Genomic DNA, 54,508 nt, shown 5'->3' with positions numbered 1-54,508 from the left:
GCGCCGTACGCCGAAGGCGGTGCGGACCAGGACGCGCGGGCCGGTCGCGGCCGTGGCGCGGGCCGCCTCGGCCCGGGCGGCGGGAGTGGAGTGTGCGTCGCGGGCCGCGGCGCCGGGCAGGCGGTCGCGGTCGACGGCGCCGTCCGCGCCGCGCGGGATGCGGTCCAGCAGGGTGACGGCCAGCGGGAGTTCGGCGGCGGGGACGGCGGCCCGGAGCCGGGCGCGCAGGTCGGTGCCGCTGGGGGCGACCGCGCCGCGGACCACCGCGTAGGCGAGCGGCTGGCCGTCGGCGGTCTCCACCACGGCCGCGTCGGCCACCCCGGGGTGGGCCGCCAGGGCTTCCAGCACCGGGTGCCGGTCGGCGCGGGCCAGCAGTTCGCCGGGGAGTTCGGCGAGCGGGCGGTCCGCGTCCTCGACGACCGCGCGGAGCACGGCGGCGAAGGCCTCGGCCAGTCGGGCGGCGGTGGCGCCGTCCAGGGCCGCGTGGTCGTGCTGGACCAGGCAGCGCGGCCGCGGGCCCTCCTCCAGGACCAGGGTGAGGTCGAACTTGGCGAGTTCCAGGTCGACGTCGACGTGTTCGGCGTCCAGGCCGGGCAGCGTCAGGGCGGTCGCGGGCTGGACCAGGTCGCAGCTGGCCGACAGCAGCGGGGTGCCGTCGGCGCCGCGCGCCGCCGCGCCGAGCCGCTCGACCACCAGGTCGAAGGGCACCTGGTGGTGCTGCTGGGCCTCCAGCAGGGCGCCGCGCACCAGGGCGAGCGCCTCGGCGAAGGAGGCGTCCCCGGCGGGTTCGGCGCGCACCGCGAGGGTGTTGACGCCCAGGCCGACGGTGCGGCGCAGTTCGGGGCGGGCCCGGTGGCCGCTGGCGCAGCCGAGGGTGAGGTCGTCCTGGCCGCCGGCGGTGCGCAGGGTGGCGAAGGCGGCGGTGAGGACGACGGCGAACAGGGTGGCGCCGTGCCGGGCGCCGAGCTGCCGCAGGCCCTCGACGGTGGCGGGGTCGAGCGGCACGGCGTGCAGGCCGGCCCGGCGCTCGCGCGCGCCGGGGGCGACCGGCCGCAGCAGCGGCAGCGGGCGGGCGCCGGCCAGCCGGGCGGCCAGGGCGTCGGCGGCGGCGGTGAGTTCGGTGTCGCGGGCGCGCTCCTGGCGGGCGTACTCGGCGTACGGCATGCCGGGCGCCGGGAGCCGGGGTTCGACGCCGTCGCGGGCGGCGGCGTACAGCTCGGCGAGGTCGGCGGCCAGGACGGGCAGCGAGCCGCCGTCGACGGCGATGTGGTGGATCGTCAGCAGCAGGGTGTGGTCCTCGGGCGCGTGGCGCAGCAGCAGCGCGCGCAGCACCGGCCCGTCGGTGAGGTCGAAGGGGCGGGCGGCCTCGGCGGCCAGCTGCTCGGTGCCGTCGCCGGTGGCGTCCAGGACGGCCAGCGGGACGGGGCCGGCCGCTTCGAGGTGCTGGTAGGGCTGTTCGCCGCGGCGCGGGTAGCGGGTGCGCAGGACGGCGTGCCGCTCGGTGAGTCCGGTGAGCGCGGTGGCGAGGGCGGCCCGGTCGAGCGGTCCGCGCAGCCGGGTGGCGATCGGGACGTTGTAGAGGGCGCCGCCCTGGCCGAGGTGCTCCATCAGCCACATCCGCTGCTGGGCGTGGGAGAGCGGGGCCGGGCCGGCGTCGACGTCGGCGGCGGCCGGGCGCTGCGGGGCGAGGGCGGTGCGGCGGTTGCGGGCGCGCCGCAGCAGGTCGTTCTGGTCGTTGCTCATCGCTGGGGTGCTCCCTGGGTGTCGTCGGCGTCCCGCAGGGCGCGTTCCAGTAGTTCGGCCTGGCCGGCCACGGTGGGGTGGCCGAGGAAGTCGGCGAGGGACAGGTCGATGCCGAACTCGCCGGCGAGGTCGTCGACGACCCACATGGCGAGCAGCGAGTGGCCGCCCTCGGCGAGGAAGTCGGCGGCCGGGTCGGTGATCGGGCGTTCCAGGGCGCGGCTCCAGGCCTCGGCGACGACCCGCTGGATCGGGGTGAGGTCGACCTCGACGCCGGTGCGCTCCGCCGCCGGGTCCGGGGCGGCGGCGAGCGCGCGGCGGTCGATCTTGCCGCTGCCGTTGAGCGGCAGTGCGGGCAGGACGGCCCAGGCGGTGGGGACCAGGTGGGCGGGCAGCAGCTCGGCGAGCCGGGTGCGCAGGGTTTCGGCGCCGGCCCCGGCGCCCTCGGCGAGGACGACGCAGGCGGTGAGCGCGGCGTCGGCCTGTCCGGCGCGGCGGACCACCACGGCCGCCTCGGCGACCTCGGGGAAGCGCAGCAGGGCCTGCTCGACCTCGCCGGGCTCGATCCGGAAGCCCCGGACCTTCACCTGGTCGTCGGTGCGGCCGTGGAACTCCAGGGCGCCGTCGGGGCGTTGGCGCACCAGGTCGCCGCTGCGGTAGGCCCGGCCGCCGCCGGGGAGTTCGCGGAAGCGCTCCTCGGTCAGTTCGGGCCGGTTGAGGTAGCCCTGGGCGAGGCGCCCGCCGCCGATCCACAGTTCGCCGACCGTGCCGGGTTCGACCGGGGCGAGCCGCTCGTCCAGGACGAGGGCGCGGGCGCCGCCGAAGGTGCGTCCGATCGGGACGGGGCCGCCCGCGCAGTCGGCGGGGGTGATCCGGTGGGCGGTGGTGAAGGTGGTGGCCTCGGTGGGCCCGTAGACGTTGTACAGCTCCAGCCAGGGGAAGGCCCGCAGCACGGCCCCGGCGTACTCGGGGGCGAGCGCCTCGCCGCCGACGGCCAGGGTGCGCAGCACGCCGAAGATCCGGGACTCCTTGGCGGCCAGGTGGTGGAAGAGCGCGGTGGTGATGAAGGCGGTGGTGGCGCCGAAGCGCTCGACGTCGCGGACGAGTTCCTCGGCGCTGGGCCGTTCGGCCGGGGAGACGGCGACGGCGGCGCCCTGGGCGAGCGGCGCCCAGAGTTCGAAGGTGGCGGCGTCGAAGGAGGGGGTGGAGTGGAAGAGCACCCGGTCGCGCGGGCCGAGGGCGAGCCCGTCGGGGGCGGTGACCAGGTCGGTGACGGCGCGGTGCGGGACGAGTACGCCCTTGGGGCGGCCGGTGGAGCCGGAGGTGTAGTAGAGCAGGGCGGGCGCGTCCGGTTCGGCGGCGTCGGGCACCGCCGCGCCGGTCTCCTCGGTGCCGCGTTCGGTGAGCACCAGGGTGCGCTCGGCGGGCAGTGCGGCGTCGGCGAGCAGCGCCTTGTCGCCGAGGACGAGGCGGACCTGCGCGTCGGCGGTCATCTCGGCGATGCGCGGGCGCGGGTAGGCCGGGTCGAGCGGGACGACGAGGCCGCCGGCCCGCCAGACGGCGAGCTGGGCGACGGCGAACCTGGCCGAGCGGGCGCACAGCAGGCCGACGGCGCTGCCGGGGCCGATCCCGCGCGCGGCCAGGACGGCGGCCAGGCGGCCGGCGGCGTCGTGGAGTTCGCGGTAGGTGAGGTAGGTGGCGCCGTCGGTCAGGGCGAGCGCGCTCGGGTGCTGCTCGGCCTGGCGGGCGACCAGCGCGGGGAGGGTGGGGAGGACGGGCGTCATGGCTGGGTCCCTTCCGGGCGCCCCGGCGCTGGGGCCGGGGGCGCCGCAGGTCAGATCGGGAGGTGCGACGGGGGCGCGGCGGCGGCGGAGCCGTCCCGCACGGGGGCGGAGCCGTCCCGCACGGGGCCGGACGGGGCCCGGTGTGCGGGACGGCTCCGGGTCCTCAGGCGAGGGACGCGCTGGGCATCCGCTCCTCGATGAGCCGTGCGACCGCCCGCAGGTCGGGCTGGCGCAGCAGCAGGGGGGCGCGCAGCCGCACGCCGTACTCCCCCTCCAGGGACTCCAGCAGTCGGGCGGCGGCGAGCGAGTTGCCGCCCGACGCCAGGAAGTTGTCGCCCGGGCCGAGGTCGGCGCGGCCGAGCAGCTCGCGGCAGAGCTTCACCAGGGTGCGCTCGACCGCGGTGTCGCCGTCCTCGCCGGCGGCCGCCGGGGCCTCGGGCTCGGCGGCGAGCGCGGCCAGCAGCGCCGCGCGGTCCACCTTGCCGTTGGGGTCCAGCGGGAAGGTCTCGACCAGCCGTACGGCCGAGGGCACGGCCTGCTCGGGCAGCCAGGGCCGGACGGCCTCCAGCAGGCTCGCCGGTTCGGCGTCGGGCTCGGCCTGGACGAAGGCGAGCAGCCGGACGCCGCCGGTGGCCGCGGTCTCGGCGGCGACCACCGCGCGGCGGACCCGGTCGTCGCGCTCGAAGGCGGCCTCCACCTCGGCGGGTTCGATCCGCACCCCGCTGACCTTGACCTGGTCGTCCAGCCGGCCGTGGAACTCCAGCACGCCGTCGGCGCGCATCACCACCCGGTCGCCGGTGCGGTAGACCCGGTCGGTGCCGTCCACCCCGGGGGGCGCCTGGACGAAACGGCGGGCGGTCAGCTCGGGGTCGAGGTAGCCGGCGGCCAGGCCCCGGCCGCCGATCCGCAGCTCCCCGGCCGTCCCTCTGGGCACCGGGTTGCCCTGCTCGTCGGTGACCAGCACGACGGCGCCGGCGATCGGCAGGCCGATCGGCGGCGCGTCGGCGCCGTGGTCGCCGCCGGGCGCCATGGTGTGCACCGTGGTGGCGACGGTGGCCTCGGCGGGGCCGTACGCGTTGTGGACGGTGGCGGTGACCTCCGCCCCGGGGGCGCGGCGCAGCCGGTCGCCGCCGATCATCAGGTGGCGCAGCGCCAGCCCGGCGGGCCAGGGCCGGTCGAGGATCGGCTCGGCCAGCGGGGTGGGCAGCACGGCGGCGGTGATGCCCGCCTCGCCCAGCCAGTCGGTGAGCGCGCCGGAGTCCCAGCGGACGGCCTCGGGGGCGACGACCAGGGCGGCGCCGGAGGTGAGGGTGGCCCACAGCTCCATCACGTGCGGGTCGAAGGCCACCCCGATCAGCAGGCTGTGCCGCTCGCCCGGGCCGAGGCCGGTGAGCTCGCGGTACCAGTGCAGCAGCGCGCCGAGCGCCGGTTCGGTGACGGCGACGGCCTTGGGGGTGCCGGTGGAGCCGGAGGTGAGCACGGCGTAGTGGGTGCCGACCGGCACGCTCGCCTGCTCACCGGGCGTCAGGGCGGCCAGCAGGCCGGGGGTGGGCAGGTCGAGTTCGAGCCGCTCGCCGCCGGGCGGCAGCACGGCGGCGTCGCCGATCAGGCAGGCCGGGCGCAGCTGCTCGGCGACGGCCTGGAGGCGCTTCTCGCCGGGGCGCGGGCCGAGCGGCAGGTGGACGGCGCCGAGCTTGGCTATCGCGAGGGTGACGGCGGCCAGCTCCGCCGAGTGGCCGAGGCAGACGCCGACCAGGTCTCCGGCGCCGACCTTGCCGCGCAGGGACTCCGCCACGGTGTCGGCGAGGCGGTCGAGTTCGGCGTAGCCGAGGGTGCGCCCGCCGTCGATCAGGGCGGGCGCCTGCGGGGTGCGGTGCGCCCAGGTGGTGAACAGGTCGAGGACCGCGCCGTCCTGGTGCGGGTGGCCGTAGCCGATGCTCAGGGATTCCATCATCGTCTCCAGATACGTACGAGAAACCGTCAGTTCAGGCCCATGGAGCGGGCGATGATCACCTTCTGGACCTCGGAGGTCCCTTCGATGATCGTGGTCATCCGGACGTAGCGGTACAGGAATTCCAAGGGGTGGCCGCGTACCCAGCCGGTGGCGCCGTGGACCTGGAGCGAGCGGTCCACCGCGCGGACGGCGGTCTCGGAGGAGGTGAGCTTGGCGAGCGCCGCGTTCTCGGGCGCCTCGGTGCCCTCGTCGACCAGCCGGGCGCAGGCGAGGGTGAGCAGCTTGGCGCACTCCACCTCGGCGCGGGTGGTCACCAGGTGCTCCTGGATGTGCTGGTACTCGCCGATGACCTTGCCGAAGGCGCGCCGCTCGCGGGCGTACTCGACGCCGATCCGCAGCGCGTGCTCGGCGATGCCGTTGCACATCGCGGCGACCACCAGGCGGCCGCGGGAGAGGCTGTCCATGGCCAGGGCGGTGGCCGCGGCGATGCCCTCCTCGCCGCCGATCACGGCCTCCGGGCCGACGGTGACCCCGTCCAGCAGCAGTTCGAACAGCGGCTCGCCGGACATCCCCTCGTAGCGCTGGCCGATCCGCAGGCCGGGCTGGTCCATCGGCAGCACGAAGGCGGTCGCCCCGGCGGTCGGGCCCTTGCCGTCGCCGAGGTCGGTGGCGGCCACCACCAGGGCGATCCCGGCGTGTTCGGCGTTGCTGACGAAGGTCTTGCGCCCGTTCAGCACCCAGCCGTCGCCGGTGCGCACGGCGGTGGTGGTGAGGTGGAAGGCGTCCGAGCCGGCCTGCGGTTCGGTGAGCGCCAGGCAGCGGGTCTGCTCGCCGCGCACCAGCGGGACCAGGTGCCGCTCGATCTGCTCGGGGGTGCCGTGCCGCAGCAGCGGGCTGGGCCCGTCGGAGCCGGCCAGCGCGTAGGGGGCGAGCACGCAGCCGCTGCGCCCGGCGGCGTGGTGCAGCAGCACCACGGCGGTGAACGGCATGTCGGCGCCGCCGAGTTCCTCGGGGTAGTCGCCGGCGTAGAAGCCGAGCGCGGCGGAGCGCTTGCGGACGTAGGACCGCAGGTCGCCCGGGACCTGGTCGGCGGTCTCCGGCAACTCGGCTGCGAGCGGGACGAGTTCGCGGCGGATGAAGCTCTCGAAGGCCTCGACGAGCTCGCGGTGGCCGTCCTCCAGGACGGCGGAGGGGGCGGTCACTTCACATCTCCGGTGAGAACGCGCGCCTGGTCGGCCAGGACGGCGTGCCGGAACAGGGTGCGCAGCGGCGGGCGGCTGCCCAGGTGCGGCTCCAGGAAGGCGGCGAGCTGGGCGGCGAGCAGCGAGTGGCCGCCGACCTCGAAGAAGTGCGAGTCCGCGCCGAAGCGGTCGTGGCCGAGCACCTCGCGCCAGGCGCTGGCGATCAGCTCCTGGCCGGGGTCGGCGAAGACGCTGGGTGCGCTGTCCTGCTCCCGCTCGGCCGGGGCCTGCTCGGCCAGCCGGGCGAGGGCGGCGCGGTCGGGCTTGCCGCCGGGCAGGGTGGGCATCGCGGCGACGGCCGTCCAGGTGGCGGGGACGAGTCCGCCGGGCAGCCGGCGGGCCAGCGCGTCGTGCAGGGCGGCTTGGTCGGGGCGGTCGGCGCCTTCCAGGAAGCCGACCAGCCGGGGGCCGGTCTGCGGGTCGTGGTGCAGCAGCACCGCGCAGGAGCGGCCGCCGAGTTCGGCGGAGGCGGCGGCCTCGATCTCCTCCAGTTCGATCCGGTGGCCGCGCAGCTTGACCTGGTTGTCGGCGCGGCCGAGGAAGCGCAGGCGCCCCTCGGTGTCGCGGTAGCCGCGGTCGCCGGTGCGGTAGACCCGGGCGCCGTCGAGGCCGGGGACGGTGATGAAGCGGGCCGCGGTGGGCTCCGGCAGGCCGACGTAGCCCTCGGCCAGCAGGCCGCCGCTGACGGCCAGTTCGCCGACGCAGCCGTACGGGAGCGGGCGCAGCGTCTCGTCCAGGACGTGCAGGCGCACGCCGTCGAGTTCGGCGCCGAGCGGGATCTCGCCGTCCTCGGCGACGTCCTCGGCGGTGACCCGGTGGACGGTGGAGGTGACGGTGGCCTCGGTGACGCCGTAGGCGTTGAGCACCGTGGTGGCCTCGGTCAGCCCGGCCAGGGCGCGGGCGGGCAGCCGCTCGCCGCCGAGGACGAGCAGGCGCGGCGTCCAGCGGCCGTCCCGCAGCGCCTCGCGCAGGTCCTCGCGGACCGCGAGCAGGTAGCTGGTGGGCAGGTTGGCGACGGTGACGCCGCGGGCGGCGAGCACGGCGACCAGCTCGGGCCCGGTGGGCACCTCGCGCTGCGGCACGACCAGGGCGGCGCCGACCGCGAGGGCGGGCAGCACCTCCTCCAGCGACACGTCGAAGGAGGGCCGGGCGAACAGCAGCACCCGGTCGGCGGCGGTGAGTTCGTAGCGGGCGGCGACCGCGGCGACGTACCCGGCGAGGGCCTCGCGGCCGACCAGGACGGGCTTGGGCACGCCGGTGGAACCGGAGGTGTGGATGACGTACGCGCCGCCCTCCAGGACGGCGGCGGGCTCGGCCTTCGGGAAGGCGGGGCCGTCCAGCAGCGCCGGGGTGACGCCCTCGGCGGGCAGCGCGAGCGCGCTCTGCCGGGTGGCGAGGACGAGCGCGGGGGCGAGCCGCTCCAGCAGCAGGCCCAGCCGGGCGGCCGGGTCCTCGGTGGACAGCGGCGCGTGGACGGCGCCCAGGCGCAGGCAGGCCAGCAGGGCGACCACGCTGTCGGTGCCGCGCGGCAGGACGGCGGCCACCGGCTGGCCGGGGGTGACTCCGGCGGCGCGCATCCGGTCGGCCAACTCGCCGACCCGGCGGTCCAGTTCGCCGTAGGTGATGCGCTCGGCTCCGGCCAGCAGGGCGAGCGCGGTGGGGTCGTGGGCGGCGGCCGGGTCCAGGCCGACCGGGACGACCGGGGCGGCGGGCTCGGCCGCGGGCTCGGGGGCCAGCGCGGCGAGCACCGTCTCCGGGTCGTCCAGGTAGCGGCGCAGCAGCTCCAACAGGCGCTCGGACAGCAGGACGGCCCTGGCCTCGCCGAACAGCTCGGCGTCGTAGTCCCAGATCAGGGTCATCCCGGCGACGCCGTGCTTCTCGCCGACCACCCGGCGGTCGTCGGGCAGCAGCACCAGGTCGAGGTCGAAGCGGGTGGTGCCGGTGTTGAAGCCCTCGTACAGCGAGACGTCGAGGCCGGGGGCCTGGACGTCGGGCAGCGCGGCGTCGTGGGCGCTGAACATCACGTTGAACAGCGGGTTGTCGGCGCCGCCGGTGTGCAGGCCGAGCCGGCGGGTGAGCTCCTGCACCGGCAGGTCCTGGTAGGGCAGGGCGCGCATCAGGACGTCGGTGACCTCGTCGACGGCCTCGGTGCCGGAGGCGGCCGGGTCGAGCCGCAGGCGCAGCGGCACGGTGTTGACGAACATCCCGACGGTGCCCTCGAAGCCCTCGGGGCGGTTGCCGACGGCGGTGCCGACGGTGACCTCGCGGTGGCCGCTGTGCCGGCGCAGCAGTTCGGCGAACAGGGCGAGCAGGGTGCTGAACGGGGTGTGGCCGTCGGTCCGGCTGCGCTCGCGCAGCCGCTCGGCGAGGTCGGCGCCGATCGACTGGCGCAGCTGCCCGCCGCGGTGGCGGCGCTCGACGCCGGGGTGGGCCAGCCCGGGCAGGGTGACCTCGCGCGGGGCGTCGGCCAGCTCCTTGGTCCAGAAGGCGAGGGCGCGCTCGCGGGCCTGCGGGTCGGCCTCGGTGCGGGCGTGCTGCTCGTACGAGGGGGCGGTGGCCAACTCGTAGGACTCGCCGAGGACGTGGGCGCGGTAGACGGTGAACAGGTCGCGCAGGAAGATCGCGAAGGAGTGGCCGTCGTGGACGAGGTGGTGCTCGACGTGGATCAGCCGGTGGTGGTCGTCGGCGAGCTTGACCAGGTGCCAGCGCAGCAGCGGCGCCCGCTCGGTGTCCAGCGGCTCCTCGGCCTCGGCGGCGAGCAGGGTCCGGAACACGGCCTCCGGGTCGGCCTCGGCGGTGAAGTCGCTGTGCCGCAGCTCCGGCGGGCAGTCCTCGGCGACCCGCTGGCCGGGCAGGCCCTCCGCCCGGGCCACCAACTCCAGGCGCAGGCCGGGGTGCTGGGCCAGCACGGCGGTGAGGCCGGCGTGCAGGGCGTCCCGGTCGAGGGTGCCCCACAGGTCGAGGACGCCGGTGAAGTTGTAGGCGCGGCTGCCCGGCTGCATCTGCTCGTGCAGCCAGACGATCTCCTGCGACGGAGAGAGTGCGAACATGGATGATTCCCTTGTGTGGTGGGCGTGTCGGCACTGCGGTGGCCGGGCGCGGGCGTGGGGTGGTCCCGACGCGGCCGGTGGGGGCGGGCCGCACCGGGGTGAGGGTGCGGCCCGGGGTCCTTGGAGTGGATGTGGTCCTTGGGGAGGATGGGGTCTGAGGGGCCGTGGCGTCCAGGGGTGACGGCTGGAGGCGACGGTGAGGGGTGGCGGCCGGAGGAGGGTGGCCGGGCGTGGGTGGCCGGAGGTGGCGGTCAGAGGTGGCGGCTCAGCACGGCCAGCAGGTCGGCGAAGGCGGCCTCCGCGTCGGCGGCCGGGAAGCGCTCGTCGTCCCAGGCCAGGCGGACCGTCAGCTCCTCGCCGTGGGAGGCGGAGACGGCCGTCGGCGCGGCGAGCGGGCGCCCGCCGAGGTGGACCTCGCGGCCGGGGACGCCGCCGAGTACCAGCGGCGGGCGGCGCTGGAGGTCCTCGAAGGTGAGCATCGCGTCCAGCCCGCCGGACCAGGGCGAACCGGCGACCCGGGCGGCCCGAACCACCTCGTCGAAGGGCGTTCCGGCGTGGTCGAGGTCGTCCCACCAGTCGTCGCAGAGCGCTTCCAGGTCGGTGGCGGGCCGGGTGGGCACGGCGTGCACCAGGGTGTTGAGGAAACAGCCGAGCGCGGCGGGCGCGCCGGGCGGGCGGCCGCCCCACGGGTAGCCGAGCGCGAGCGGGCCGTCCACGCGGTGCAGCCGCCGGGCGGCGGCGCCGACGGCGTCCAGCAGGGCGGGGAAGATCGCGCCGCGGGCGCTCGCCGGGACGGCGGGCAGCCGCTCGACCAGCATGCCGGTGGTCCGCGCGGCGCCGCCGCCCGCCCCGCTCAGACCGCCGAGCCGGCGCCCCCAGTGGGCCTGGGCGGCGGGACCGGCGGCGGACTCCTCGGCGGCCAGCTGGAGTTCGACGGCCTCCCGGAAGTCGGCGACGGCCTGCGGGCCGGGGCCGGGCGCGGGCGGTTCGTCCCGCCGGTAGGCCTCGGCGAGTTCGCCGACCAGCACCCCGAGCGACTGCTCGTCGCAGGCCGCGTGGTCCAGCGCGAGGGCGAGCAGGTCCTCGCCGCCGTCCGGCTCCCGGGCCACCAGCAGGCGCAGCGCGGGCCCGTCGAGCGGCCAGTCCAACAGCGCGGCGCGCAGCGCCCGGTGGGTGCCGGCGCCGGGGTCCACGTCGATCCGGGCGACCTCGACGGAGGGGCCGCCGGTGCGCAGCACGGGGGTGCCGCGCACGGTCACGAAGGCGCCGCACAGCGCCGGGTGGGCGGCCGCGACGGCGGTGGCGGCGCGGCCCAGCCGGTCCAGGTCGAGGGCGTCGGCGGGGTAGGCGAAGAACAGCGGGGCGACGTCGGAGCGGGTCTGCGGGGCGAGTCGGCGGGTGATCAGGAACCGCCGCTGGGCGCCGGTCAGCGGGAGCAGTTCCACCGGGGAGTCGGCGGCAGCGGCGCGGTACCGGGCGAGGTAGGCGGCGGTGATGCTGGCGTGCACGGAACGGTCTCCGGTTTCCGGTGTCGGCTCGGACGGTTCGGTCGGCTCGGACGGTTCGGTTCGTCGGTCAGGGGTTCAGGGGGTCAGGGGGTCAGGGGGTCAGGGGCGGATGGTCAGGGGGCGGCGGTGGGGCTCACGGCGGGCTGTCGGACGTCGTCCTCGCCATCCTCGGCCTCGGCCTCGACCCCGGGTCCGGATCCGGCCGGCCCGGTGGGCAGGTCGCGCATCCGCCGCAGCGGCGACAGCAGCAGCGGCACCGGCACCAGCAGGAAGCCCACCGCGCACAGCCACAGCGCGGCGCGCGGTCCGGCCCAGTCGGCGACGGCCCCGCCGGCGAGGGCGCCGATCGGCAGGGTGCCCCAGACCAGGAAGCGCATGGTGGCGTTCATCCGCCCGAGCAGTTCGGGCGGGCAGACGCTCTGCCGGAAGCTCACCTGGGCGACGTTGTACGCGACCGCGCCGAACAGCACCACGCCGGAGCCGACACCGAACAGCACGGCGCCGGGACCGCCGCCGGACAGCGGCCACAGCAGCGCGAACGGCGCGGTCACCACGGTGGCCAGCCAGATCAGCCGGGCCTGCCCGACCCAGCGGGACAGCTGCCCCGCGCACAGCGCGCCCGCCAGCCCGCCGACGGCGGAGGCCGACAGCAGGGCGCCGATGGCCCCGGGCGACAGGTCGAGCACCCGTACCCAGAAGACGGTCTGAACGGCCATCAGCACGGCGGCGAACAGGTTGGACACGGCGGTGGCGGTGGCGATCGCCCGCAGCAGCGGGTGGCCGAGCACGAAGCGCACGCCCTCGGCCACCTCGGCCCGCAGCGAACGGCCGGGCTCCGGCTCCGGCAGCTCCTCCTCGACCCGGATCCGGGCGAGCAGCAGCGCCGAGGCGAGGTAGCCGCAGGCGTCGGCGACGATGGCGAGCGGTGCGCCGAGCAGCTGGACCAGTCCGCCGCCCAGGCCCGGCCCGGCGATCTGCGCCGAGGAGCGGACGGTCTCCAGGGCGCCGTTCCCGGCGACCAGTTGCTCGCGCGGCAGGACGGCGGGCAGGAGGGACTGGTGGGCCACGTCGAAGAAGACCGTGGCCACCCCGGTGACCAGCGCGACCAGGTAGAGCTGGGGCATGGTGAGCACCCCGAAGGCCGCCGCCGGCGGGATCGAGCCGACCGCGAGGCAGCGCACCACGTCGGCGCGGATCAGCACCGGGAGCTTGCGCATCCGGTCCAGCCAGGCGCCGGCCGGCAGGCCGACCAGCAGGAAGGCCGCGGTCTCGGCGGCGGTGAGCAGGCCGACCTCGAAGGGGGTGGCGTCGAGCACCACCACGGCCACCAAGGGCAGCGCGACCAGGGTGACCTGACTGCCCGTCTGGGCCGCCGCCGCTCCGGTCAGCAGGAGCCGGAAGTCGCGGTGGCCGAACAGACGGGCCTGACGGGAGTGAGGCTTCTCGTTCATCGATGCGACTCTCGGTCACGCATTCGACACGGGGCAAGCAACAGGTCCCTTTCCGGACGATCCCCGGCTCGGCCGGATCCCGCCACCACGGCGACCGGCCCCGACGCCCCCCTTACGAGCCCTTATGCCCCGGCGCCGCGACGGCGCGCACCCGGCCCGGCCTGCCCGCCAAGGCCTGCGCCGCTCTCCGGGCCGACGCGGACGGCCCCCGACCAGCGCGTCCATTTCGTCGTCCGATATCCGGACACCCGGTTTCCGGCCACCGGCCAACACCCCTCAAGTTGGCCGGAATCCGTGGAGTAGGCAGCTTCCGTAACCTCACCGTGATATCGGCGTAACCGTTCGGAGCCGTGCCCGGCCGCCGTCATCCGGTCGGATCCGCCGCGTCCGCCGCGTCCGCCGGGTCCGTCGGCCGGCGCCGGGTGACCGCCAGCACCGCCATGTCGTCGTCCCGCGGTCCGCCCGTCCACCGGGCCACGTCCGCCACCAGCGCCGCCACCGCCTGCTCCGCCCCCGCGAAGGGCCCGAGCGGTGCCAGCCCGCGCACCGGGTCGTAGAACTCCCCCGCCGCGTCCCGCGCCTCGGTGACCCCGTCGGTCACCAGCAGCAGCGTGCTCCCCGGCGGGAAGGGCCTGGTCTCCGCCTCCGGGCCGTCCGCCCCCAGCGCGCCCATCCCGAGCGGCAGCCCCGGGTCGGCCGCGTCCCACCGGCTCACCCCCGCCCCGCCGCCGCCGAGCAGGTACGGCCCGGGGTGGCCGCAGTCCACGGTCCGGGCGACCGCCTCCCCCGGCGGGAACTCCACCAGCAGCGCGGTGATGAACCCCTCCAGGCGCAGTTCCTCGCCCAGCCCGGCGCTCTCCCGGGCCAGCGTGCGCTCCAGGGCCGCCGCGAGCCCGGCGAGGTCCGGCTCCCGGTGCGCGAGCTCCCGGAACGCCCCCAGCAGCACCGACACCGCCCCCACCGCGTGCAGCCCCTTGCCCCGCACGTCCGCGATCACCACCCGCACCCCGTACGGAGTGGCCTGCAGCGCGTACGCGTCCCCGCCGATCAGCGCCTCGTCCTGGGCCGCCCGGTAGCAGGCCGCGACCTCCAGCCCCGCCACCCGCCCCGGCGGCTCCGGCAGCACCGCCCGCTGCGCGGCCTCCGCCACCGACCGCACCCGCTCCAGCCGGCGCCCGTGCCGGGCCACCACCCGGTTCACCCCGATCCCCAGCAGCGCGGCGAAGGCGGTGTTGACCAGCTCCAGGTAGCCGTCCCCGGTCCCGATCGAGCCGTCCCGCACGGACAGCACCAGGATCCCGACCACGTTCGCCAGCGCCACCGCGACGACGTCCCGCAGCGGCAGCAGCGCCCCGGCCAGCACGGCCGCCGCCGCCAGCATCGGGTCGCCCCAGTAGTCGGCCGGGTCCAGCGCGTCCCACACCAGCCCGCCGACGATCAGCAACCACGGCGCCAGCCGCACGTACGGCGGCCACTGCACGGACCTCGGGGCCATCGGCTACCTGGCTTCCGTCTCGCCTGCACCCTTGCGCTCGTCCGGCGAGCGGGAGGCTCCTCCGATCGTAGGCACGGAGGGCGGCGGGGCGCGCGAGCTGACGGGAACAGCCCACCGGCCCCGGCCGACGACGGCCCGCCGACCGGGGCCGGGCACCGAAAGCAAGATCCTCGGGCCCCGCCACCGGCGGATCGAAGCTGACGAGGCGTCAGACCCGAAGGTTTTCGGCCAGAACCCCGGCGGGATCTTGCCTGGCACGACAAACGATCAATACGTTGTTTGACGCGACACGATCAGCTTCCGGCCCGTGAGGAGAGAGGGACAGTGGTCACCGCTCCACACCGAGGAACAAGGAGCACCACCCCGTGACCGACTCGCCCGTCACCCTCATCACCGGCGGTTCGAGCGGCATCGGCGCCGCCACCGCCCGCCGACTGCTCGCCGAGGGCCACCGGGTGGCCGTCACCGGCCGCGACGGCTCCCGGCTCGCCCGCTTCGCGGAGGAGGCGGCCGCGAAGCCGGACACCCTGCTCACCGTCGCCGCCGACGCCGCCGACCACGAGGCCGTCGAGGCCGCCGTCCAGGCCACCGTCCGGACCTTCGGGCGGCTGGACACCGTCGTCGCCAACGCCGGTTACGCCACCCACGACTCGCTCGCCGACGGCGACCCGGCCGGCTGGCGTGACATGGTCCTCACCAACGTGCTCGGCCCGGCCCTGCTCATCCGGTCCTCGCTGGCCGCATTGAAGGAGTCCAAGGGCCGGATCGTGCTGATCGGCAGCGTCGCCGGCCTGGTCCACACCCCCGGCAACATCTACGGCGCCACCAAGTGGGCGGTGACCGGCCTCGCCGAGAACACCCGCCGGATGGTCACCGCCGACGGGATCGGCGTCACCCTGGTCGCCCCCGGCCGGGTGGAGACCAACTTCTGGGAGGGCGCGGGCGGCGCCCCCCAGGGCCTCAACCTGACCGCGGACCAGATCGCCGACTCCATCGTGTGGGCGGTGCGCCAGCCGGCCGGCGTCGACGTGAACACCGTCGTGATCCGGCCGGTCGGACAGTCCGTCTGAGGGCCCGCCCCGGCCCGGCCCGCCGGTGGAGGCGGAGGTTCGGGTTCGAAGCTCCGCCGGTCGGCCAGTGTGGGCGCAGTACCGGCCATCCGGCCCGGTTCGGTTCGTGGGCGGCGGCACCCGTGCCAGAGTGACGGTGTCCAGACAAGTCACCCGTCCCGCGGGTGTCCCGAAGGGGGCTGCACATGCGCTCGAACGTTCTGGTGAAGGCGGTCGTCGGTGCCACGGCCGTGGCCTGCATCGCCGTCGGCGGCCTGGCCGGTGCCGGTGCCGCCGTCGCGGCGACGCCGGCCGGCGTCCAGCAGGCGGCGGAATCCGGGCCCGCCGGGCTGGCGGCGGTCGTCAACCTCGGGCTGAGCACCTCGCAGGCCGCCAAGCTCCAGGCCCCGCTCAAGCAGTACTGGGGCTACACCGGCGCGATCGACGGCCAGCTCGGCACCGGCAGCTGGCAGGCCATGCAGCGGTTCCTGCGCGCCGACTGGGGCTACACCGACGCCATCGACGGCATCGTCGGGACCCACACGGTGGAGGCGCTGCAGCGCTGGTTGAAGAGCAACTGGGGCTACACCGGCGCCATCGACGGCGACGCCGGCACCGGGACCCGGGCCGCGTTCGCGCGGTACTGCGACTCACTCTGATCCCGGGCACCACACCCAGGCGCCACACCCAGGCGCCACACCCGGGCGCCACCCGGCGCGGGGCCGGGCCGGCCGGTGTCACCGGTCGGCCCGATCCGTGAAGCGCTCCGCGCCCGCTCCGGTCAACAGGCCCGCCGGGAGCCGACGCCCGTACGCCACCAGGAGCAGGTGCTCCGCCCGCCCCTCCACCGGCAGCGGACCGGGGCCGTACGACCAGTCCGCGTCCGTCGCGCGCAGCCGTACCCCCTCCAGCCGGGCGCCGAAGAAGCGCAGGCTGCGGGGCGAGACCCCGCCCAGCAGGGCGGTGCCGCGGTGCAGGGGCAGGCGCGGCGGCAGGCCGAGGGCGACGGTGATGTCCAGGCCGTGCACCGCGTCGTGGGCGAGGGCGGCGATCCGGCCGCCGACCGGGGGCCGCCAGGGGTGCCCGGCGTGCTCGGACAGGGCGGCGGCCAGCCGGTCCGTGGTGAGGGCGGCGGCGTCGCGGCGGGCGATCCGGTCGGCCATCCGGTGGACGTTCCCACCGGAGCGGAGGAGTTCCCCGAGGGTCCGGGCGGTGGAGTAGCGGAAGCCGGTGCCCATGTGGGCGGCCACCTCGCGGACCCGCCAACCCTCGCACAGCGAGGGCGCGTTCCACTGCCGCGGGGTGAGGCCGGCCAACACCTCGGCGAGGTCGCGCCGCTCCCCCGCGACCTGCTCGCGGATCCATTCGACGCCGTGGTCCTGCTGCGCGCTGTTCATGTCCCCAGCCTGCGACGGGAGTCGTCCGCCCGTCCAAGACCGGATCGTTCTGCCACCTATGATCATCGGTTATGGAACTCCGGCAGCTCCAGTACTTCGTCACCGTCGCCCGGCACGGCAGCTTCACCCGCGCCGCCGAGCTGCTGCACCTGAGCCAGCCCGGAGTGAGCGCCCAGATCCGGCAGCTGGAACGGGAGTTGGGCCACCGGCTGCTGGACCGCTCGGGCCGCACGGTGCGGCTGACCAGGGTCGGCGAGGCGGTGCTGCCGCACGCCCGGGCCGCGCTCGCCGCCGCGGCGGCCGCCCGGCGGACGGCGCAGGAGTTCGACGGCCTGCGGTGCGGGCGGGTACGGCTCGGCATGGTCGCGGGCGCGGCGCTCGCCCCGCCACCCGCCCTGGGCGCCCTCCCGGGGCTCGCCACCACGCTGGCCGCCTTCCGTCAGGAGCACCCCGGCATCGACTTCGCGCTCGCCGAGGACACCACCGCCGGGATGCTCGGCGCCCTGCGCGAGGGGCGGCTCGACCTCGCCGTGATCGGCCTGCCCGCCGTCGCGAGCGGGCGGGCGGACGACGACGGCTGGACGGCACTGGCCGGACTCGCCCTGCACCCCGTGCTGGAGGTCCCGCTGGTCGCGCTCTGCCCGGCGGACCACCCGCTCGCCCGCGGCGACGGCCCGCTGCCCGTCGCCGCGCTCGCCGGGCACGCCCTGGTGAGCACACCGCCCGGCACCGGCCTGCGGACGGCGCTGGAGCGCGCCCTCGCAGAGGCGGGCGCGGCCCCGACCGTGGCGGTCGAGGCCGCCGCGCCGCCACAGCTGGCCGAACTCACCGCGCACGGACTGGGCGTGGCGGTGCTGCCGGACCGGGAGCCGGCCGCCGGCGTGGCCGTCCGGCGGCTGGCCGATCCCGTCCCCCGGGTGCGGGTCGCGCTGGCCTGGCCGAGCGAGCGGCCCCCGGCGCCGCCGACCGCCGCCCTGCTCGCCCATCTGCGGGCGGCCTACCCGGGGCCGTGAGGAGCCGCTACCCGGCGGCCGCCGCGCCGTCGGCGATGTGCAGCAGCGCCGCGGCGCCGTCGAGGGTCTCCGGGTCGAGCGGGAAGTAGCCCTGGCGCGGGGTGGTGTCGGTGCGGGTGCGGGCCGTGCCCGGGACCGGCGGGGCGGTCAGCCGCCAGGCCCCACCGCCGGTCTGCAGCCGTGCCTCGTACGTCCCCGGAGTCGGCTCGCCGAGCCCGAGCGCGGCGCTGCGCCCCAGGCTGCCCGCGACGAAGACGTAGCGCTCCCCCAGCAGCGAGCCGACGATGTGGCCGGCGCCGTTCCAGCCGCAGTCCAGTTCCCCCTGGGACCAGGCGCTGGGGTTGCGCTGGAGGTGCCGGTTGTGGGCGAACACCAGGGTCGGCCCGCGCCGGGCCTCGACGGCGCGGATGTCGAGCAGGTTCTGCGCCATCAGGGCGTCGCGCATCCGGATCAGGCCGGAGATCCGGGCGCTCGCCCCCAGGCCCTGGACGGCCGCCTGGGCGTGGTAGCGCAGCAGTCCGATCCCGGCCCGCAGCCGGACACCGGCCCGGAGCCACTCGGCGTGCGAGGTCGCGGCGATCAAGTCCGGTGCGCGTACGTAGAGTTGGTTGAGCAGGTCGTCGGCGGTACGGCGCAGCCGTTCGGCCTCGGGGGTGGCTCCGGGTGACGCGGCGGCGTCGAGGATCGCCTCCTCGCGTTCCCAGCGCTCGTCCTCCCCCGTCAGCGCGGCGACGTCCAGGTCGAGCCGGAGGAAGTCACGGGCGTGTTCGAGGTAGCGGCGCGGGCTGGGCGCCGTGGTGTTCTCGGTGGGGAGGTCGAAGCCGTGGCACGCCACTTGCTCCCCGGCCTCCCGGTCGCGGTTGAACTCGCCCATCCAGGCGACGAGTTCGCGGTTCGCCCGGTGGGCACCGAAGCCGTGGGTGAAGCCTTCGGCGAGCACCGCGTCGAGGGTGCCCACGCCGTGCCGGACGTGGTCGTCCACCACCAGTGCGGCCACCTGGTCGGTCTCCAGGGCGATCGAGCGGAAGCCCTGGGCCACGAGTCGGGCGAACAGCCGGTTGCGGACCAGCCCGAAGGCCGGTTCCTGGTGCGTCGGCTCGCCGAGCGCCAGCAGTTCGCAGGAAGGGGTGCGGAAGTCTCCGATGTCCTGGCTCATGAACCTCAAGCGTATCCTTGAAAGCTCGGTTGAGACTTTCCGCGTCTCGGCCCGGCATTCTCGATGAGAAGTCTCAAATCCGGAGGTCACCGCCGTGCGCCCTGCCGACCTCGCCCGCGCGCACGGCCTCTCGACCCAGGCCGTGCGCAACTACGAGCGCGACGGCTTCCTGCCGCCCGCCGAGCGCACCCCCACCGGCTACCGGATCTACACCGAGCGCCACGCCGCCGCGCTGCGGGCCTTCCTCGCCCTCGTCACGGCCTTCGGGCACGCGACGGCGGCCCTGGTGATGTCCGCCGTCAACGCCGACCGTCCGGACGAGGCCCTGACGGCGCTCGACCGGGGCCACGCCCAGCTGCTCCGAGACCGCGAGACCCTCGCCACCGTCCGCCGGGCGGTCGAGGACCTCACCTCGGGGCGGACCCCCGAGCGGGCCGGGACCGGCCGCTCCCTCCCCGGCCCGCTCAGCATCGGCGAACTCGCCCACCGGCTCGGCCTCACCCCCGCCACCCTGCGCACCTGGGAGACGGCCGGCATCCTCACCCCGGCCCGCGACCGCCCCGGCGGACACCGCTCCTACCGCCCCGAGGACGTCCGCGACGCCGAACTGACCCACCTGCTGCGCCGCGGCGGCCACCCGCTGGCCCACATCACCACCGTCGTGCGGCAGGTCCGCACGGCGGGCGGCACCGACTCCCTGGCCGCGGCGCTGGACGACTGGCAGCAGCGCCTCACCACCCGGGGCCGGGCGATGCTCACCGCCGCGGCCCGGCTGGACGCCTACCTGTCCCCGGCCCCGGACCCGCCCGACGGCCCCGGCCCGCCGGGCAGTTCCGTGCTCGGGACGCGGCGCCAGTCCCACCCGGGGTGACGGGCGAGCAGGCCGAGGAAGTCGTCGGAGGGGATGAGCTCCCAGTGGTCGGTGTCGACGATCGCGGCGAGGCCCGGCAGGATGTGCCGCAGCAGGGCCCGGGCCGCGTCCATCGACTCGCTCGCCACGCGGACGGCGTACGGCTCCCCGATCCGGGCCGTGACCTCGTCCAGGTGCTCCGGCTCGTAGTCGCGCAGCACCTCCCCCGACAGGTCGAGGGAGTACGCGCTGCCTCCCCATTGCACCTGGTCGTCCTGCGGCGTCGGCCAGTGCCAGAACGGGCCGAGCGCGCGGAAGCGCGACTCCAGTTCCGGACGCCGCTCCGCCGGGACGAGAACGATCACCACCGGCCAGGACACCGGCCCACCTCCTCGAACTCCATCCGAACAATCACCGTCAGCCGGCCGTGACCCGCAGGTTGGCCAGCAGCTCCGTGCCGTCCGCGCGCACCGCGAACACCCGCCCGCCGCGGTGCCAGCAGGTCACCGCCCCGGCGTGGGCGCGCAGCCGGAGCGCGGGGTCGGTCGTCGCCCCGGGCAGCAGAGCGGTGAAGGCGGTCCCGGAGGTGCTCCCGACGGTGGCCCGCAGGCCGTCCTCGGCGCGCTCGGTGAACGCCCAGTGGGCGCCGTCGGCGCCGAGCACCACCGGGGGGCCGGTGACGGTCCGCTCGGCGCTGCCCCGGCCGGTCCAGCTGAGCACCGTCGCCCCGGGGGCTTCGCCCGGCCGGGCGGTCAGCAGCCGTCCGTCGGCGAGCGCCACCCGGTCGTCGGCGTCGTCCAGGTCGACCGCCGTGCGGGCGCGCAGCTCCCAGCCGGGCTGGTCCCAGCGCCACAGTTCGGTGAGTTCGGCGGTGTGGCCGCCGGCCCGGGTGTGGACGACCACGGCGCAGCTCGCGGGGGTGCGGGCGATCCGGCCCACCGCCTGCTGGTCGTTGCCGAGTTCGCGGTGGACGACGGTCGGGCGGGTGGCGTCGGTGTCGAGCACGGCGATGCCGTCCTGGTCGACGGTGAGCAGGTGGCGGCCGTCGTAGGAGGGGACGATCGCGCGCACCCGCAGGGCCGTCCACCGCTCGACCCGGCGGGTGGCGAGGTCGAGCCGGAACAGTTCGCGGACCGCCCCGTAGCGGGCGACCAGCAGCGCGGTGCCGCCGTGGTCGGCGACCACCAGCTGCTCGGCGGGCACGTCCCAGCGGGCGCGGGTCCGGCCGTCCGGGCCGAGCAGCCGTACGCCGGCCTGGCCGCAGGCCACCAGCACCAGGCCGGAGTCCAGCCGGGCCGCGTCCAGGACGGGCAGGGTGCCGGGGCGGTCGGCGGCGGTGACGGCGAGCGCCCCGCCGCGGCCGGGTCCGGTCCGCCGGGGCTTCGGCAGGTCGGCGGCGGCCAACGGGTCGGCGCGCTTCAACAGCCGGTTGTGGACGGTGCTTTCGGAGCGTACGGCGGCTTGGCCGGACAGTCCGCCGGTGCGCACCAGGGAGCGTACGGCGAGGGTGGCGAGCTCGCGGTCGAGGGCCGGGTCGGCGCAGCGCAGCTCGGCGAGGGCGGCGACGGCGGCCGCGCGCTCGGTGCGCGGCGCGGCGGTTCCCGGCGTCGTGACCTGCGGCCCGGCGCCGCTCGGCCCGGCGATGCTCGGCCCGGCCGCGGTGAGCGCGGCGCGGACCGGCGCCGCGACGTCCTCGCCGAGCGCGAGCAGGTGGACCAGCGCCCTTCCCCGGGCCGCGCCGCCGAGTTCGGCGGCCTCCCGGAGGTCCGGCAGCACGCCCGGGCGCAAGGTCTCGTCCGGCCAGGCCGCCTCGACCGCGCCCAGCCGGTCCCCGGCCCGGCGGCGGTGGTCCACCCAGGCGGCGCGCAGGTCCCGGGCGGCCGCCGGGTCGGTGGCGGTGAGCCGTTCGACGGCGGTGGCGAAGGCGCCGCGCCGGTGGGCGATCCGCACGGCCCGGTCCCGGTTCCCGGCACGCCAGTGCAGCCGGACCACCAGTTCCGCGGCCAGGCCGCGCCCTTCGGCGAGTTCGGCGGCCTGGGCGGTGCGGCCGTGCCGGTCCAGCAGGGCGACGGCCTCGGCGGGCGCGGCCATCAGGTCGGCGAGCAGGTACGCGGCCTCGTCGATCCGCCCGTCCCGTTCCAGGGCCTCGGCGGCTTCCCGGTAGAGGCCGGTCAGGTACTCGTGGACGGTCGGCCCGCTGAGCGGCGTCGCCATCGGCGCCCCGCCGCGCTCCCGGGGGCTGGGCCGCAGGGCGCCCGTGAAGCGCTCGGGCAGGCGCAGGGTCAGCAGACCCCGCTCCGGGCCCGCGTCGGCGCCGCCGGAGAGCTGGATCGCGTCGCGCAGGGCGTCCTCCCACCGGCGCTGCCGGAAGGACCGGGAGAGCTGGTGCAGGTAGCGGGCGTGGCGCTCCCGGAAGAGCGCCCCGGCGGGGCTGCGCAGGGCGAGCCGGGCCAGCCACTGGCTGCCCGGGCGCCGGGGCGGACGCCGCCGGGCGGGGGCGGCCGGGGCCGTTCCGGGCGCACCGACGCCTCCGGCGCTCTCCGCCGCCCCCTGGGCGGTGCGGACGCGTTCGGCGAAGGCCGGGATCCTCGGCAGCACCAGCAGGGCGCTGCCGAGTGCCCCGAGGAGCGTCAGCAGGAGCCCGCCGCCGAGGCTGCCGGCCACCAGGGCGAGGACGCCGAGCAGCAGGCACAGTGCGAACGGTACGACGGACGCCCACCACGCCCGTCCGTCGACGGCGCCGCGCGTCGCCGCGGCACGGGTGCCGGGCCTGCCGGGCCGCCCGGTGCGCCCGGCCGGACGGGCCCGGGAGCGGCGGCGGTACGTCAGTCCGGCGATCGCGCCGATCGTCACCGGAAGGACGATCACGGGCCCCTTGGGCACCCCCGTCGCCACGACCGAGGCCAGGAAGGACAGGCCCAGCGCGAACACCAGGCCGGTCACGACCCCGGAGATCCGGCGCGCCTTCGCGGCGCCCGGACGCGGCCCGGCCAGCAGCCGCCCCGCCCGCCGGCTGCGCCCGGGGACGCCGGCCGCGGCGCGCAGGTCCACGGCGGCCGGGCGCGGCAGGTCCGTCCCGACCGGTTCGGCCTCGACGGGGGTGCCGACCGGGCCCAGTCGGTGGAGGGTGAGCCCGCCCAGGTCCAACCAGTCCGAGGGGTCCACGTCCGGCAGCTCGGCCAACACCTGACGCTCCGTCAGGTCACCTCTGGTGAGCACCAGTTCACCGGACCGGCCGGTCTGCCCCGGGCTCGTCGCCAGCGCCCCGCCGACGGCGTGCAGCGGCGCGCCGGGCGCCCGGTCGGTACGGGTCCGCACCGGCTCGGGCAGCTGCAACAGCCAGCGCCCGTCCGGCAGTTCACTCAGCCGGGCGCCGGACTGCCAGTGCGCGAGGACGCGTTCGGCCGCCTCGGCGACGCCGATCAGCGGCACGTCGAGGAGGAACCCGGCCGCATCGACGACCGGGCCGCCCGTCACGGGACCGCCGGTCGCAGCGCTGCTCGCCACGCGGCCGCCGGTCGTGGAACTGCTCATCAGTCGGTGCTCCTGATCACGGCATGGGTGCGCCCGTCGGTCGCGTTCGCCACCACCACCCGGCCCGGGCGGGGTTCGGCGGCGATCAGCGGCAACCGGGGGTGGACGGCGGGGGCGGTCGTACCGCCGGAGAGCGCGGTGAGCGTGCGGACCGCGTCGGCCCGGACAGCGCGGACCAGCCCCGCGGCCCGGGTGCAGGTGATCAGGACGGGTTCGAAGCCGTCCTCGACCAGTCCGATCACCTCGCTCTCCCCCTCCCCGATGCGGATCCGGCGCTGCTCGCCCCGGGCCGGGCGGACCTCCCAGGTCCGCCCGTCCGCCGACCAGCCGACGGAGCCGCCGCCGTGCACCAGGTGCGGCGCCCCGGCCGCGTCGGCGGGCAGCCGGACGGGCGACAGCCGGGGCTCCCGCGCGAACCGGAACGGGTGACCGCCCGCGGTGGAGACGACCGGTCCGACCTCCGACACCCGCCCGCCACGCTCGATCCGGCGCCAGCGGCCGGCCACCGGCAGCACCAGGGCGTCGCCCTCGCGCAGCAGCGGCAGCACCGGCCGGGCCATCAGCTCGGCGAACTCCGGGGAGCCGATCTCCGGCAGGCCGACGGCCGCCGACTTGATCCGGTAGCCGTCGGAGTCGCTCAACGCCCGTCCGCTGACGTGGAGTTCCAGCCGGTCGTTGCGCACGCACAGCACCAGCAGCCGCCCGCTGGTGCGCGCGGCCGCGATCACCGGGCCGAACAGCTCGTGGCGGCGCGGGCGAGTGGCACCGTCGGGGGCCCCCGCGCTCGACAGCGCCAGGGCGATCAGCACATCGCTGTGCCGGCCCCGGGCCAGCAGGGTGGCCGCGCCGGTGGTGAACGCGGGCAGCGCCCCGCCGACGGCGGGCAGTTGGGCGTCGAGCTGGGCGGAGGCCCGGAAGCCGCGGCCACGCAGGGCCCGGACCGCGACGCGCGCCGGGGGCAGCGGCAGCTCGACGGCCGACCCGCCGTCCACCCGGACCGTCACTCCGGCGGCGCCCTTCGCGCTCCAGCCCGCCTCCTCGCTCGCCACCGTGCGCCGCCGGGCGGGCAGCCGGGCCGCCAGCCGGGGCGAGGTGAGCAGCCAGCACTGCGCGGCCGGGTCCAGCGCCCGCTCCGCGTACCGGACGTCCTCGGGTTCGGGGTCGGTGTGCTGCCGGGCCTTGAGCCAGCGCGGCAGCAGTTCGGCGAGGTCGCCGCCGATCAGCCGCCCGGGCGGGTCCCCCAGGACGCCGACCAGCAGTTCGCTGCCCCGGGCCGCCGCCCGGCGGTGCAGCACGAGCAGCGCGGCCAGCTGGACCAGCCGCGCCGCGCCCGCCTGGGCCGGTCCGGCGTCCACCAGCACGACCACCTGGCCGCGGCTCTCGGGGGTGCGCAACTCGGTTTCCAGCTCCAGGAGTTCACCCTCGCTCCAACGGCGCAGGAACTCCTCCGGGTACTCCTCGGCGAGCAGCCACTCGGCGGGCAGCAGCCGCTCCGGCCGTCGGCCGCGGGCCAGGCCGCCGTAGCCGTCCGGCTCGCCCTCGGATCCGGCGACGGGCTCCTGCGCGCCGATCAGGGCGTCCAGGCGGCGCAGCAAGGGGCCCAGCGCGGTGGCGAGTTCGGGGGTGAGCGCGGACAGCGTCCCGGCCCAGGGCGCGAGCGCGGCGGTCACGATCGACGCACCCGCGCCGGCCGCACGCACTGCTCCTCGACCCGGCCGAGCGCCGGTTCGTCCGGCAGCACCGTCCGCCCGTCCAGGTCCCCGACCGTCGCCCCGCTGCCCACGCTTGCGCTCCGCTCCACTTCGTACGGCTCCACCGTCCAGGCCCTCACTGCTCGTTCACCCGTTCCGCGCCACTGCGCGGGGCCTGCCCTCCCGACTCCCCGCTGCCCGGTTCTCCGGTGCCGGGCTCCACGAAGCGGTCCAGGTCCGCCGGGTCCCGGACGGGCACCGGCCGGTCGCCGACCAGCGCGTGGCCGGGGACGAGGACGCACAGCTGCCCGTCCGCCGTCCCGAGCGCCACCCGCCACAGGGCCGCGCCGGGCTGCGGGCGGGCCGTGGTCGGGACCAGCACGCCGTCGTCCTCGCCCAGGTAGCGGGCGCCGTCGGCCCAGGGCAGGTCCGGCGCCTCGCCGAGGACCAGCAGCGCCGTCCCGTCGGCTGCCACAGCAAGCCTGTGCCCGGCCGCCAGCCGGGCGCGCGTCGTGGTCGCGAGGGCGGGGACGGCAGCGCCGAGGGCGAGGACGGCGACCGGTTCGAGCGGTGGTTCACGGCGCTCCCAGCGGAGCGGGGCACCGGTCACGAGGGGGCGACCGCCGCGCCTGCCGTGACGGCCACGCCCGCCGTGACGACCGCACCCGCCGGGCCCGCCACGCCCGCCGCACCCGCCGTGACCGCCGCGACCAGTCCGGCCCGGAGCCCGGTCAGCGGCGCCGGCAGGTCCGCCGGGTCGAACCCGGCGTCGATCTCGCGCAGCACGGCCTCCAGCCGCAGCCGGGAGTCCTGGCCGTCCGACAGCCCGCCGTGTTCGGCGAGCAGCTCGGTGCCCGACCGCAGCAGGCGCTCGGCGCGGGCCGCGGTGCTGCGGGAGAGTTCCTCCGCGGTGTGCGCCAGGCTGCGGTTGGCGGCCCGGTCGGTCAGGTCGGCGAGGGCCTCGCGGGCGAGCGCCTGGGTGTCGGCGGTGGGGGCGATCAGCGGGAGCACCCAGAGGTCGCGGGCGGAGGCGGCGGTGCGACCGTCCAGGACGGCGGCCGCGGCGACCAGGTTCTGCGAGCGCACGGCCCGTCGGTCGCTGACCGGGACGCCGGCCGAGCGCAGTCGGCGCAGCGCGGTGGCCAGCAGCGGGGTGACGGCGTCGAGGTCGCAGTGGCGGGCGGCCGCGGTCAGCCGGTCGAGGGCGCCGAGCAGCTCGCCGGTGACGACGGGCGCGGCCGGGCGGCGGCCGGCCTCCAGGAGTTCCTCCAGTCGGCCGTCGGCGACGGGTTCGACGAAGACCCGGGCGAGGAACCGGTCGGCGAAGGCGGCCAGCGCCGGGTCCTCGGGCAGGTGGTTGGCCGCGCCGACGCAGATCCGCAGCGGACTGGCGAGCACGGTGCCACCGCGCCGGAAGACCCGCTCGTTGAGCAGGCCGAGCAGGGTGTTCAGGACGGCGGTGGAGCCGAGGAACACCTCGTCCAGGAAGGCGATCTCGGCCTCGGGCAGCATCCCGGTGGTCTCGAACTCGACCCGGCCCTCCCGCAGGCGGCGCAGGTCGACCGGTCCGAACAGTTCGTTGGGCTCGGTGAAGCGGCCGAGCAGGTACTCGAAGTACCGCCCGCCGAGCTGCGCCGCGACCCGCCGGACCGCCTCCGACTTGGCCGTCCCGGGCGGGCCGACCACCAGCAGGTGCTCCCCGGCGACGGCGCACAGCGCCACCACCTCGGCCACCGTCTCCCGCCCGACCATGCCGCGCCCGGCGGCGGACACGGCCGCGGCGACGAGCTCGGCATCGGCGGTCGGCAGCCCGTCCGCCGGCGGCGCGGCGGGCGGCACGTCGGCCCGGCCGGACGGTACGTCAGCGGGGCCGGGTATCGAAGCGGCGGCGGAGGTCTCGGTCACGAGCACGGGAGTCTACGTTGCTCCGAACGCCCCTCACCAGCGGGTTTCCCCAGCAGCCGGTGCCTCCCCCGCCGTGGGGGCGCGGTGCAGCCGGAAGGCGTCCGCGAGGACGGCCCGGGCCAGCGCCCGGGCCGGGCCGCGGGCGGTGGTGCGCCCGGTGGTGAGGGCGAAGTCGGTGGTGCCCAGGTCCGGCAGGCCCGGTTGGTCGGGCAGCGGCCGCAGGCCCGACGGGATCAGGCTGCGGGCGTGCGGCACCACGCCGAGGCCGGCCAGGGCGGCGGCCCGGACCCCGGAGAGGCTGGTGCTGGTACAGGCGATCCGCCAGGGGCGGCCGTCGCGTTCGCAGGCCTCCAGGGCGCGGGCCCGGGTGATGCTGGGCGGCGGGTAGACGATGAGCGGCAGCGGCTGCGCCGGGTGGTCCAGCCGGAAGTCCTCCGCCGCGGCCCACACCAGCCGGTCCTGCCAGACCAGTTGGCCCTGGGCGTCGCCGCCCGGCGGGCGCTTGCCGAGGACCAGGTCGAGCCGCCCGTCGGCCAGCTGCTCGTAGAGCACGGCGCTGAGTCCGACGGTGAGTTCGAGGTCGACCTGGGGGTTGCGCCGCCGGAAGCCCCGCAGGATCTGCGGCAGTTCGGTGTGGACGAAGTCCTCCGAGGCGCCGAAGCGCACCCGCCCGCGCACCTGCGTCCGCGCGAAGTGGTCGAGTGCCTGCTCGTGCGCCTCCAGGATCGTCCGGGCGAAGCCGAGCATCTCCTCGCCCTCGCCGGTGAGCTGCACGGAGTGGGTGTCGCGGAGGAAGAACCGCCGGCCGGCGGCCTCCTCCAGCCGCCGCACGTGCTGGCTGACCGTCGACTGCCGTAGCCCCAGCCGTTGGGCGGCGCGGGTGAAGCCGCCGGTCTGGGCCACCGCGAGGAAGGACCTCAACTGCACCGGATCGAACATCCGGCCAGCCTATCCGCTGATATCACGAATCATGATGACAGTGAGTGCGGCCAGCGGGATTCCCACTCACCCGAACGGACGGCAGGCTGAGGCCGTCCCAGCCGAACCACCAGCGCGGAGAACCATGCCCCGCCCGAAGACCCCGATCCGCCCGAACACCCCGCTCCGCCTCCTCCGCTCCCGCCTGCGGATCGACCCGTTCATCGCCTCCCTGCTCGGCACCGTGCTGGTCGCCGCCCTGCTCCCCGCCCGCGGCGCCGCCGCACCGGTCGTCTCGGACGCGGCCACCGCCGGGGTCGCCGTGCTGTTCTTCCTCTACGGCACCCGGCTCTCCGCCCGCGAGGCCTGGAACGGACTCAAGCAGTGGCGACTGCACACCACCGTGCTCGCCGTCACCTTCGTCCTCTTCCCCCTGCTCGGAACAGCCGCCCACCTGCTGGTACCGAGCGTCCTGCCACCCGAGCTCTACCAGGGCCTGCTGTTCCTGACCCTGCTGCCCTCCACCGTGCAGTCCTCGATCGCCTTCACCTCCATCGCCCGCGGCAACACCGCCGCCGCGGTCTGCAGCGCGACCTTCTCCAGCCTCTTCGGCATCCTCCTGACCCCGCTGCTCGCCGCCGCCCTCCTGCACACCAGGGGCGGCATCTCGCCGGGCACCGTACTGGAGATCGCCGAACAACTCCTCCTGCCCTTCGCCGCCGGCCAGGTGCTGCGCCGCTGGATCGCCCCCTGGACGGTCCGCCACCGCTCCGTCCTCTCCCTGGTGGACCGCGGCTCGATCCTGCTGGTCGTCTACAGCGCCTTCGGCGCCGCCGTCGTCGGCGGGATGTGGGCCACGCTCTCCCTGCCCCGGCTGGCCGCCCTGCTGGCGGTCGAGTCCGCGCTGCTGGCCCTGGTCCTGATCGTCACCCTGCTGGGCGGCCGCCGCCTCGGCTTCGACCGGGGCGACCTGATCGCGATCGTCTTCTGCGGCTCCAAGAAGAGCCTGGCCAGCGGCGTCCCGATGGCCGCCGTCCTCTTCCCCGGCGCCGCCGCCGGACTGATGGTGCTGCCGCTGATGCTCTTCCACCAGCTGCAGCTGATGGTCTGCGCCGTCCTCGCCCGCCGCTGGGCCGCCCAGGCCCCGGCCGCCGAGGCGAGCCGCCCGGACGAGGCTCTCGCCCGGGCCTGATCTCCGCCGGGGCCCCACGACCAGGACAGCAGGAGAAATCCAGGTGCCCCGCCCACCCCTCGTCCCTACGCTTCCGCCATGGACAGCACCGGGGCCGAGCGGCTCCTGAACGTCGTGGACATCGAGGCCACCTGCTGGGCCCGCGGCGAACCGCAGGGCGCGGTCAGCGAGATCATCGAGATCGGGCTGACCGTCGTCGACCTGACCACCGCGGAACGCCTCGCCCGGCACCGGATCCTGGTACGCCCCGCCCGGTCCACGGTCAGCGAGTTCTGCACGGAGCTGACCGGCCTCACCCAACAGGAGGTGGACGGCGGGGTCAGCTTCGCCGAGGCGTGCCGGCTGCTGGCGACCGAACACCACGCCGGGTCCCGCCCGTGGGCCAGTTGGGGCGACTACGACCGCAACCAGTTCACCCGGCAGTGCCAGTCCACCCGGACGCCTTATCCCTTCGGCCGAAGCCACACCAACGCCAAGATCGTCTTCACCGAGGCGTACGGCCTGCGCAAACGCCCCGGCATGGCGCAGGCCCTGGAGCTCGCCGGGCGGCGACTCGAAGGCCGTCACCACCGCGGCGAGGACGACGCCTGGAACATCGCCGCCCTCGTCCTCCACCTGTCCGAGCGGGGCGTCTGGCCGGATCCGTTGCCGACCGCGCCCTCCTCCTTCGGCCGGGAGCGGGACTGACGGGCCTCCGGGTCGTCCAGGATGGTGGCGGTCACACCGCCGAACCCCTCCTGAGGTGCCGCGGTCCGGGGAGCTCTGGTTCGATGGGTGCCGTCGTCACCGCCGCCCGCGAGGAGCAGGACCCTGAGTACGTCGTTCGCCGAAGCGCTGTCCGTCGGCCTGCTGGTCCTGGTGCTGGTCGGTGCGGTGGCCCGGCCGTGGGGGTGGCCGGAGGCGGTGGTCGCGGTGCCGGCGGCGGGGCTGGTGGTCGCCACCGGGGCGATCCCGTGGGCGCACGCGGTGGCCGAGGCGGAGCGGCTCGGGCCGGTGATCGGGTTCCTCGCGGCCGTGCTGGTGCTGGCGAAGCTGTGCGACGACGAGGGGCTGTTCCGCGCCTGCGGGGCGTGGATGGCCCGCACCGCGGCCGGGAGTCCGCGCCGGCTGCTGGCGCAGGTGTTCGTCGTCGCGTCGGTGGTCACGGCGGTGCTCAGCCTGGACGCCACCGTGGTGCTGCTGACGCCGGTGGTGTTCGCCACCGCCGCCCGGCTGGGCGCCCGCCCCAAGCCGCACCTGTACGCCTGCACCCACCTGTCCAACACCGCCTCGCTGCTGCTGCCGGTCTCCAACCTCACCAACCTGCTGGCCCTCACCGCCAGCGGACTCAGCTTCACCCGCTTCGCCGCCCTAATGGCGCTGCCCTGGCTGGCGGCGATCGCCGTCGAGTACGTGGTGCTGCGCCGCTTCTTCGCCACCGACCTGGAGCCGGGCACCGCGCCCGACACCGAGGTGGCGGCACCGCAGATGCCGCTGTTCGCCCTGCTCACCGTGGCGGGCACACTGGCCGGCTTCGTGCTGACCTCGGTCGTCGGCATCGACCCGGCCTGGGCGGCCGCGGCCGGTGCCCTGGTGCTGGCTGTCCGGGCGCTCGCCCGGCGCCGTACCTCCCCGGCGGCGATCGTCCGCTCGGCCGCCGTGCCGTTCCTGGCCTTCGTCCTCGCGCTCGGCATCGTGGTCCGGGCGGTGGTCGACAACGGGCTGGCCTCCGCGCTCGGGCACCTCGTCCCGGCCGGCACCTCGCTGCCCGCCCTGCTGGGGGTCGCGGCGCTGGCGGCCGTCCTGGCGAACGTCATCAACAACCTGCCCGCCACCCTGGTGCTGCTCCCGCTGGCCGTCCCCTCCGGCTCCGGCGCCGTGCTGGCCGTGCTGCTGGGGGTGAACATCGGCCCCAACCTCACCTACGCGGGCTCGCTGGCCACCCTGCTGTGGCGGCGGATCGTCCGCGAGCACGACACCGAGATCGGCCTGGGCGAGTTCACCCGGCTCGGGCTGCTCGTCGTCCCCGCCGCCCTGACGCTGTCCGTGGTGGCACTGTGGGGGTCCCTGCAGATCATCGGAGTCTGAGCACGAGGAGGCCGACACCGTGACCGTCGTCGTCTGGATCGCCGAAGGCACCTGGCCCGCCTGCGTCGACGCCGCCCGCGTCCACGCGCCGCAGGACGCCGAGCTCGTCCTGCTGCACGTCAGCGGCCAGGACGTCCCCGGCGTCGCCCACGGCGCCTTCGCCGGCCTGCTGGGGCGCGGCCACCGCGAGCGCGACCCCGGCGACCAGGTGGAACGCCTCGCCGCCGCCTCGGGGCGGCACCTCCTGGACGCCGCCGCCGACCGGCTCGGACGGCCCTGCACCCGGGTGGAGCGCAGCGGCCGCACCGAGCGCGAGGTCGTCGCCGCGGCGGAGGGGGCCGAGCTGCTGGTCCTGGCCCGGGACGGCGACCGCACCCGGCTGGGGCCCCACAGCCTCGGGCCGGCCACCCGCTTCGTCGTCGACCACGCCCCCTGTCCCGTCCTGCTGGTCTGGCCGGAACCGGCGCCGGGGGCCGACACCCTTCCCCCGCCCCCGCCGAACCTCCGACACTAGGGTCGTCCGCCTTCGAACTCCCTTCGGACGGAGCGGCGTTGGGGCGCTCCCGACGGAAGGCCGGGGAGGCCTCGGGCTGCACGTGGGAGTGCGCAGCCGGAGGCCGCGACCCGTGGCCGCGCCGCCGCGGGGCGACCGGTTCGTGCTCACGCGAACCCCACGCGATCTCCGCAGAAGCCCCGCGCCGAACCGGTGTCGCGAGCGGGGCCGACCTGCGTAGGCTCCGCAGACACCCGGCACGGCACGCGGGCACCTACGGAAGATCGAATGAGTTACTGCACGCTCTGCCAACGACACCTCAACGGCGCGCTCTCCTGCCCAGGCTGCGGGCGACCGCAGGAGGCGCTCCCCCAGCAGGAGCCCGAACGCCCGGTCCCGGCCGCGCCCACCGCGGCCCCCGCACCCCGGAGGGCCCGGCGGCGGACGAGCCGGCGGCGCGGCGCCCTGGTCGGCCTGGTCGCGCTCGGCGCGGCGGCGGGCGGACTGGCCACCGCGGTGGTCGCCTTCGGCGAGGGCGACGGCTCTGCGGCTCCGCTCCCCCCGGGCGGTACGACGGCGTCCGCGTCGGTGGTCGCGCCGTCCACCCGAGGGACCGTCAGCGCTCCCCCGACGGCGTCGGCGGAGCCGAGCAGGGCAAGCTCCCCGGCGCAGCCGTCGGTCACCGCCACCCGGCCCGGCGCGTCGCGGACGACCGCCGCCCCGTCCCGCCCGGCGGCCCCGGTCGAGCCGTCCGCACCCCAGCCCGCGCAGCCCACCGCGGCGCCGCCCACCCGGCCCGCGCCCGGCCCGACCGCGCCCACGCCGACGCCGACCTCCACGCCGACACCGTCCTGCAAGCCGGTCCTGTTCTGGTGCGCCTGAGCCTTCGGGCCCGGTCGGCGGCCATCACGGCGGAGCGGGCCCGCCCCCGGACCGGACGGGCGGCCTGGTGCGCCCGGCCGGTCCGGCCCCACTGCCCCGTACGCCTCCCCGGGAGCCGGAATCCGTGATCGGCCCGCTCGCCGGTTCACGTGCCCCCGCTATAGTGCGAGCACCCCCGATCCCTCCCGCCCGGGAAAGCTCCGGCGCGCAGGGATGACTTTCGTCATCTCGGGCCGGTGACACGGCGGCACTGCCGCGCGCGGTCACCGGACGGGAGTCTGGTGACCATGGCAACGACACAGGCGGTGCTGACGGCCGAAGGGCTGCGGTACCGGTACGGAGAGACGCTCGCGCTGGACGGCGTGGACCTGCGGGTCGGTCCGGGCGAGTGCGTCGCACTGCTCGGCCCCAACGGCGCCGGGAAGTCGACCCTGGTGGCACTCACGGTCGGCCTGCTCGCGCCGCAGCAGGGGACGGTGCGGATCATGGGCGGTGACCCGCGCCGCGCGGCGACCCGCCGCCGTCTGGGTGTGGCGCAGCAGACCCTGGGGTTCCCGAACACGCTGACCGTGGACGAGCTGGTGCGCGGTGCCGCCGTCCGCGGCGGGCTGCGGGCGACGGCCGCCGGTCCGGTCCTGGCGGAGCTCGGGCTGACCGAGCTGGCGCGCCGGCGGGTCTCCAAACTCTCCGGCGGCCAGCGGCAGCGGGTCCAGCTGGCGATGGCGCTGGTCACCGAGCCGGCGCTGCTGGTGCTGGACGAACCGACGGTCGGTCTGGACACCCGGGCCCGGCGGCACTTCTGGGAGGTCCTGGCGGAGCGCCGGGCGCAGGGCGCCGCAGTGCTGGTGACCACCCACCTGATCGAGGAGTCCGCGGCCCTGGCGGACCGGGTGGTGGTGCTCGACCGCGGCCGGATCCTGGCGGACGCGCCGCCGCAGGAGCTGGTGGCCCGGCTGCCGGACCGTACGGTGACCGTCCGGACCGGCCTCGACCAGGAGCAGCTGGAGCGGCTGCCGGGCGTGCTCCGGGTCGGCCGGGAGCACGAGCTGGTGACGATCCAGACCCGCTCGCCGGAGGACCTGTTGCGCGTGCTGCTGGATCTCGACCCGGAGCTGTCGGAGCTGCGCGTGCAGGACGCCGGCCTGGCGGAGGCCGTGGTCGCACTCACCGACGGCCGTGATGACGCCTCGGAACGTACTCGGGAAGGCAGGGCGGCGGCGTGAACGTGGTACTGGGGCGGGTCTTCCGGTCCGAGTTGAGGGACGAACTCCGGTCGATCGTGCGGGAGCCCACCTCGTTGTTCTTCGGCATCCTGATGCCGGTCGGCTTCTTCGTCCTGTTCAACCTGCTGTACGGGCAGGGCGCCGTGCAGGGCCTCTCGGCCGGTACGGCGATGGTGGCCACCTTCGGCACCTACGGCGTGATCACCGTCGCCTCCCTGCAACCCGGGGTCGGGGTCGCCCAGGACCGGGACCTCGGCTGGCTGCGGATGAAACGGGTCTCCGCGGTCCCGGTCTGGATCAGCCTGGCCGCCAAGGCCACCGCCGCGCTGCTCTACGGGGTGGGCGTGCTGGCGCTGATGGGGGTGGCGGCCGCAGCCTTCGGCACGCTGCACGCCTCGCCCTGGGCGCTGCTGCGGGTGGCGGTGGTACTGCTGCTGGGCACCGTCCCGTTCACGCTGTTCAGCGTGGCGGTCGGCTTCCGGTTCCGCCCGGGGGCGGCGGTCGCGCTGCTCAACGCGGTGCTGTTCCCGCTGGCGGTGCTGTCCGGGCTGTGGATCCCGATCCGGCTGCTGCCCTCGGTCGTGCGGCAGATCGCCGAGTTCCTGCCCACCTACCACCTCGCCCAGCTCGGGCTCGCCCAACTCGGTGACGGCACCGCGCTGATCCACGTGCTCGCCCTGCTGGTCACCACGGCGGTGGCGGCGGGTGCGGCGGCGCTCTCCTACCGGCACGCGCGGATCTGAGGCGGCGGTGAGCGACTTCGACGGCGCCGCCCCCCGGTCCGTGGCCGAACGGCTGCGGACCTGGGAGTGGGTCTACCTCGGCTACCTGCTGTTCATGCCGGCGCAGCCGTACTTCTCGCCGGCGCCCGACCGGTGGGAGTGGCCGCTGGCGATCACGGTGTGCGCGGCCACGGTGCTGCTGTACGCCTTGGCCCTGCTGCGCGGGCGGTCGGCGTGGAGTGTCTGGGCCTCCGTGGTGCCGATGGCCGTGCTGGGCGCGCTGGCCACGCCGTTCAACGCCGCCGCGAGCGTGCTGTTCATCTACGCGGCGGCGGCCGCGGGCAACGCGCTGCCCTGGCCCGTCGCCCGGCGGTGGTTCGCCGGCCTGACCGTGCTGGACTGCGGCACCGCGCTGCTGTCGCAGGTGCCGCTCCCCTACCGGCTGTTGGGCTTCGCGTCGGCGCTCGTGATGATCTGGGTGGTCGGGCTGCTCGAACTCCGGCAGCGCGACCGGCGGCAGGAGGCGGAGAACCAGCGGCTGCGCACCTCGCAGGTGGAACTGCTCGCCACGCTGGCGGAACGCGAACGGATCGCGCGCGACCTCCACGACCTGCTCGGGCACTCGCTGACCGCGGTGGTGATGCGCGCGCAGCTGACCAAGGAGCTGGTGCTCGCCGACCCGCAACGGGCGCGCGCCGAGGCCGAGGAGATCGAGCGCAACGCCCGGGAGGCGCTGGCCGCGGTGCGCAGTACCGTCACCGGTTGGCGGCGGACCACCGTCCGCGCGGAGCTGGAGGTGGCACGGCGTACGCTGGCCGGGACCGGGGTGACCTTGCGGGTGCGCTGTGCCGAGGAACCGGCCCTGCTCGCGGCGACCGACCACGAACTGGGGCTGGCACTCCGGGAGGCGGTGACGAACGTGGCCCGGCACGCGCGGGCCGCCACCTGCCGCATCGGACTGGACACGGACGAGGAACGGGTGCGCTTGGTGATCGCGGACGACGGCATCGGCGGCGATGCCCCGGAGGGCACCGGGTTGACCGGGCTCCGGGAGCGGATCGCGAAAATCGGCGGCGCGGTGCAGCGCTCCGGCTCGGCCGGTACGACGTTGGTCATCACGGTGCCGGTGGCGGTGAACGGATGATCCGGGTGGTGCTGGCCGAGGACCAGGGCATGGTGCTGGGCGCGTTCGCGTCCCTGCTGGACCTCCAGGCGGACATCACCGTGGTGGCGACGGCGACCAACGGCGACGACGCGCTGGCCGCGGTGCGCGAGCACCGGCCGGACGTGCTGGTGACCGACATCGAGATGCCCGGCCGCACCGGTCTGGACCTGGCCGTGGAGCTGAACCGCCTGGGCGACCCGACCCGGGTGCTGATCGTGACCACCTTCGCGCGCAGCGGCTACCTGCGGCGCGCGGTGGACGCCGGGGTGTCCGGGTACCTGCTCAAGGACGCGCCGATCGGCGAGCTGGCGGCCGCGCTGCGCCGGGTGCACGCGGGCGAGCGGGTGGTCGCGCCGGAGTTGGCGGTGGCCGCGTGGGACGCCGCCGATCCGCTGACGGAGCGGGAGCGGGAGCTGCTGCGGGCGGTCGCGGACGGGGCCGGCAACGCCGCGATCGCGGCGCGCCTGTGCCTGGCCGAGGGGACCGTCCGCAACTACCTGTCCAGTGCGATGGCCAAGTTGGGCGCGCGCAACCGGACCGACGCGGCCAAGATCGCGCGCACCCGCGGCTGGCTCTGACCGGCGTCCGCCACCGGTGGCGGACGCGGTTCCGGCCGTGCCCCTACCGGTCGTCGTCCCTCCGGTCACGCCTCCGGTCGCGGCCGCCGCCGTTGGTGGTCACGTACAGGGCGCCGAGCAGCATCCCGCCCACCACGCAGACACCGACGCCGATCGGGGAGCTGATCATGAAGCCGCCGACCACGAGCGCCGCGTAGACCATCGGCGCGGCGGCCCTGAGGTTCCTGTTCATCCGTCATCCTCCTTGTTTTCCATGTGGTTTCCTACCCCGGGCCGCCTCAGCCGAGCGCCCGGGCCATGAATCCCCTGATCCCGACCGCCACGGTGACCGCCAGGGCGAGCAGCAGCACCGACAGGTCCGCCCACAGCGGGATCGCCGACGGGGGTCCGGCCTGGGCCGCGGCCCGTAGGCCCTCGCTGACGTAGGTCAGCGGGTTGAGCGCGGAGACCACCTGGAACCACCTCAGCTGGTCGAGGGAGGACCAGGAGTACTGGACGGACCCGGTGAACGTCAGCGGGGCGAGGACGATCGCGAAGGTGACGCCGATGCGGTCCGGCGACACGACCGTGCCGAGCGCCAGGCCGAGGGCGGCACCGGTCGCCGCGCCGAGGACCAGGACCAGCAGCACCCCCGGCCACCTCGTGGGCGGCCAGCCGGTGGTGCCCAGCACCAGGAACCCGACCGGCGCCATGACCAGTCCGGCGAACAGTCCGCACAGCGTGCCGTAGGCCAGCTTGGCGACCGCGACCAGTTCGCCCGGGATCGGTGCGAGCAGCCGGTCCTCGATCTCGCCGGACCACGAGAAGTCCATGATCAGCGGCATCGCGGTGTTCTCCAGGGCGACGAGCAGCGCGTTGAGCGCCATCACCCCGGGCAGCAGCGTCGCCCCGAAGTCGCCTTTGGTGTAACCGGCTTCGCCGAGCACCTTGCCGAAGACGAAGAACAGCAGCAGCGGCTGGACGATCACCTGGAGCAGGAAGGCGGTCGGTCGGCGGGTGGTGGTGTAGACGTCGCGCCAGAGCACCGCCAGGAAGGTCCGCGTCACGGGACCGACGCCGTCCCGGGGAAGCCGGTCGGCGCCTTCGGTCGCAGTGGTCACCGCAGTTCCCTTCCGGTCAGGCTGATGAACACGTCCTGGAGGCTCGGCCGGGCGATCGACAGGTCGACCAGCTCGGCCCCCCGGTCGGCGACCGCGCGCAGCACGTCCGGCAGCAGGGCCGACGGGTCCTTCTCGGTCCGCACCCGGAAGTACTGGCTGCCGCCGCTCCCCTGCGGCGCGTCGTGCTCGACGCCGTCGGCGCCGGGCAGCCCGGTCAGCGCCTCCAGGATCCCGGCGCTCGGCACCTGCTCGCCGCGGACCTGCGCGGTGACGGTGGTGCCGCCCGGGAGTGCCCCGGTCAGTGCCCGCGGGGTGTCCAGGGCGAGCAGCCGGCCGTGGTCGACGATGCCGATCCGGTCGGACAGGCTCTCGGCCTCGTCCATGTCGTGGGTGGTGAGCACCACGGTGACGCCGCGCTCGCACAGGTCGCGGATGCGCTCGTGCAGGAACAGCCGGGACTGCGGGTCCAGGCCGGTCGACGGCTCGTCCAGGAACAGCACCTCGGGCGCGTGCATCAGGGCCCGCGCGATGACGACCCGCTGCGCCTGGCCGCCGGAGAGCCGCTCGACCCGCTGGCCGGCCTGCTCGGTGAGCCCCATCAGGTCGAGCAACTCCTCGGCGCGGCCGGTCCGTTCGTCCCGGCCGACGCCGTGGTAGCGCGCGTGGAAGAGCAGGTTCTGCCGCACGTCGAGGGAGCGGTCCAGGTTCTGCCGCTGCGGTACGACGGCGAGCAGCCGCTTGGCGGCGGCCGGCCGGGCCACCACGTCGGTGCCGAGGACCAGGCACCGACCGGAGGTCGGGCGGATCCGGGTGGTCAGCACGCCGACGGTGGTGGACTTCCCGGCCCCGTTCGGGCCGAGCAGGCCGAAGACCTCGCCCCGCTCGACGGTGAAGCTCAGGCCGTCCACGGCCGCCGGGGCGTGTGGGTGGTAGCGCTTGACGAGTTCGCTGACGGTGACGGCGTGCGTCATCGCGTCGTCCTTCCTCGGGTGCCCGGACCGGTCACAGCCGACCGCCGCCGTCGACGAACCCGATCAGGTCCTCGATGCGGTCCATCGCGGTGACTCCGTGGACGTCCTCCACGGCCCGGGAGACCACGTGGCAGATCAGGTTGCGTTCCAGCTCGCCGATGCCGAGCCGGTACATGTTGAGGTACATCCAGTTGAGGACGACCCGGTACCGCTTGAAGGTGTGCCAGCCGCCGAGCTGCTCGGCCGCCGGGCGGTGACCGCCGAGCACCCGGTGGAACGGGCTGCGGTCGGACCAGGCGCTCCAGGTGGCGCCCCAGGCCTCCGGGTCGCCGTTCGGGTCGGTGTCGAGCGCCAGCTCGCCGGTGCCGATCAGCCCGTCGGCCCGGTCGCGGTAGCGCAGCAGGACGTCGAGGAGTTCGCCGAAGCGCACCGCGTCGTGGTGGTCCGCGGCCGCGGTGATCTCGACGACCCGCTGCCGGAAGGCCCCGGCGTTGGCCTCGTAGACCTGGTCGAAGCGGGCGCGCAGGCCGTCGGGGTTCTTCGCCAGGAAGGCGTCGGCGTGTCCGCGGTAGGACATGTACCCGTACGTCACCGGCGGGAGGAAGCGGTGCGCCGCCGCGATGAAGAGGTCCACCGCGAGGGCCGTCTTCGAGCCGCCGTCGCGGATCCGGTCGAGGATCCCGAACACCAGGTCGTTGCTGTCGACGTAGTAGTCGGCGAGCAGGTCGGCGGCGGCCGGTCCGCCGAGCACGTGCTCGCGCCGGTCGTACGGCTCCGTCCCGACGCTGTTGTCGGGCGCCCAGGGGGTCAGCGGGCCGCGTTCGCGCTCCACCGCGGCGAGCCGGACGTGCTCGGCGTGCGAGGCCCGCTCGTCCAGGACCACGGTCGACGGGTGCGCCCGCAGGTAGGGCTCCAGCACGTCGGCCACGGCGGGTGCGACGACGCCGTCGAAGACCTCCGCGCTCGCCTGGACCACGATCCGCACGTGCGGCCCGCGCCGCCAGTGCGGCTGGAAGTACACCCGCCGCGCCGCGGGGGCCACCTCCGCGACGAACGGGCGCACCGCGTCGAGCAGCAGATCGGTGCGGTCGGGCTCGTGGTGGAACACGTTCACCGTGCGCCACACGGTCTCTGTCATTCCCGGTCTCCTCGGCAGTTGAGCTCGATGACGTATTCGGTGACTCTGGGCACCCCCTGGTGGTCGAGGAGCGCGGCCTCGGGCCTCGGCGCGACCTCCTGGAACACCGCCGCGTTCGCCGGGTCCCTGGCCAGTCGCTCGAAGGCCAGGACGAGGGGTGGTGAACCGATGTCGACGTACACCGGCTTGCGGCTGCGGTCGCTCGCGACCGACCCGTCCGCGACGACGCCGGTCGGCAGCACGGACACGAAGAACCTCGGGGGCATTCCGAGTTCGGTCAGCCAGGTGGTCAGCAGGAGCAGGAAGTCCGGGTCGGACTGCCCGGCCGCGCGACACGGCAGCGTCCCCGGCTGGGCCACCCAGGTCGCCCGGCGGAGCACCACCCGGCCGATGCTCAGCCGCGGCGCGTGCAGCACCCGGCCCTGCCCGCTGCCGGCTGCCGCGTCGTGCTGGAGCGGCTGGTCGGGGCGCAGCAGCAGCGGGTTCTCGCCGAACGCCTCGACCAGCAGGGCCATGACCGGCGGGAACTGCCGCTCGTAGGAGAGTCCGCCGTGGACCGGCCTGACGGCCGCGCCGTCGTCGAACAGGGCCGGCAGTCCGTCGCCGTCCAGGCCGACGGTCAGCCGGGCGGGCGGCGGGTAGTCGAGCCGGTCCGGCAGGGCGGGCTCGCGCTGGTTGAGCGAGGTGGCCAGGGTCTGGGTGAACTCCGCGTAGGTCGGCGCGTCCGGGTACACCGCGTCGACCGGGAGCGGGTCGTCCCCGAGGTGGCGCAGCAGCCGGCGCACCTGCGACCGGGCCCGGCCGAAACCGGAGTTGACCGCGTTGACGATCAACTCGTCGGCGTCGCCCTGGGCGTAGACGGCGACCGAGCCGACCGGACGCACCCAGGCGGGCAGCGCGTGGAGCACCTCCTCGATCCGCCGCCGGTCCGGCAGCGCGCGCCGGAGGTCGGCGACCAGGTCCACCAGTCGGCGCACTTCAGCGACCGGGCTGGCGGCCAGGGTCGCGGTCAGCCCGGTCGGGTCGAAGGCGACGGCGGCGGGGTGCAGTCGCCTGGCCTCGTGGCCGTCGCGGAGGAGTTCGGCGTAGAACCGGTCGAACGGCACCGTCGCCCCGTCGCCGAAGCGCTCCCGGATGAACGCGGCGACGGCCAGTTTGAACGGCAGTGCGGAGTCGAAGACGGCGAGCAGTCGGCAGGCGAGCGCCAGGTCGTCCAGGGCCTCCTGCCAGGACGGCAGGCCCGCCTCGACCACGACGCCGGGAATGACCGACTGCTCGGTCAGCACGTCCCGCAGCTTGCCGGTGACGCCGACGCCGCGCAGCCGCTCGTGGAGCGCCTTCCCGAGGACGACCCGGTCGGCTCCCCCGGCATCGCCGTAGGCGCGCAGCTCTTCCCGGAGGGGAGCCAGTGCGGGGACGGTCCCGGCCAACTGCCCCAGCGGGTCGATCCCTTGGTCGTCGAAGTCCGGTTGGAGCAGGAGCAGTCCGCCGGCCACGAGGGAGCGCAGGTATCCGGCCGTCCGCTCCGGCGGCGCGGGGAAGCCCGCCGCCAGCGCGGCGAGGGTCGGGCGGGCGACCGCGGCGCGCAGGCAGTGGCGCAGCGCCGGGGTCAGCGGCAGGGTGAGGAGGTCCTCCGCCGGCGCCGGGCCGAGGAAGCGGACGGTGCCGCCCTCCAGGCGCGCACTGGGGTTGATCCGGACGGTCGGCTCGGTCGCGCCGGCGGCCAGCGGGGTGAGGACCGACAGGTCGAGATCGACGATCGACCGCGCCCGCTCGGTCGCGGCCCAGCGCAGGGCGGGCCCGTCCGGGACGAACCGGCCGAGGCCGCTGGCGGTGAAGGTGCTGAACGGGCTGGTCTTGACGGCGGCGCGGGCCGCGTAGGCGGCCAGCCGGATCAGCTCCTGCCGCCCGGGCCTGCGGCCGAGCACCTGGTGCAGGGTGGGGCTGGCGTGGGCGAGGCCCTGGTCGAAGCGGGGGTCCGCGCCGAGTTCGCGCAGCGCGGCGTCGACGGCTCGGCCCGCCTCGGCGTACACCGTCGGCAGCTGCGCCCGGTCGGCCCGGTAGCGGCCCAGCGCTCGACCGAACTCGGTGATGTCCGAGGCGAGTTCGGGGCCGAGGGCGGCGGCGGTCCGGGGGTCGGCGAGCAGTCGGGCGGGGTCGCGCAGCTGGTGCACGGTGCGGCGCAGCGCGACCAGCCTGGGCTTGGCCGCGGGGTCGCGCAGCTCCCCGATCACGGTGTGGCAGCGCTCGGACAGCGCCCCGGCGCCGCTGCGCAGTTCGGCGGCCGTACGGGAGAGCGCGAGCAGTTCGCGCCGCAGTCGCCGGTCGGCGAGCTGCTCGACCACGTCGGCGGGCAGGCCCGCGACACGTACTCCGAGGGTGGTGGCGTGGGTGGTCACGGGAAGGGGTGGGGGTGGGGGTTGAGGTCGGCCTCGGTCAGCGGGTGCGGCGCGTGGCCGAGCCGGTACGGCACCTCCAGCGGCCGGGACAGCCCGGTGGTGCGGCGGTTGCGGTGGCCGAAGGTCATGGACAGGGCGCCGGGCGCGATCACCTTGACGCAGGTCAGGCCGGCGGCCTCGTGCAGGGGCGAGGTCTGGTCGACGACCACGACGTCCATGCCGCCCGCCAGCATCCGGTCGACGGCCTCGGTGAGGTCGTCCCGCAGGTCGGTGTGGAGCGGCCAGGGGTTGCGGGCGATCACCTCGTCCCAGCCGGTCAGGCGGTCGCCGTCGAGCAGGAAGGACCAGCGGTCGAGGGCCTCGGGCGTCGCGTTGCCCAGCGAGTGGTCGGTCATGATCCGCACCAGTTCGGGATCGGCGGCCATCCGGCGGGCCCGTTCGGCCTCGGCCGGGTACCTGGCCTGCTCCTGTTCGACGATGGGTGCCAGTTCGCCGAGGGCCGTGAGCACGGCGGCGACCGGGTCCAGGGCCGAGCCGCTGGTGCAGACGACCTTCGGCCGGGTGTCGTCGCCGGTGGTGTCCTGGGCGAGCACCCAGAACGCGCGGATCCCCTCGGTCAGGGTGATGTCGAAGGCCCGCACCCGGCAGCCGGTGCGCTCGATGCGTTCCGCGAGGACCCGGATGCGCGGATCGGGCGCCCGGGCGAGGTCCACCTCGGGCACCGGCATCCGGGCGTACCAGGTCATCAGGAAGGCGTCGCGCTCGACGACTTCGAGGATCCCGTGCAGGATCGCCTCCTCGACGCAGCCGCCGAGCGCGCAGCCGTTGGAGATCTCGAAGGTGAAGGGCTTGTCCCTGCGGTCGTCGGGGCGGGCCCTCGGCTGGAACCGCGTCCGGTAGTACGCGTGGGTCTCCGGCACGAGCACCGGGCGGGCCCGGACGAAGGAGTACGCCCACACCCAGTCCACCACCGCGTCCTCGGTGAACGGCTGGTAGGCGCAGTCCGGCTCCCGGTAGCGCTCGGGAGCCAGCAGGCCGAGCGACCGCGGGTCCAGGGCGTCCCCGGCCAGGTCCGCGTAACTGCCGCGCACGGTGGTGCGCTTGCCCCAGGGCCACTGGCCGCCGAGCCGCTCCAGTGCCTCGGCGACGGCGGTGGCCCGGCTGGAGGCGAAGTCACGGGTGCGCCCGAACCCCGCCTCGCCCCGGTAGCCGTACTCGGCCAGGACGGATTCGGTCAGCGGGACCATCGAGTCGCGCATGCCGCGCGGCGGGGCGACCACCCCGGTCTCGGCGTCCACGTAGAGCTCGGTGAGCCGGGCCTCGGAGAGTTCGCCGATCCGGCTGGCGCGGGCCCGCGGCTTGGGCCGGGGGACGGGGGCGATCACGGCCCGTTCCGCGGTGTCCTCGGGCAGCGCGCCGCAGACCGCGCACAGCGGGTCCGGGAGGAACGCGTGCCGGGTCAGCGACAGGTCGCGCAGGTCGAGGTACCAGCAGCGGTCCGTGGCGACGCCCGAGTGCAGCAGCTCGCGCACGGCCTCGGCGGCGAAGCCGGACAGCCAGGCCGACGGGCTGGCCGCGATCCGCCCGTCCGCGCGCAGTTCGGCCGTCCAGGGCGCGCGTTCGGGTGCGACGGAGCGCCAGGTCTCCAGGCACCGGGCGCAGCCGGGTTCGCCGGGCCGCACCAGCGGGCCGATCACGACCCGGTCGAGTTCGGTCCACACCGGCAGCCAGGGCTCGCCCCGTTCGTGCGCCTCGGTCCAGCCGCCGGTGTCCCAGCCGTCGCGCGCCACCACCAGCATCGACGGCGGGCGCCGGGCGATGGCGTCGGCCAACAGGCCCTCGCCCAGTACGGTGTCGCTCACGAGCCGTTCCTCCTCACCAGGTCAGCCGGAACTCGGGGCGCGGCCCGGCCGGGTGCTCGGTGCCCAGCTGCGCCACCAGCAGACTGCGCCTGCGCCCCTCCAGACCGAACCAGGCGTCCAGCAGGTGGGTGAGCACGTCGTTCTGGATCCGGCCGGCCACGCCCACGGACGCGGCGGCCAGGCAGGCCCGGTGCAGGGCGGCGCCGGCCGCGGCCTGCTGCAGGCGGTACCAGCGCGCACCGAAGCGCTCCTCGGCGGCCTCGGCGTCGCCCACCGGCAGCAGCCAGAGGTTCGCCGTGCGGGCGCCCTGCTGGGTCAGGGCTGCCAGCGCGGCCTCGCGGAGCCGCTGCCGGGGGTTGCCCTCGCCGACCAACTCCAGCCGGTGCTCGTCGGGGAGGTAGCGGTAGGCGCCGTCCGGGACTCCGGCCACGTCGGCGACGACGCAGTAGAACTCGACCAGACCGGCCGGCAGGTCCCAGTTCTCCTGCCGCCCGTAGGCGGTGAGGACGGTGGCCAGGGTGCCGATCGCCATGGTGTCGGCCTTGAAGCCGCGCACGGCCGCCCGGCGGTTGCGGGTGCCGGCCCGCAGGTCCGGCTCCGCGTGCGGGAGGCTGATCCACTCGCGCTCGGCCTCGGTCCCGCGCCCACCCTCTCCCTCTGCCTCGGTCCCGCCCTCGCCCCCGCCCTCGCCGGGGGGCGCGGTCAGCAGCGGCTCGGGGGCGGGGCGGCTCTGCCGGAGCACGGACGCGTGCGCGGCGAAGGCGCGTGGGAAGGCCGCCAGCGAGGGGCCCTCGAACGCGGTGGGCACCGGGGCGACCAGCTCGACCACGGCGTGCACCCCCTCCGCCCTCGGGTCCAGCCCCAGCAGCTCGGTGAGGTCGGCGTCGGGGAAGCACAGCCGGGCCGAGGCACCGTCGTCGGCCCCGACCACCAGGGCCTGGGCCACCTGGATGCCCGCCTCCAGGCAGGCGAGGCGGTAGTACATCTCGCCGTACTTGGCGGCCAGCCGCCAGAACACGTTGGTGTGCACCAGGACGGTGCCGGCCGGGCGGGCGGCCACCCAGCCGCGGTAGTCGCCCGAGCGCAGCCGCACCAGGTCGTGCCGGGCCGGGTCGTAGTAGTGGACGCCGGTCGGGACCTCCGAGTCGGGCCCGGCGATCACGTACCACTCGGCGCTGTACCGGGCGCCGCCCGATGGCGTCGGGCGGCGGGTCACCAGCCATTGCAGCGGGTCGTCGTCCGGGATGGCCTCGAAGCTGTCGGTGAAGGGCAGCATGTCCAGCGGGGTCAGCCACTGGGCGCGGGTGATGCCGCCGAGCTCGGCCAGCAGCCGGCCGAGCCGGTGCTCGGACTTCTCGGGCGGCCAGGGCAGCGGATGCCTCGGCGCGCCCGGGTAGCTCTTGACCAGCCGGGGCGGGAACGCCTGCGGGTCCGCCACCTCCGTCGGCGTGTGCACGGTGTCCTGGTAGCGGGTCGCCTCGTCGCTCATGGGCTTCACACCGCGCACAGGTCGAAGGCGGCCCTGGTCAGGAGCAGTCGCAGGTGGGACTCCTGGGCCAGGCTGATGCCGAGCCGGTTGCACATCAGGTGGGTGCAGCGCTCCACGATCAGCTGCGGGACCAGGTGGTTGATGTGCTGGAGCACGTCGGCCGGGGCCTCGAAGTCGGGGTAGGCGTCGAGGCGGCCGAGCAGCTCCAGTTCGACCAGGGTGTCGTTGGCCTCCCGTACGGTCCTGAGCCAGCTGCCGGTCACCGACCCGGCGGGCAGGGCCGTTCCCCTGGTCACGGCCCAGACCGTCTCCAGGGAGGCGCGCAGCTGGGCCTTGTTGGCCTCGAAGTGCTTCTCGAAGTCCGGCGATCCCAGCACCTCCGCCGCTGCTCCGCCGCTCTCCACCAGGAACCGCGCCTGGTAGGCGAGTTCGGGCAGGATGCCGGTGAAGACCGTACGGTTGGCGGCCATCATGGCGAAGGCGTCCATGGCGCGCTGCCCCGCGGTCCGGCCGCGGGCGATCAGTTGGAGCGCCAGCACGCTGGACGCCATGAACTGCTTCTCGACGGCCTCCAGGGAGCGGCCGGTGCCGAACGCCCCGGTCTCGGGCACGTAGTCGACGAACGCGACCGAGTTGTCCGGGTGCAGCACCGTGTCGTGGTCGGCCATCCGCTCCAGGGCGGCGAGTTCGGCCGCGGACTCGGCATAGGCCCGCTCCGTCAGCCCGGAGGTCGACGGCGTCGTCCGGTAGAACTCCGCCGCGGTCTCCTCGACGGCCGAGCGCGCCTCCTGGACGTGCTCCGGCCGGGTCCGCAGCCGCAGCCGCACGTGCGGGCCGCCCTCCCAGTAGCGGAGGAAGAAGAAGCCGTCGACCAGTCCGGCCCGGCCCAGCCGCTCGACGACGGGCTTGACGACACCGGTGATCACGGCGTCCTGGTCGCCGTGGTAGAAGAGGTGGGCGCTGACCCAACGGTGCGCTGAGGTCTCAGACATAAGTGACTCCGGGCTCGTTCAGTTCCACGATGTACTCCGCCACGTGCTCGCCGCGGACCTGGCCGGGGTCCGGCAGCATCTCGCTGATCTGCACGATCGCGTCCGGCTCGGTGAGCCGGCGTTCCAGCCCGAGCAGCAGCAGCATGCTCGCGAAGTCCACGTAGTTCGGTTTGGTGTCGTTCCCCGGCCGCGGGCCGTTCCCGCCCGCCACCAGCGAGGCCGGGTCGAGGACGGTGACGAAGCACCGCTCCGGGATGCCGTGTTCGGCCAGCCAGTCGGCGACCTTCAACATCCAGGCCGCGCCGGTCGCGGCGTCGGCCCGCCGGGGCAGCCGGTCCGCGCGGGTCATCCACATGGCGCGGCGCAGCACCACGTCTCCGACCGTCAACCGGGGCAGGCGCAGGACGCCGTCGTCGGCGCGCGGGTCGGAGGTCATCCTGAGCTCGGTGTGCGCGCCGAACCAGGTGTTGGACTCGCCGAACGCCTCGATCATGAACCGTGCGGCGGGCGGCAGCAGCCGGTCGGCGCCGAGGCCCGGGTGCACCGGGCGGATCCGCCGGCCGAGCCGCCGCGACACCAGCGCGAGCAGCCCGTCGTCGCCGCACTCCACGTGGAGGTCGTTGACCGGCAGCCGGTCGTCGGCCGCGCGCGTGCTGCGGACCCCGGGGTAGTCGACGACCAGTCCGACGCCGGGTCTGCGGACGTTGACGGCGGACCGGGCCACCGCCTCGAACTCGGCGAACAGCACGTCGTCGTGGGACGCCGCCAGGCCCGGTTCGTCCGGGACGTCAGCGCGCAGGTCGAGGACGTCCAGGATCTGCCGCACCCGGTTGCGGCCGCGGCCGAAGCCGCAGGCGATGCTGTTGACCACCAGGGCCGGGCCGTGCTCGGCGTCGGCCAGCTGGCAGTAGACCGCGAGCGAGGTCGGGGTGCGGACCCAGTCCGGCCACTCCTCGGCCAGCTTGCGCACCTCCTCGGGGTCGACCCTGACCACGCCGTCCCGGTCGGGCGTCCGCTCGCCCAGCAGCCGCTTGGCGGCGGTGCGCAGGCGGTACAGCTCGCGCACGGCCGCCACCGGGCTGTCGGCGTCGGCGAACCGGCTGTGCGCCGGACGGGAGCGGCGTCCGACCGGGCCCGGGGCGGCATCGGCGGACTGCTCGGCCAGGACGTCGCGGTAGAACACCACCAGCGGGACCCGCGCGCCGGCCGGGTACCTGCGCCGGAACCACGAGTCGAGGGTGAGCTTGAACGGCAGGTCGGGGCCGATCAGTCCGAGCAGGGTGCGCACCGCGTCGAGGTCGTCCAGCAGCGGACGCCAGCGCGCGCGGTCCAGCACAGCCGTCGTGCCGGGGTGCACCGCGTTCTCGTAGAAGCTGTACCGGGCGAACTCCTGGGCCAGCTTCGGGCTCTGGACGTGGGCGTGGTCGCCGACCTCGCGCAGCGCGGTGTCCAGCGCGCGGACCACCGTGTCGCGGACGGCGACCCGGTCTGCGGGCTCGGCGACCGCGGGGTAACTCGACAGCGCCTCGGCCATCTCCTGCAAGGTCCGGTCCAGCCGCTCCAGGCCGGGCTGCCGACACCGCTGGAGCCACTCGCGCAGGTCGCCGACCGGGTCCGCGGACTGGTCGGCGAGCGGCGGGACCAGTTCCAGCAGGCCCAGCGTCACCAGGCGGCGCAGGAACGCGTCGACCTGGCGCCCGTCGGCCGCGCGGGCCAGGAGGGTGCCCCGCAGCTCGTCGAAGGTGAGGTCGCCCGTGGTCAGCTCCAGCACCCCGCGCAGGGTCGGGGTGAGCGCGAGGCTGTGCACGTACTCGTCCGGCCGACGGCCCAGGAACAGCAGGGCGCCGTCCTGGACGGTGGCGCTGGGGTTGGTCCGGATCCGGCAGCCGCCGAGCAGCTCGGGGCGTTCGCTGACGGCGCGGGCAATCCGGTGCAGCGATCCGACGCTGACCTCGGTGGAGGTCAGCGAGGCGCTCCGCGGCCCGGCCGGCTCGACGATCTCCCGGCCGGTGCCCCAGGCGGCCAGGCCGCTGCTGGTGAAGGTGGAGTACGGGCTGGTCTTGGAAGCGCAACGGGCCAGGTACTGCGCCAGCCGGAGCACGGTCTGGCGCTGCGGTGGGCGGCCGGTGTCGAACCACTTCCGCAGGGCCAGGAACAGGTCCGGATTGGCGTGCACGAGGCCGAGTTGGAAGGCGGGCAGCCGGGCGGCGGCGAGCAGGGCTTCGTAGCTCGCGGCCCAATCCTGGTCGAGGTGCTCCGGCAGGGCCGCCAGCAGGCGGTCGCGTTCGTCGATCCGTGCCGTCCAGGAGCGGACCGGCTCCGCGAGCTCGGCGGGGACCTCGGCCAGCCGGGCCGGGTCGACGTGGCGGCCGCGGTGCACGGCCCGGCGCACCGCGACCAGCCGGGCCTTGAGCTCGCCGTCCCCGGTGGCGCCGATCGCCGCGTGCAGCAACGTCGACAACTCGTCGGCCCCGGCGGCGATCTCGGCGCGCAGTGCCAGCAGGGCGGTGGCGGTGCGCCAGCTCTCCGCGCAGCGCAGTCCGTCCAGTACGGCAACCGGGCTGCCGGCGAGGCGGACCACGGTGGCCGGGCCGGGCAGGTACCGCACCGGCTCGGGTCCGGCCTCCCACTGTCCGTCCGTCATCTCGTCCGTCGTCCCGTCCGTCACTCCGCCGCCTCCGGCTCCACCGGCACGATCACGCGGCCGCCCGGTCCGGTCCGGGCCAGCAGGATCTGGAAGACCGGGGCGTAGCGCTCCTCGGTCAGTCCGAGCACCGCGCGCACCCCCTCGGCGTGGTAGGCGTTGACGATCCGGCCGGAGAGGCCCTGCGCGGCGGCCGCGACGCAGACCCGGTGGGCGAGCAGGCCCGCCTCCTGGTTGAGCACCCGGTAGCCGCGGTCCCCGAAGGTGTCGAACGCCCAGTCACGGTCGACGACCAGGTGGACGACGGCGTTCATGTGCTGGAAGACCGGTCCGGGGATGGTGACGCGTTCGATCGCGGTGAGGGCGTCCGTGCCGGGGCCCGTCGGGCTTCCCGGGCCGACCGGGTGCAGGGCGCCGGTGGCCGGGTCGAGCCGGTAGCAGCCGGCCGGTACGCCGATGAGGTCGGCGACGGTCAGGTAGACCTCCACCGGCACCGGCGCTCCCGCCGGGACGGCATCGCTGCCGACCCCGGTTCGGGTGCGGGCCAGCCGCGCCCACAGTGCGAGGCCGTCGACCCGCGAGGCGACCGGGCGGAAGATGCCGGGGCCGGAATCACGGCTCCGCAGCACCTGTGCCAGGTCCGGGTCCGGGACCTCGGTCGCGGGCAGGGCCAGCGGCTCGCGGCCCGACCCGACGGCCACGGCGGGCCGGACGGGCGGGGCCGGCTCGGCGGCGGCGAAGCCCGCGGTGTCGGTGCGGAAGGAGGCGCGGTTGACGGCCGTGAGCCTCGGGCAGGCCCGCGCCACCGCGAGCCCGCTGCGGACCACCTGCGGCTCGATCGGGTCGACGGTCGCGGACAGGGCCGCCGCCGTCTCCGTCTCCGTGCGGCGGGGGTCTCCGGCGCCCGCACCGGCGAGGTGGAGGGGCAGCACCACGAGGGCCGGCTCCTCGTCGGGGTCGAGTCCGAGCAGCTTGTTGACCGGCTCGTCGAGGAACTGGTGGTGCACCCGGGCCCGCAGTCCCATGGCCCGCGCGACCAGGTCGAGGTTGCCGGTGAGCAGCCCGGCCTCCTGGGTGCACAGCCGGTAGGCGTAGTCGCGGTAGATGTAGGCGGCCTTGGCGAACAGTCCGGAGAGCACGAACACGGCCTCCGGCGGCGCGCCGGCGGTTCCGGTCGCCCTGGCCAGCAGCGGCCGGTGGTCCCCCTCGCGCAGCAGCACCAGCGCGTGGTGCGGGGCGTCGTAGTGGTAGACGCCGTCGGCCAGGCACACGTACAGCTGGACGGCGAACAGGCAGCGGGCGGAGGCGACCATCCGGTGGTAGGGCCAGGTCCCGTTGGTGTCGAACTCCTGCCGGGAGATGCCGTAGCCGTAGCGCAGCAGCGTCGACAGCGCCGGGTCGTCGAGCGCCTCGACCGCGCCGAGCACCCCGGGCACCCGGGTGGTCAGGGGGCGTCGGGGCAGACCCCGGTAGATCTTGAACTTCAACGGCTCGTCCGGGTTGGCGTACTCGGACTGCCGGGTCTCCATCGCCTCGGCGAGGTCCTCCAGGCTGACCCGCAGGAACTCCCGCCCCACGCCGGCCTCCTGCGCGGCCGCGGCCCCCTCGGTCATGGTCTCCTCGTCACTCACGGTCGGATCGGTCACGGCCGGATCGGTCACGGCCGCGTCGCTCACGGGAAGGGATGCGGGTGCGGGTTGCGCACCTCGGGCAGCCGGGGCAGTCCGGTCACCCGCCGGGCCGCGTGCCCGAAGGTCATCGGCACCGAGCCCGGTGCCAGCACCTTGACGCATCTGAATCCTCCCGCTGTGTGTTCCATGGAGGTGGTGTCGACGGCGACGACGTCCATCCCGGCCGCCGCGAAGCGCCGGACGGCCTCGTCGAGGTCCGCGCCGATGTCGGTATGGCTCGGCCACCGCCAGCGTTCGAGCCCCTGCTGCCAGGTCGACGTGACCGGGTCGTCGAGCAGGAAGGCGTACCGGTCGAACGAGCCCGGATCGGCCGCGCAGAGCAGGTGGTCGGCCATCGACACGACCTCGTCCGGGTGCTCGGCCAGGTGCCGGGCCCGCTCGCCCCACCCCGGGTCGAGCGCGAGGACGCCCACGTACTCGACGGTCTGGCTCAGTTCGTGCAGCGCGGCCAGGATCGCCTCCGCCGGGCTCAGTCCGCTGCCGCCGGTCGACACCGCCCTCGGCCGTCCGGTGCCGCTGACGTCCTCGGCGAGCGTCCAGAACGACGGGATCCCGTGCTCCCGGGTGCTGTCGAGGACGTGCACCCGGTAGCCCTGGCGCTCGATCCGCTCGGCCACCAGCGGGATCCGGCGGTCGGGCACCGTGGCGAGGTCGATCCGGGGCAGCGGCGTCCGCCCGTACCAGGCCATCAGGAAGGCGTCGCGTTCGGCGACTTCGAGGATCCCGTGCAGCACGGCCTCCTCGTAGCAGCCCCCGAGCGCGTTGCCGCTGGAGATCTCACTGGCGAACCTGCGCTCCCCGGCGGGCAGCGGCAGGCGGTAGTGGACGAAGCCCTGCGGCACCAGCACCGGTCGGCCTCGGCCGAAGGAGTAGCCCCACACCCAGTCGGTCTCCGCGTCCTCGGTGAACCTCCGGTACGGGAAGTCCGGGAGCTGGAACCGCTCCTCGGGGTACAGGCCGAGCGTGCGGGGGTCGATCGCGGCCTCGGCCACGTCGGCGTAGCCGGCCCGGACCCCGGTCCGCTTGGCGGGCGCGTACGCGGCCAGCCGTTCCAGCGACTCCGCCACCGCGATGGACCACGCGGAGGCGAAGTCGCGGGTGCGGCCGTAGCCGGCCGGTTCCGTGGCGGTGGCGCCGGGCACGGCCAGGACGGCCCCGGTGAACGGGAACGCGTGCTCGGTGTACGAGGTGACCGAGGGGACCAGGCCGCTCCGCTCGTCCACGTAGGCCGCCCGGAGCGCCTCCCGGTCCAGCGGGCGGACCCGGCTGGACCCGGGTGACGGCTTGGGCCGCACCTCGCGGACGGGTTTCGCGCCCTGCTCGGTGTCGGCCACCGGCACCGAACAGGCCGGGCAGTGCGGATCGTCGAGGAAGGCGTGCCGGGACAGCGCCAGCGTGGCGGTGTCGACGGTCCGGAACCGCCGCGCCCCGGAGTGCGCCGAGGCCAGCCCGGCGACGGTGTCGGCCAGGAAGCTCGGCAGCTCCCGGTCGGGCGCCCCGACGGCCGCTCCGGCGGCCAGCTCGGCGGCCTGTTCGGCGGAGGCCGCCGCGGTGCGTCGGGTGCGCAGGCACTCCGGGCAGCCCGGTGCCCACGGCCCGACGACCACCTGTCGCGGTTCGCGGAGCACCTGCGGCGGTTCGAGCAGCGCCTGCGGCTGGTCAGCCATGGAGGACCACGGCGCGCACCACGAACGGACACGCGCCGGCCACGGCGGCGTCGTGGTCCAGCGGGACGGCGACCACCCGGCCGCCCTCCCGGGTCAGCCCGGCCACGGCCTCCTCCAGCGTCACCGAGCGGGGCGCCGCGGCCCGCTCCGGCGCGGCGGTTGCGCGCAGGTGCGGGGGCAGCTCGGGCACGGGTGCCGGCGCGTAGGCGGGCTGCTCGGTGGCCCGGGCCTGGTAGGCGAGCAGCGTCCGCTCCAGGCCCTGTTCCAGTGCTGCGGCGACGTCCAGGTCGCTCACGTGGGCGACCGTGCCCGCCGGGGTGGTGAAGGCGAAGGTGGGCAGCCCGAGCAGACCGGACAGGTCGTGGACCTCGAAGGACTCCTCGACGATCGCCAGCAGCTTCCGGTAGCGCTCGGCGCGCGGGGTGAGCTCGGCCGTGTCCAGGTCCAGCAGGGGCAGCGGTCCGGTCGCGGTCGACAGGGCCGCGACCACCGCGTCGTTGGCAGCGGCCACCACGGCGGCGCGCACGGCGGCGGCCCAGTCGTCGCCGGAGGCCACGGTCCGCGCGGGGAAGACCTGCGCGGCGTCCACCGCGACCGGCTCGCCGGTCAGCACGTCCAGGCCGTGCAGCCGGTCGCCCTTGCGGGCGTCGACCATGACGGCCGCGTAGCGCTCGAACGCCCGCCGGACGGCGCGTTGGCGCGACTCGACCACGGTCTCGCCGCAGCCGTGGACGGCGAACGGGCCGCCGGCCAGGCCGACCGGGTCCGAGACCACGACCTCGCTGACGAACAGCGGCAGTTGCTCGTGGTCGCGCTCGGTGACCTCGGCGAGGACGCCGGTCCGGGGGTCGACGAAGTCGACCGCGCGCCGGGCCAGTTCCTCGTCGCCGACGGGCGCCGCGGTCGTCAGGGCGGCCAGCCGGGCCGGGTCGTCCGGCACCACGGGCCGGGCGAGCGGGTGCGGCAGGAACGCGTGCTTCGAGGTCTCCAGGCTCTCCAGGTCGAACCGGACCAGGTGGTCGGACCGCCGGCCGGCGTCGGCACCGGTGCCACCGTCGTTGCCGGGGCCCCCGTCGATGCCGGTGAGCTGGCGGAACGCCGCGAAACAGAGCTGGTTGGCGACCAGCGCGACGGTGGGGCCGCGCAGGAACCCGCTCGGGGCCACCTCCGGGTGGTCCCGCAGATCCGCGCCGACCAGGTCGGGTGCGAGCGCGGACAGTCGACGCCACGCGGACTCCCAGGCGGTGGGATCACCGTTCCCCGCGATCACCGGGCCGATCCACGCCTCGTCCCCCGCCACGACGGTCTGGGCGAACGCGGCACCCGCGGCGACCGCGGCCCCGGGGAGCCGGCGGGCACGCTCGACCATGGGCCGGTCGGCGACGTGCAGCACCATGGTGGCGTCGGCGGCCAGCAGGTCGAGGCGCTCGACGTCCGCCTCCAGGTCGACGATCCGCTGCTCCGGGTCCAGCGCCCGGGACGCCTCCAGGTGCTCCTGGACGCGGTCGCGGTCGAACGGCGACTCACCGAACGGAGCGAGCGGGACGGTCCGCACACCCGCGCGCAGCTGGGAGTTGGCCAGCGCCTGCAGCAGCGGGCCGGAGCCGGTCAGCACCACGGGGCCGTCGCGGTAGGTCTCGAAGCGCAGTTCGGGTGAGTCGGTGAAGTACTCGATGAAGGAGATGTTGGCCGCGTAGGTGGCGGCCAGCTCGCCGGACAGGGTGTGCGGACGGTCGTCCAGCACGTTCTTGACGTACCCCTTGGCGAGCAGCAGCATGATCATCTTCGCCACCGCGGCACGGCTGGACTCCGGTACGACGGCGCACAGTTCGCCGAGCGTCCTGGTGCCGTCCAGCATCGGCGCGATCCGCTGGACGAACTCGTAGGTCGAGGCGCCCTTCAGAATCGACCCGCCCAGGTTGCTGCGGATGTACGCACCCTCCGGAACGCGCATGACGTAGACGTCCCCGCGCAGTCGTGGCCGTACCCGCTCGACATCGACTCCCATGACCACCGCTTCTTCACTCACTCATTGATGACTGGCCAGCAGGAAGGACCGAGAGCCACCCGGTCCTCTTTGATGAACACGCACCGGCTAGAGCACATGTGCCAGGAGATCAGCACCGGATCAGGTGCAGGAGCAGCACGGGCAACAGCAGCAGCAGCTGCTCGCCCCGCCGGACGCGGACAGCTCGGTCAGGCCGTAGCCGGCGGTCACCGAAGCGGGGACCACCTCGCCCAGGTCCACCAGCTCGAAGGCGCTCTCGTCCAGCACCAGGTCGAAGTCCTCCATGTCGTTCACCTCCTTCGTGGGTCTCGTGCGGAACACCTCTCCCGCGGCGTCGTGCACCGGATCAGGTGCAGGAGCAGCACGGGCAGCAACAGCAGCAGCTGCTCTGGCCGCCGGACGCGGACAGCTCGGTCAGGCCGTAGCCGGCGGTCACCGAAGCGGGGACCACCTCGCCCAGGTCCACCAGCTCGAAGGCGCTCTCGTCCA

Annotated in this window: 44 protein-coding genes; 13 read left to right on the top strand and 31 right to left on the bottom strand. The window is 75.7% G+C overall.

The genetic code is table 11. The features are described from left to right. From ACFXOZ_RS10685 to ACFXOZ_RS10650, 8 genes are all read right to left on the bottom strand, one after another. A partial coding sequence (locus ACFXOZ_RS10685; RefSeq protein WP_380589312.1) for a condensation domain-containing protein occupies positions 1 to 1,743 on the bottom strand: 1,743 nt, incomplete at its 3' end. After that, the gene (locus tag ACFXOZ_RS10680) at positions 1,740 to 3,524 is read right to left on the bottom strand and encodes a non-ribosomal peptide synthetase (protein WP_380589309.1); all 1,785 of its coding nucleotides are present in this window, start codon (positions 3,522 to 3,524) and stop codon (positions 1,740 to 1,742) included. The genes ACFXOZ_RS10680 and ACFXOZ_RS10685, both read right to left, overlap by 4 nt. 163 nt (positions 3,525 to 3,687) lie before the next feature. After that, positions 3,688 to 5,475, bottom strand: coding sequence for a non-ribosomal peptide synthetase (locus ACFXOZ_RS10675; RefSeq protein ID WP_380589306.1), 1,788 nt, complete (start codon positions 5,473 to 5,475; stop codon positions 3,688 to 3,690). Positions 5,476 to 5,504: 29 nt separating this feature from the next. Next, positions 5,505 to 6,680, bottom strand: coding sequence for an acyl-CoA dehydrogenase family protein (locus ACFXOZ_RS10670; RefSeq protein ID WP_380589303.1), 1,176 nt, complete (start codon positions 6,678 to 6,680; stop codon positions 5,505 to 5,507). Further along, positions 6,677 to 9,769, bottom strand: coding sequence for an amino acid adenylation domain-containing protein (locus ACFXOZ_RS10665; protein ID WP_380589300.1), 3,093 nt, complete (start codon positions 9,767 to 9,769; stop codon positions 6,677 to 6,679). The genes ACFXOZ_RS10670 and ACFXOZ_RS10665 overlap by 4 nt, the downstream gene beginning before the upstream one ends. A 251-nt stretch (positions 9,770 to 10,020) precedes the next feature. After that, positions 10,021 to 11,277 (bottom strand): non-ribosomal peptide synthetase, encoded by a 1,257-nt coding sequence (locus ACFXOZ_RS10660; RefSeq protein WP_380589297.1) that lies wholly within the window; start codon positions 11,275 to 11,277, stop codon positions 10,021 to 10,023. 113 nt (positions 11,278 to 11,390) lie between these two features. Then, positions 11,391 to 12,728 carry an MFS transporter gene (locus ACFXOZ_RS10655; RefSeq protein WP_375891098.1) on the bottom strand — a complete coding sequence of 446 codons (1,338 nt, stop codon included), beginning with the start codon at positions 12,726 to 12,728 and terminating at the stop codon, positions 11,391 to 11,393. A 364-nt stretch (positions 12,729 to 13,092) separates the two neighbouring features. Continuing rightward, entirely contained in the window at positions 13,093 to 14,223 is a 1,131-nt protein-coding gene (locus ACFXOZ_RS10650) for a PP2C family protein-serine/threonine phosphatase (RefSeq protein WP_380523078.1), read from the bottom strand. A 365-nt stretch (positions 14,224 to 14,588) separates the two neighbouring features. Between ACFXOZ_RS10650 and ACFXOZ_RS10645 the strand changes: the two genes are divergently transcribed. Both ACFXOZ_RS10645 and ACFXOZ_RS10640 read left to right on the top strand, forming a co-directional pair. Continuing rightward, a complete protein-coding gene (locus ACFXOZ_RS10645) occupies positions 14,589 to 15,293 on the top strand; it encodes an SDR family oxidoreductase (RefSeq protein WP_380523077.1) in 705 nt (234 codons plus the stop codon). Between the two features lie 185 nt (positions 15,294 to 15,478). Next, positions 15,479 to 15,931, top strand: a complete 453-nt coding sequence (locus tag ACFXOZ_RS10640) for a peptidoglycan-binding protein (RefSeq protein WP_380589293.1) — start codon at positions 15,479 to 15,481, stop codon at positions 15,929 to 15,931. A gap of 78 nt (positions 15,932 to 16,009) precedes the next feature. Here ACFXOZ_RS10640 and ACFXOZ_RS10635 read toward each other — a convergent pair whose 3' ends face one another. Beyond that, positions 16,010 to 16,669: a maleylpyruvate isomerase family mycothiol-dependent enzyme gene (locus ACFXOZ_RS10635; protein WP_380589290.1), complete on the bottom strand. Its 660-nt coding sequence runs from the start codon at positions 16,667 to 16,669 to the stop codon at positions 16,010 to 16,012. 71 nt (positions 16,670 to 16,740) lie between these two features. On the opposite strand from ACFXOZ_RS10635, the gene ACFXOZ_RS10630 reads away from it, so the two are divergent. Further along, positions 16,741 to 17,682, top strand: a complete 942-nt coding sequence (locus ACFXOZ_RS10630) for a LysR family transcriptional regulator (RefSeq protein WP_380589287.1) — start codon at positions 16,741 to 16,743, stop codon at positions 17,680 to 17,682. A 7-nt stretch (positions 17,683 to 17,689) separates the two neighbouring features. Here the strand turns inward: ACFXOZ_RS10630 and ACFXOZ_RS10625 are convergent, their stop codons facing one another. After that, positions 17,690 to 18,838, bottom strand: coding sequence for an erythromycin esterase family protein (locus ACFXOZ_RS10625; RefSeq protein ID WP_380589284.1), 1,149 nt, complete (start codon positions 18,836 to 18,838; stop codon positions 17,690 to 17,692). 94 nt (positions 18,839 to 18,932) lie between these two features. Here ACFXOZ_RS10625 and ACFXOZ_RS10620 point away from each other — a divergent pair, with 94 nt between their 5' ends. Then, complete coding sequence (locus ACFXOZ_RS10620) at positions 18,933 to 19,709, top strand: TioE family transcriptional regulator (RefSeq protein ID WP_380589281.1); 777 nt, start codon at positions 18,933 to 18,935, stop codon at positions 19,707 to 19,709. Here the strand turns inward: ACFXOZ_RS10620 and ACFXOZ_RS10615 are convergent. Genes ACFXOZ_RS10615 through ACFXOZ_RS10585 form a run of 7 tightly spaced genes read right to left on the bottom strand, consistent with a single transcriptional unit; the run spans position 19,619 to position 27,757 of the window. Next, entirely contained in the window at positions 19,619 to 20,068 is a 450-nt protein-coding gene (locus ACFXOZ_RS10615) for a hypothetical protein (protein WP_380589278.1), read from the bottom strand. The two genes, ACFXOZ_RS10620 and ACFXOZ_RS10615, sit on opposite strands and share 91 nt — an antisense overlap. A 37-nt stretch (positions 20,069 to 20,105) precedes the next feature. Beyond that, positions 20,106 to 23,222: a bpX6 domain-containing protein gene (locus ACFXOZ_RS10610; protein ID WP_380589275.1), complete on the bottom strand. Its 3,117-nt coding sequence runs from the start codon at positions 23,220 to 23,222 to the stop codon at positions 20,106 to 20,108. Next, entirely contained in the window at positions 23,222 to 24,892 is a 1,671-nt protein-coding gene (locus ACFXOZ_RS10605; protein ID WP_380589272.1) for a hypothetical protein, read from the bottom strand. Before ACFXOZ_RS10605 ends, ACFXOZ_RS10610 begins: the two co-directional genes overlap by 1 nt. Continuing rightward, on the bottom strand, positions 24,889 to 25,023 hold the full coding sequence (locus ACFXOZ_RS10600) for a hypothetical protein (RefSeq protein WP_380523068.1): 135 nt from the start codon (positions 25,021 to 25,023) through the stop codon (positions 24,889 to 24,891). Before ACFXOZ_RS10600 ends, ACFXOZ_RS10605 begins: the two co-directional genes overlap by 4 nt. A 26-nt stretch (positions 25,024 to 25,049) precedes the next feature. Continuing rightward, positions 25,050 to 25,523, bottom strand: coding sequence for a hypothetical protein (locus ACFXOZ_RS10595; RefSeq protein WP_380589269.1), 474 nt, complete (start codon positions 25,521 to 25,523; stop codon positions 25,050 to 25,052). Then, positions 25,520 to 26,818 carry an AAA family ATPase gene (locus ACFXOZ_RS10590; RefSeq protein WP_380589266.1) on the bottom strand — a complete coding sequence of 433 codons (1,299 nt, stop codon included), beginning with the start codon at positions 26,816 to 26,818 and terminating at the stop codon, positions 25,520 to 25,522. Before ACFXOZ_RS10590 ends, ACFXOZ_RS10595 begins: the two co-directional genes overlap by 4 nt. A 33-nt stretch (positions 26,819 to 26,851) precedes the next feature. Then, on the bottom strand, positions 26,852 to 27,757 hold the full coding sequence (locus ACFXOZ_RS10585) for a LysR family transcriptional regulator (protein WP_375891069.1): 906 nt from the start codon (positions 27,755 to 27,757) through the stop codon (positions 26,852 to 26,854). 124 nt (positions 27,758 to 27,881) lie between these two features. Between ACFXOZ_RS10585 and ACFXOZ_RS10580 the strand changes: the two genes are divergently transcribed. The 9 genes from ACFXOZ_RS10580 (at position 27,882) to ACFXOZ_RS10540 (ending at position 36,058) form a co-directional block, all read left to right on the top strand. Then, positions 27,882 to 28,928 carry a bile acid:sodium symporter family protein gene (locus tag ACFXOZ_RS10580; RefSeq protein ID WP_380589263.1) on the top strand — a complete coding sequence of 349 codons (1,047 nt, stop codon included), beginning with the start codon at positions 27,882 to 27,884 and terminating at the stop codon, positions 28,926 to 28,928. Between the two features lie 78 nt (positions 28,929 to 29,006). After that, complete coding sequence (locus ACFXOZ_RS10575; RefSeq protein ID WP_380523063.1) at positions 29,007 to 29,615, top strand: exonuclease domain-containing protein; 609 nt, start codon at positions 29,007 to 29,009, stop codon at positions 29,613 to 29,615. A 123-nt stretch (positions 29,616 to 29,738) separates the two neighbouring features. Beyond that, the gene (locus tag ACFXOZ_RS10570; protein ID WP_380589327.1) at positions 29,739 to 30,995 is read left to right on the top strand and encodes an arsenic transporter; all 1,257 of its coding nucleotides are present in this window, start codon (positions 29,739 to 29,741) and stop codon (positions 30,993 to 30,995) included. A 19-nt stretch (positions 30,996 to 31,014) separates the two neighbouring features. Beyond that, entirely contained in the window at positions 31,015 to 31,509 is a 495-nt protein-coding gene (locus tag ACFXOZ_RS10565) for a universal stress protein (protein WP_375891064.1), read from the top strand. A 267-nt stretch (positions 31,510 to 31,776) separates the two neighbouring features. Then, positions 31,777 to 32,370, top strand: a complete 594-nt coding sequence (locus ACFXOZ_RS10560; RefSeq protein ID WP_380589260.1) for a hypothetical protein — start codon at positions 31,777 to 31,779, stop codon at positions 32,368 to 32,370. Between the two features lie 287 nt (positions 32,371 to 32,657). Next, positions 32,658 to 33,593 carry an ABC transporter ATP-binding protein gene (locus ACFXOZ_RS10555; protein WP_380523061.1) on the top strand — a complete coding sequence of 312 codons (936 nt, stop codon included), beginning with the start codon at positions 32,658 to 32,660 and terminating at the stop codon, positions 33,591 to 33,593. After that, entirely contained in the window at positions 33,590 to 34,336 is a 747-nt protein-coding gene (locus tag ACFXOZ_RS10550) for an ABC transporter permease (protein WP_380589257.1), read from the top strand. The genes ACFXOZ_RS10555 and ACFXOZ_RS10550 overlap by 4 nt, the downstream gene beginning before the upstream one ends. 7 nt (positions 34,337 to 34,343) lie before the next feature. Continuing rightward, positions 34,344 to 35,459: a sensor histidine kinase gene (locus tag ACFXOZ_RS10545; protein ID WP_380589255.1), complete on the top strand. Its 1,116-nt coding sequence runs from the start codon at positions 34,344 to 34,346 to the stop codon at positions 35,457 to 35,459. Continuing rightward, on the top strand, positions 35,456 to 36,058 hold the full coding sequence (locus ACFXOZ_RS10540) for a response regulator transcription factor (RefSeq protein WP_375891055.1): 603 nt from the start codon (positions 35,456 to 35,458) through the stop codon (positions 36,056 to 36,058). The genes ACFXOZ_RS10545 and ACFXOZ_RS10540 overlap by 4 nt, the downstream gene beginning before the upstream one ends. Before the next feature lie 43 nt (positions 36,059 to 36,101). Here ACFXOZ_RS10540 and ACFXOZ_RS10535 read toward each other — a convergent pair whose 3' ends face one another. The 14 genes from ACFXOZ_RS10535 to ACFXOZ_RS10470 all read right to left on the bottom strand — a co-directional run bounded on the left by ACFXOZ_RS10535 (position 36,102) and on the right by ACFXOZ_RS10470 (position 54,488). Continuing rightward, positions 36,102 to 36,290, bottom strand: coding sequence for a hypothetical protein (locus tag ACFXOZ_RS10535; RefSeq protein WP_375891053.1), 189 nt, complete (start codon positions 36,288 to 36,290; stop codon positions 36,102 to 36,104). Positions 36,291 to 36,336: 46 nt separating this feature from the next. Then, the gene (locus ACFXOZ_RS10530) at positions 36,337 to 37,158 is read right to left on the bottom strand and encodes an ABC transporter permease (protein ID WP_380589252.1); all 822 of its coding nucleotides are present in this window, start codon (positions 37,156 to 37,158) and stop codon (positions 36,337 to 36,339) included. Next, the gene (locus ACFXOZ_RS10525) at positions 37,155 to 38,129 is read right to left on the bottom strand and encodes an ATP-binding cassette domain-containing protein (RefSeq protein WP_380589249.1); all 975 of its coding nucleotides are present in this window, start codon (positions 38,127 to 38,129) and stop codon (positions 37,155 to 37,157) included. Before ACFXOZ_RS10525 ends, ACFXOZ_RS10530 begins: the two co-directional genes overlap by 4 nt. Before the next feature lie 31 nt (positions 38,130 to 38,160). Further along, complete coding sequence (locus ACFXOZ_RS10520; protein WP_380523056.1) at positions 38,161 to 39,267, bottom strand: thiopeptide maturation pyridine synthase; 1,107 nt, start codon at positions 39,265 to 39,267, stop codon at positions 38,161 to 38,163. After that, on the bottom strand, positions 39,264 to 41,666 hold the full coding sequence (locus ACFXOZ_RS10515) for a lantibiotic dehydratase (protein WP_380589246.1): 2,403 nt from the start codon (positions 41,664 to 41,666) through the stop codon (positions 39,264 to 39,266). The genes ACFXOZ_RS10520 and ACFXOZ_RS10515 overlap by 4 nt, the downstream gene beginning before the upstream one ends. Beyond that, positions 41,663 to 43,528, bottom strand: a complete 1,866-nt coding sequence (locus ACFXOZ_RS10510; RefSeq protein ID WP_380589243.1) for a TOMM precursor leader peptide-binding protein — start codon at positions 43,526 to 43,528, stop codon at positions 41,663 to 41,665. Before ACFXOZ_RS10510 ends, ACFXOZ_RS10515 begins: the two co-directional genes overlap by 4 nt. Before the next feature lie 13 nt (positions 43,529 to 43,541). Next, the gene (locus tag ACFXOZ_RS10505) at positions 43,542 to 45,017 is read right to left on the bottom strand and encodes a nitroreductase family protein (RefSeq protein ID WP_380589240.1); all 1,476 of its coding nucleotides are present in this window, start codon (positions 45,015 to 45,017) and stop codon (positions 43,542 to 43,544) included. A 5-nt stretch (positions 45,018 to 45,022) separates the two neighbouring features. After that, on the bottom strand, positions 45,023 to 46,009 hold the full coding sequence (locus ACFXOZ_RS10500) for a thiopeptide-type bacteriocin biosynthesis protein (protein WP_380523052.1): 987 nt from the start codon (positions 46,007 to 46,009) through the stop codon (positions 45,023 to 45,025). Next, positions 46,002 to 48,653, bottom strand: a complete 2,652-nt coding sequence (locus ACFXOZ_RS10495) for a lantibiotic dehydratase (RefSeq protein ID WP_380589237.1) — start codon at positions 48,651 to 48,653, stop codon at positions 46,002 to 46,004. Before ACFXOZ_RS10495 ends, ACFXOZ_RS10500 begins: the two co-directional genes overlap by 8 nt. 20 nt (positions 48,654 to 48,673) lie before the next feature. After that, positions 48,674 to 50,299: a SagB family peptide dehydrogenase gene (locus ACFXOZ_RS10490; RefSeq protein ID WP_380589234.1), complete on the bottom strand. Its 1,626-nt coding sequence runs from the start codon at positions 50,297 to 50,299 to the stop codon at positions 48,674 to 48,676. 26 nt (positions 50,300 to 50,325) lie between these two features. After that, positions 50,326 to 52,011, bottom strand: a complete 1,686-nt coding sequence (locus ACFXOZ_RS10485; protein ID WP_380589231.1) for a TOMM precursor leader peptide-binding protein — start codon at positions 52,009 to 52,011, stop codon at positions 50,326 to 50,328. Continuing rightward, a complete protein-coding gene (locus tag ACFXOZ_RS10480) occupies positions 52,004 to 54,019 on the bottom strand; it encodes a hypothetical protein (protein WP_380523048.1) in 2,016 nt (671 codons plus the stop codon). Before ACFXOZ_RS10480 ends, ACFXOZ_RS10485 begins: the two co-directional genes overlap by 8 nt. 120 nt (positions 54,020 to 54,139) lie before the next feature. Next, on the bottom strand, positions 54,140 to 54,304 hold the full coding sequence (locus ACFXOZ_RS10475) for a thiomuracin/GE37468 family thiazolyl RiPP peptide (protein ID WP_375891032.1): 165 nt from the start codon (positions 54,302 to 54,304) through the stop codon (positions 54,140 to 54,142). Between the two features lie 61 nt (positions 54,305 to 54,365). Continuing rightward, positions 54,366 to 54,488 (bottom strand): thiomuracin/GE37468 family thiazolyl RiPP peptide, encoded by a 123-nt coding sequence (locus ACFXOZ_RS10470; protein ID WP_375891115.1) that lies wholly within the window; start codon positions 54,486 to 54,488, stop codon positions 54,366 to 54,368. Positions 54,489 to 54,508: the final 20 nt, after the last annotated feature.

The sequence above is a fragment of the Kitasatospora sp. NPDC059160 genome, from assembly GCF_042755465.1.
Taxonomy (GTDB): domain Bacteria; phylum Actinomycetota; class Actinomycetes; order Streptomycetales; family Streptomycetaceae; genus Kitasatospora.
This window is presented reverse-complemented; position numbering and strand designations above follow the sequence as displayed.

Bases quoted from the DNA above. Each gene is read 5' to 3' on its own strand.
- ACFXOZ_RS10650 (WP_380523078.1), bottom strand. From the start codon at position 14,223: ATGGCCCCGAGGTCCGTGCAGTGGCCGCCGTACGTGCGGCTGGCGCCG.
- ACFXOZ_RS10580 (WP_380589263.1), top strand. From the start codon at position 27,882: ATGCCCCGCCCGAAGACCCCGATCCGCCCGAACACCCCGCTCCGCCTC.
- ACFXOZ_RS10630 (WP_380589287.1), top strand. From the start codon at position 16,741: ATGGAACTCCGGCAGCTCCAGTACTTCGTCACCGTCGCCCGGCACGGC.
- ACFXOZ_RS10520 (WP_380523056.1), bottom strand. From the start codon at position 39,267: ATGACAGAGACCGTGTGGCGCACGGTGAACGTGTTCCACCACGAGCCC.
- ACFXOZ_RS10555 (WP_380523061.1), top strand. From the start codon at position 32,658: ATGGCAACGACACAGGCGGTGCTGACGGCCGAAGGGCTGCGGTACCGG.
- ACFXOZ_RS10675 (WP_380589306.1), bottom strand. From the start codon at position 5,475: ATGGAATCCCTGAGCATCGGCTACGGCCACCCGCACCAGGACGGCGCG.
- ACFXOZ_RS10625 (WP_380589284.1), bottom strand. From the start codon at position 18,838: ATGAGCCAGGACATCGGAGACTTCCGCACCCCTTCCTGCGAACTGCTG.
- ACFXOZ_RS10585 (WP_375891069.1), bottom strand. From the start codon at position 27,757: ATGTTCGATCCGGTGCAGTTGAGGTCCTTCCTCGCGGTGGCCCAGACC.
- ACFXOZ_RS10495 (WP_380589237.1), bottom strand. From the start codon at position 48,653: ATGACGGACGGACAGTGGGAGGCCGGACCCGAGCCGGTGCGGTACCTG.
- ACFXOZ_RS10560 (WP_380589260.1), top strand. From the start codon at position 31,777: ATGAGTTACTGCACGCTCTGCCAACGACACCTCAACGGCGCGCTCTCC.
- ACFXOZ_RS10665 (WP_380589300.1), bottom strand. From the start codon at position 9,769: ATGTTCGCACTCTCTCCGTCGCAGGAGATCGTCTGGCTGCACGAGCAG.
- ACFXOZ_RS10475 (WP_375891032.1), bottom strand. From the start codon at position 54,304: ATGGAGGACTTCGACCTGGTGCTGGACGAGAGCGCCTTCGAGCTGGTG.
- ACFXOZ_RS10540 (WP_375891055.1), top strand. From the start codon at position 35,456: ATGATCCGGGTGGTGCTGGCCGAGGACCAGGGCATGGTGCTGGGCGCG.
- ACFXOZ_RS10535 (WP_375891053.1), bottom strand. From the start codon at position 36,290: ATGAACAGGAACCTCAGGGCCGCCGCGCCGATGGTCTACGCGGCGCTC.
- ACFXOZ_RS10505 (WP_380589240.1), bottom strand. From the start codon at position 45,017: ATGAGCGACGAGGCGACCCGCTACCAGGACACCGTGCACACGCCGACG.
- ACFXOZ_RS10635 (WP_380589290.1), bottom strand. From the start codon at position 16,669: ATGAACAGCGCGCAGCAGGACCACGGCGTCGAATGGATCCGCGAGCAG.
- ACFXOZ_RS10575 (WP_380523063.1), top strand. From the start codon at position 29,007: ATGGACAGCACCGGGGCCGAGCGGCTCCTGAACGTCGTGGACATCGAG.
- ACFXOZ_RS10500 (WP_380523052.1), bottom strand. From the start codon at position 46,009: ATGTCTGAGACCTCAGCGCACCGTTGGGTCAGCGCCCACCTCTTCTAC.
- ACFXOZ_RS10480 (WP_380523048.1), bottom strand. From the start codon at position 54,019: ATGGGAGTCGATGTCGAGCGGGTACGGCCACGACTGCGCGGGGACGTC.
- ACFXOZ_RS10525 (WP_380589249.1), bottom strand. From the start codon at position 38,129: ATGACGCACGCCGTCACCGTCAGCGAACTCGTCAAGCGCTACCACCCA.
- ACFXOZ_RS10655 (WP_375891098.1), bottom strand. From the start codon at position 12,728: ATGAACGAGAAGCCTCACTCCCGTCAGGCCCGTCTGTTCGGCCACCGC.
- ACFXOZ_RS10640 (WP_380589293.1), top strand. From the start codon at position 15,479: ATGCGCTCGAACGTTCTGGTGAAGGCGGTCGTCGGTGCCACGGCCGTG.
- ACFXOZ_RS10610 (WP_380589275.1), bottom strand. From the start codon at position 23,222: ATGAGCAGTTCCACGACCGGCGGCCGCGTGGCGAGCAGCGCTGCGACC.
- ACFXOZ_RS10485 (WP_380589231.1), bottom strand. From the start codon at position 52,011: ATGGCTGACCAGCCGCAGGCGCTGCTCGAACCGCCGCAGGTGCTCCGC.
- ACFXOZ_RS10680 (WP_380589309.1), bottom strand. From the start codon at position 3,524: ATGACGCCCGTCCTCCCCACCCTCCCCGCGCTGGTCGCCCGCCAGGCC.